58 protein-coding genes, 1 tRNA gene and 1 other RNA gene (2 of these 60 cut by a window edge) are annotated in these 57,671 nt (G+C 30.9%); 22 read left to right on the top strand and 38 right to left on the bottom strand.

The features are described 5' to 3' along the window. The 7 genes from tkt to ACQRC6_RS02075 form a co-directional block, all read right to left on the bottom strand. On the bottom strand, positions 1–1,933 hold the 5' portion of the coding sequence (gene tkt, locus ACQRC6_RS02105) for a transketolase (protein WP_427847519.1). The gene continues 17 nt to the left of window position 1, outside the view; 1,933 of the gene's 1,950 nt are visible here — the first part of the coding sequence; its start codon is at positions 1,931–1,933; its stop codon lies off the left edge, out of view. 11 nt (positions 1,934–1,944) lie between these two features. After that, entirely contained in the window at positions 1,945–2,697 is a 753-nt protein-coding gene (locus tag ACQRC6_RS02100; RefSeq protein WP_427847518.1) for a WecB/TagA/CpsF family glycosyltransferase, read from the bottom strand. A 109-nt stretch (positions 2,698–2,806) separates the two neighbouring features. After that, positions 2,807–3,151, bottom strand: a complete 345-nt coding sequence (locus ACQRC6_RS02095; RefSeq protein WP_075659888.1) for a type II toxin-antitoxin system PemK/MazF family toxin — start codon at positions 3,149–3,151, stop codon at positions 2,807–2,809. Positions 3,152–3,289: 138 nt separating this feature from the next. After that, positions 3,290–3,559 (bottom strand): hypothetical protein, encoded by a 270-nt coding sequence (locus ACQRC6_RS02090; RefSeq protein WP_427847517.1) that lies wholly within the window; start codon positions 3,557–3,559, stop codon positions 3,290–3,292. Between the two features lie 10 nt (positions 3,560–3,569). Continuing rightward, positions 3,570–3,827, bottom strand: a complete 258-nt coding sequence (locus ACQRC6_RS02085) for a hypothetical protein (RefSeq protein WP_427847516.1) — start codon at positions 3,825–3,827, stop codon at positions 3,570–3,572. 11 nt (positions 3,828–3,838) lie between these two features. Then, a complete protein-coding gene (locus ACQRC6_RS02080) occupies positions 3,839–4,516 on the bottom strand; it encodes a hypothetical protein (RefSeq protein ID WP_427847515.1) in 678 nt (225 codons plus the stop codon). Positions 4,517–4,598: 82 nt separating this feature from the next. Then, positions 4,599–5,780, bottom strand: coding sequence for an NAD(P)H-hydrate dehydratase (locus ACQRC6_RS02075; protein WP_427847514.1), 1,182 nt, complete (start codon positions 5,778–5,780; stop codon positions 4,599–4,601). Positions 5,781–5,982: 202 nt separating this feature from the next. Here ACQRC6_RS02075 and tyrS point away from each other — a divergent pair, with 202 nt between their 5' ends. Together tyrS and pepD are read left to right on the top strand one after the other, a co-directional pair. Next, positions 5,983–7,209, top strand: coding sequence for a tyrosine--tRNA ligase (tyrS, locus tag ACQRC6_RS02070; RefSeq protein WP_427847513.1), 1,227 nt, complete (start codon positions 5,983–5,985; stop codon positions 7,207–7,209). A gap of 7 nt (positions 7,210–7,216) precedes the next feature. Then, positions 7,217–8,608, top strand: a complete 1,392-nt coding sequence (gene pepD / locus ACQRC6_RS02065; RefSeq protein WP_427847512.1) for a beta-Ala-His dipeptidase — start codon at positions 7,217–7,219, stop codon at positions 8,606–8,608. A gap of 673 nt (positions 8,609–9,281) precedes the next feature. On the opposite strand, the gene ACQRC6_RS02060 is transcribed toward pepD, so the two are convergent. Beyond that, positions 9,282–9,674 (bottom strand): ATP-binding protein, encoded by a 393-nt coding sequence (locus ACQRC6_RS02060; protein ID WP_427847511.1) that lies wholly within the window; start codon positions 9,672–9,674, stop codon positions 9,282–9,284. Between the two features lie 166 nt (positions 9,675–9,840). Between ACQRC6_RS02060 and rd the strand changes: the two genes are divergently transcribed. Then, positions 9,841–10,002 carry a rubredoxin gene (gene rd, locus ACQRC6_RS02055; protein WP_293558932.1) on the top strand — a complete coding sequence of 54 codons (162 nt, stop codon included), beginning with the start codon at positions 9,841–9,843 and terminating at the stop codon, positions 10,000–10,002. A 123-nt stretch (positions 10,003–10,125) separates the two neighbouring features. Here the strand turns inward: rd and ACQRC6_RS02050 are convergent, their stop codons facing one another. Together ACQRC6_RS02050 and ACQRC6_RS02045 are read right to left on the bottom strand one after the other, a co-directional pair. Then, positions 10,126–10,986, bottom strand: coding sequence for a polyphosphate kinase 2 family protein (locus ACQRC6_RS02050; protein ID WP_293558930.1), 861 nt, complete (start codon positions 10,984–10,986; stop codon positions 10,126–10,128). Next, positions 10,986–11,759 carry a prolyl oligopeptidase family serine peptidase gene (locus ACQRC6_RS02045; RefSeq protein ID WP_427847510.1) on the bottom strand — a complete coding sequence of 258 codons (774 nt, stop codon included), beginning with the start codon at positions 11,757–11,759 and terminating at the stop codon, positions 10,986–10,988. The genes ACQRC6_RS02050 and ACQRC6_RS02045 overlap by 1 nt, the downstream gene beginning before the upstream one ends. A 104-nt stretch (positions 11,760–11,863) precedes the next feature. On the opposite strand from ACQRC6_RS02045, the gene mnmH reads away from it, so the two are divergent. Then, entirely contained in the window at positions 11,864–12,880 is a 1,017-nt protein-coding gene (gene mnmH / locus ACQRC6_RS02040) for a tRNA 2-selenouridine(34) synthase MnmH (RefSeq protein ID WP_427847509.1), read from the top strand. On the opposite strand, the gene ACQRC6_RS02035 is transcribed toward mnmH, so the two are convergent. The 7 genes from ACQRC6_RS02035 to proC all read right to left on the bottom strand — a co-directional run bounded on the left by ACQRC6_RS02035 (position 12,873) and on the right by proC (position 20,476). Continuing rightward, positions 12,873–13,544, bottom strand: coding sequence for a uracil-DNA glycosylase (locus ACQRC6_RS02035; RefSeq protein ID WP_427847508.1), 672 nt, complete (start codon positions 13,542–13,544; stop codon positions 12,873–12,875). The genes mnmH and ACQRC6_RS02035 overlap by 8 nt on opposite strands. A gap of 4 nt (positions 13,545–13,548) precedes the next feature. Then, a complete protein-coding gene (locus tag ACQRC6_RS02030) occupies positions 13,549–14,916 on the bottom strand; it encodes an NAD-binding protein (RefSeq protein WP_427847507.1) in 1,368 nt (455 codons plus the stop codon). Beyond that, positions 14,916–16,370 carry a TrkH family potassium uptake protein gene (locus tag ACQRC6_RS02025; protein WP_427847506.1) on the bottom strand — a complete coding sequence of 485 codons (1,455 nt, stop codon included), beginning with the start codon at positions 16,368–16,370 and terminating at the stop codon, positions 14,916–14,918. The genes ACQRC6_RS02030 and ACQRC6_RS02025 overlap by 1 nt, the downstream gene beginning before the upstream one ends. Further along, a complete protein-coding gene (trkA, locus tag ACQRC6_RS02020; RefSeq protein ID WP_427847505.1) occupies positions 16,360–17,760 on the bottom strand; it encodes a Trk system potassium transporter TrkA in 1,401 nt (466 codons plus the stop codon). Before trkA ends, ACQRC6_RS02025 begins: the two co-directional genes overlap by 11 nt. Before the next feature lie 8 nt (positions 17,761–17,768). After that, the gene (locus ACQRC6_RS02015; RefSeq protein ID WP_427847504.1) at positions 17,769–18,917 is read right to left on the bottom strand and encodes a cation diffusion facilitator family transporter; all 1,149 of its coding nucleotides are present in this window, start codon (positions 18,915–18,917) and stop codon (positions 17,769–17,771) included. 218 nt (positions 18,918–19,135) lie between these two features. After that, positions 19,136–19,702 carry a DJ-1 family glyoxalase III gene (locus ACQRC6_RS02010; protein WP_427847503.1) on the bottom strand — a complete coding sequence of 189 codons (567 nt, stop codon included), beginning with the start codon at positions 19,700–19,702 and terminating at the stop codon, positions 19,136–19,138. A 9-nt stretch (positions 19,703–19,711) separates the two neighbouring features. Beyond that, the gene (gene proC / locus ACQRC6_RS02005) at positions 19,712–20,476 is read right to left on the bottom strand and encodes a pyrroline-5-carboxylate reductase (RefSeq protein WP_427847502.1); all 765 of its coding nucleotides are present in this window, start codon (positions 20,474–20,476) and stop codon (positions 19,712–19,714) included. 78 nt (positions 20,477–20,554) lie between these two features. Between proC and ACQRC6_RS02000 the strand changes: the two genes are divergently transcribed. Further along, positions 20,555–21,115 (top strand): chromate transporter, encoded by a 561-nt coding sequence (locus ACQRC6_RS02000; protein WP_427847501.1) that lies wholly within the window; start codon positions 20,555–20,557, stop codon positions 21,113–21,115. Further along, entirely contained in the window at positions 21,108–21,665 is a 558-nt protein-coding gene (locus tag ACQRC6_RS01995) for a chromate transporter (RefSeq protein WP_427847500.1), read from the top strand. Before ACQRC6_RS02000 ends, ACQRC6_RS01995 begins: the two co-directional genes overlap by 8 nt. A gap of 69 nt (positions 21,666–21,734) precedes the next feature. On the opposite strand, the gene ACQRC6_RS01990 is transcribed toward ACQRC6_RS01995, so the two are convergent. The 10 genes from ACQRC6_RS01990 to ACQRC6_RS01945 form a co-directional block, all read right to left on the bottom strand. Beyond that, the gene (locus tag ACQRC6_RS01990; protein WP_427847499.1) at positions 21,735–22,499 is read right to left on the bottom strand and encodes an ADP-ribosylglycohydrolase family protein; all 765 of its coding nucleotides are present in this window, start codon (positions 22,497–22,499) and stop codon (positions 21,735–21,737) included. Positions 22,500–22,858: 359 nt separating this feature from the next. Next, positions 22,859–23,017 carry a hypothetical protein gene (locus ACQRC6_RS01985; protein WP_427847498.1) on the bottom strand — a complete coding sequence of 53 codons (159 nt, stop codon included), beginning with the start codon at positions 23,015–23,017 and terminating at the stop codon, positions 22,859–22,861. A 274-nt stretch (positions 23,018–23,291) separates the two neighbouring features. Beyond that, entirely contained in the window at positions 23,292–25,271 is a 1,980-nt protein-coding gene (locus ACQRC6_RS01980) for an FtsX-like permease family protein (protein ID WP_427847497.1), read from the bottom strand. Positions 25,272–25,275: 4 nt separating this feature from the next. Beyond that, positions 25,276–26,022 (bottom strand): ABC transporter ATP-binding protein, encoded by a 747-nt coding sequence (locus tag ACQRC6_RS01975; protein ID WP_427847496.1) that lies wholly within the window; start codon positions 26,020–26,022, stop codon positions 25,276–25,278. Between the two features lie 2 nt (positions 26,023–26,024). Beyond that, on the bottom strand, positions 26,025–27,287 hold the full coding sequence (locus ACQRC6_RS01970) for an erythromycin esterase family protein (protein WP_427847495.1): 1,263 nt from the start codon (positions 27,285–27,287) through the stop codon (positions 26,025–26,027). 113 nt (positions 27,288–27,400) lie between these two features. Beyond that, positions 27,401–28,366 carry a sensor histidine kinase gene (locus ACQRC6_RS01965; protein WP_427847494.1) on the bottom strand — a complete coding sequence of 322 codons (966 nt, stop codon included), beginning with the start codon at positions 28,364–28,366 and terminating at the stop codon, positions 27,401–27,403. Next, complete coding sequence (locus tag ACQRC6_RS01960) at positions 28,347–29,036, bottom strand: response regulator transcription factor (RefSeq protein WP_427847493.1); 690 nt, start codon at positions 29,034–29,036, stop codon at positions 28,347–28,349. The genes ACQRC6_RS01965 and ACQRC6_RS01960 overlap by 20 nt, the downstream gene beginning before the upstream one ends. 102 nt (positions 29,037–29,138) lie before the next feature. Then, on the bottom strand, positions 29,139–30,110 hold the full coding sequence (gene pta / locus ACQRC6_RS01955) for a phosphate acetyltransferase (RefSeq protein ID WP_427847492.1): 972 nt from the start codon (positions 30,108–30,110) through the stop codon (positions 29,139–29,141). A gap of 52 nt (positions 30,111–30,162) precedes the next feature. Continuing rightward, positions 30,163–31,137: a dihydropteroate synthase gene (gene folP / locus ACQRC6_RS01950; RefSeq protein ID WP_427847491.1), complete on the bottom strand. Its 975-nt coding sequence runs from the start codon at positions 31,135–31,137 to the stop codon at positions 30,163–30,165. A gap of 65 nt (positions 31,138–31,202) precedes the next feature. Next, the gene (locus ACQRC6_RS01945; RefSeq protein ID WP_427847490.1) at positions 31,203–32,198 is read right to left on the bottom strand and encodes an MBL fold metallo-hydrolase; all 996 of its coding nucleotides are present in this window, start codon (positions 32,196–32,198) and stop codon (positions 31,203–31,205) included. A gap of 47 nt (positions 32,199–32,245) precedes the next feature. Here ACQRC6_RS01945 and ACQRC6_RS01940 point away from each other — a divergent pair, with 47 nt between their 5' ends. From ACQRC6_RS01940 to ACQRC6_RS01925, 4 genes are all read left to right on the top strand, one after another. After that, complete coding sequence (locus ACQRC6_RS01940) at positions 32,246–32,662, top strand: hypothetical protein (protein ID WP_427847489.1); 417 nt, start codon at positions 32,246–32,248, stop codon at positions 32,660–32,662. A gap of 1,198 nt (positions 32,663–33,860) precedes the next feature. Then, entirely contained in the window at positions 33,861–34,517 is a 657-nt protein-coding gene (locus tag ACQRC6_RS01935; protein WP_427847488.1) for a LexA family protein, read from the top strand. Positions 34,518–34,530: 13 nt separating this feature from the next. After that, positions 34,531–35,097: a protein adenylyltransferase Fic gene (fic, locus tag ACQRC6_RS01930; RefSeq protein ID WP_427847487.1), complete on the top strand. Its 567-nt coding sequence runs from the start codon at positions 34,531–34,533 to the stop codon at positions 35,095–35,097. 176 nt (positions 35,098–35,273) lie between these two features. Further along, positions 35,274–35,573, top strand: a complete 300-nt coding sequence (locus ACQRC6_RS01925; protein WP_427847486.1) for a hypothetical protein — start codon at positions 35,274–35,276, stop codon at positions 35,571–35,573. A gap of 212 nt (positions 35,574–35,785) precedes the next feature. Here ACQRC6_RS01925 and ssrA read toward each other — a convergent pair. The 3 genes from ssrA to ACQRC6_RS01910 form a co-directional block, all read right to left on the bottom strand. Beyond that, positions 35,786–36,128, bottom strand: a transfer-messenger RNA (tmRNA) gene (gene ssrA, locus ACQRC6_RS01920). Between the two features lie 46 nt (positions 36,129–36,174). Next, complete coding sequence (locus ACQRC6_RS01915; protein WP_427847485.1) at positions 36,175–36,807, bottom strand: VanZ family protein; 633 nt, start codon at positions 36,805–36,807, stop codon at positions 36,175–36,177. Beyond that, complete coding sequence (locus ACQRC6_RS01910) at positions 36,804–37,442, bottom strand: HAD family hydrolase (RefSeq protein WP_427847484.1); 639 nt, start codon at positions 37,440–37,442, stop codon at positions 36,804–36,806. Before ACQRC6_RS01910 ends, ACQRC6_RS01915 begins: the two co-directional genes overlap by 4 nt. A gap of 183 nt (positions 37,443–37,625) precedes the next feature. Between ACQRC6_RS01910 and ACQRC6_RS01905 the strand changes: the two genes are divergently transcribed. From ACQRC6_RS01905 to ACQRC6_RS01885, 5 genes are all read left to right on the top strand, one after another. Continuing rightward, positions 37,626–37,702, top strand: a tRNA-Pro gene (locus tag ACQRC6_RS01905). Positions 37,703–38,086: 384 nt separating this feature from the next. Then, the gene (locus tag ACQRC6_RS01900) at positions 38,087–39,541 is read left to right on the top strand and encodes a carbon starvation CstA family protein (protein WP_427847483.1); all 1,455 of its coding nucleotides are present in this window, start codon (positions 38,087–38,089) and stop codon (positions 39,539–39,541) included. A 53-nt stretch (positions 39,542–39,594) separates the two neighbouring features. Then, a complete protein-coding gene (locus tag ACQRC6_RS01895; protein ID WP_427847482.1) occupies positions 39,595–39,915 on the top strand; it encodes a hypothetical protein in 321 nt (106 codons plus the stop codon). 1 nt (position 39,916) lies between these two features. Next, on the top strand, positions 39,917–40,792 hold the full coding sequence (locus ACQRC6_RS01890) for an AAA family ATPase (RefSeq protein WP_427847481.1): 876 nt from the start codon (positions 39,917–39,919) through the stop codon (positions 40,790–40,792). 2 nt (positions 40,793–40,794) lie between these two features. After that, the gene (locus ACQRC6_RS01885) at positions 40,795–42,486 is read left to right on the top strand and encodes a vWA domain-containing protein (protein ID WP_427847480.1); all 1,692 of its coding nucleotides are present in this window, start codon (positions 40,795–40,797) and stop codon (positions 42,484–42,486) included. Positions 42,487–42,585: 99 nt separating this feature from the next. On the opposite strand, the gene ACQRC6_RS01880 is transcribed toward ACQRC6_RS01885, so the two are convergent. Both ACQRC6_RS01880 and hpf read right to left on the bottom strand, forming a co-directional pair. Next, positions 42,586–44,202 carry an alkaline phosphatase gene (locus tag ACQRC6_RS01880; RefSeq protein ID WP_427847479.1) on the bottom strand — a complete coding sequence of 539 codons (1,617 nt, stop codon included), beginning with the start codon at positions 44,200–44,202 and terminating at the stop codon, positions 42,586–42,588. 200 nt (positions 44,203–44,402) lie between these two features. Beyond that, positions 44,403–44,927, bottom strand: coding sequence for a ribosome hibernation-promoting factor, HPF/YfiA family (hpf, locus tag ACQRC6_RS01875; protein WP_427847478.1), 525 nt, complete (start codon positions 44,925–44,927; stop codon positions 44,403–44,405). A gap of 149 nt (positions 44,928–45,076) precedes the next feature. Here hpf and ACQRC6_RS01870 point away from each other — a divergent pair, with 149 nt between their 5' ends. The 3 genes from ACQRC6_RS01870 to ACQRC6_RS01860 all read left to right on the top strand — a co-directional run bounded on the left by ACQRC6_RS01870 (position 45,077) and on the right by ACQRC6_RS01860 (position 49,217). Beyond that, the gene (locus ACQRC6_RS01870; RefSeq protein WP_427847477.1) at positions 45,077–45,973 is read left to right on the top strand and encodes an FUSC family protein; all 897 of its coding nucleotides are present in this window, start codon (positions 45,077–45,079) and stop codon (positions 45,971–45,973) included. A gap of 8 nt (positions 45,974–45,981) precedes the next feature. Continuing rightward, the gene (locus tag ACQRC6_RS01865; protein ID WP_427847476.1) at positions 45,982–47,706 is read left to right on the top strand and encodes a hypothetical protein; all 1,725 of its coding nucleotides are present in this window, start codon (positions 45,982–45,984) and stop codon (positions 47,704–47,706) included. A gap of 206 nt (positions 47,707–47,912) precedes the next feature. Beyond that, positions 47,913–49,217 carry a YjiH family protein gene (locus tag ACQRC6_RS01860; protein WP_427847475.1) on the top strand — a complete coding sequence of 435 codons (1,305 nt, stop codon included), beginning with the start codon at positions 47,913–47,915 and terminating at the stop codon, positions 49,215–49,217. Positions 49,218–49,406: 189 nt separating this feature from the next. Here ACQRC6_RS01860 and rpsR read toward each other — a convergent pair whose 3' ends face one another. Genes rpsR through rpsF form a run of 3 tightly spaced genes read right to left on the bottom strand, consistent with a single transcriptional unit; the run spans position 49,407 to position 50,485 of the window. After that, complete coding sequence (gene rpsR, locus ACQRC6_RS01855; protein WP_075659794.1) at positions 49,407–49,631, bottom strand: 30S ribosomal protein S18; 225 nt, start codon at positions 49,629–49,631, stop codon at positions 49,407–49,409. Positions 49,632–49,642: 11 nt separating this feature from the next. After that, the gene (locus ACQRC6_RS01850; RefSeq protein ID WP_427847474.1) at positions 49,643–50,191 is read right to left on the bottom strand and encodes a single-stranded DNA-binding protein; all 549 of its coding nucleotides are present in this window, start codon (positions 50,189–50,191) and stop codon (positions 49,643–49,645) included. A gap of 9 nt (positions 50,192–50,200) precedes the next feature. Beyond that, positions 50,201–50,485, bottom strand: coding sequence for a 30S ribosomal protein S6 (gene rpsF, locus ACQRC6_RS01845; RefSeq protein ID WP_427847473.1), 285 nt, complete (start codon positions 50,483–50,485; stop codon positions 50,201–50,203). A 117-nt stretch (positions 50,486–50,602) separates the two neighbouring features. Between rpsF and ACQRC6_RS01840 the strand changes: the two genes are divergently transcribed. Both ACQRC6_RS01840 and ACQRC6_RS01835 read left to right on the top strand, forming a co-directional pair. Then, entirely contained in the window at positions 50,603–51,076 is a 474-nt protein-coding gene (locus ACQRC6_RS01840; RefSeq protein ID WP_427847472.1) for a methylglyoxal synthase, read from the top strand. A gap of 297 nt (positions 51,077–51,373) precedes the next feature. After that, positions 51,374–51,796, top strand: coding sequence for a PPC domain-containing DNA-binding protein (locus ACQRC6_RS01835; RefSeq protein ID WP_427847471.1), 423 nt, complete (start codon positions 51,374–51,376; stop codon positions 51,794–51,796). 63 nt (positions 51,797–51,859) lie between these two features. Here the strand turns inward: ACQRC6_RS01835 and ACQRC6_RS01830 are convergent, their stop codons facing one another. Then, positions 51,860–53,041 (bottom strand): amidohydrolase, encoded by a 1,182-nt coding sequence (locus ACQRC6_RS01830; RefSeq protein ID WP_427847470.1) that lies wholly within the window; start codon positions 53,039–53,041, stop codon positions 51,860–51,862. A 31-nt stretch (positions 53,042–53,072) separates the two neighbouring features. Further along, a complete protein-coding gene (locus ACQRC6_RS01825) occupies positions 53,073–54,284 on the bottom strand; it encodes a hypothetical protein (RefSeq protein ID WP_427847469.1) in 1,212 nt (403 codons plus the stop codon). A gap of 225 nt (positions 54,285–54,509) precedes the next feature. On the opposite strand from ACQRC6_RS01825, the gene pepT reads away from it, so the two are divergent. After that, the gene (gene pepT / locus ACQRC6_RS01820) at positions 54,510–55,718 is read left to right on the top strand and encodes a peptidase T (RefSeq protein ID WP_427847468.1); all 1,209 of its coding nucleotides are present in this window, start codon (positions 54,510–54,512) and stop codon (positions 55,716–55,718) included. 256 nt (positions 55,719–55,974) lie between these two features. Here the strand turns inward: pepT and ACQRC6_RS01815 are convergent, their stop codons facing one another. Then, the gene (locus ACQRC6_RS01815) at positions 55,975–57,093 is read right to left on the bottom strand and encodes an LCP family protein (protein WP_427847467.1); all 1,119 of its coding nucleotides are present in this window, start codon (positions 57,091–57,093) and stop codon (positions 55,975–55,977) included. Positions 57,094–57,190: 97 nt separating this feature from the next. Between ACQRC6_RS01815 and ACQRC6_RS01810 the strand changes: the two genes are divergently transcribed. Continuing rightward, positions 57,191–57,671: the 5' portion of a DUF188 domain-containing protein gene (locus ACQRC6_RS01810; protein ID WP_427847466.1), read on the top strand. 209 nt of this gene lie beyond the right edge of the window; the window shows 481 of its 690 coding nt (coding positions 1–481); its start codon is at positions 57,191–57,193; the stop codon falls past the right edge of the window.

The following is a 57,671-nucleotide window of genomic DNA, read 5'->3' as shown; positions in this document are numbered from 1 at the left end:
TTCGTCTAATATTTTCTTTTGTAAATCCAAATCTCTCAAAGACTTCAGGACCTTTTCCACTTGCGCCAAAGGTATCAATAGAAATTGCCATGCCCTTCATTCCAATGTACTTGTGCCATCCAAAGGATGAAAGTGCTTCAATTGAAATTCTCTTAGTAATACTTGAAGGAAGAATTTCTTCTTTATATTCAGAACTTTGTCCGTCAAAAATTTCCATAGAAGGCATTGAAACTACACGAACGCCCTTTAGTCCATCTGTTGCATCCAGTGCAAGAGAAACTTCAGAACCTGTTGCAATTACAATTTTTTCAAGTTCGCCTTCTTCTTTCTTTATTATATAAGCACCCTTCTTGATGTCTCTTGAGGAGTTTTCAAGTTGTGGCAAATTTTGTCTTGAAAGTGCAAGTACAAAAGGTGTGTTCTTAGAATTAAAAGCGAGGTTAAGTGCTGCTGCAGTTTCTCTTCCATCAGCTGGTCTTAAAACAACTACTCCTGGAATTGACCTTAACATTGCTAAATGTTCAATTGGTTCATGAGTAGGACCATCTTCTCCTACTCCTATGGAGTCGTGAGTAAAAATGTAGACATTAGGAAGATTCATAAGAGCGGCAAGTCTAATCGTTGGTTTTAAGTAATCGCTGAAAACTAAAAAAGTCGCTGCATAAGTTCTAAGTCCACCGTGCAATAACATTCCATTAGTAATTGCTCCCATGGCATTTTCACGCACACCGAAAGTTAAATTTCTGCCAGCTCTATTTTCTGCTGTGAAATATTCTTCCTCCTTTAAAATTGTCTTGTTTGATGGACCTAAATCTGCAGATCCACCAAAAATATGGATGTTTTCCTTTGCAATTTTATTTAAGACTTCTCCAGAAACGGCACGAGTTGCCATGTCCTTTTCAAAGGAATCATAATAAGAATCCTCTAAAAGTTCCTTCTTTTCAAACTTAAAGGAATTTTTGTAATCTTCATATTCTTTTGGATATTTTTTCGCATATTCTTCTTCGATTTTTTTCTTTTCAGAAGCTTTTCTTGTATTTTCTTCAACAATCTTTTGGAAATGCTCTTTTACATCATCTAAAACGCAAAAGTCTTCATCAGGAAGTCCAAAAAATTTTCTAGTTTCCCTTCTATTTTCTGCTCCTAGTGGTTCGCCATGAGCCTTAGCAGAATCTTCTCTAGGTGAACCATATCCGATTTTTGTCTTTACTTCAATAAGTGCTGGTTTGTTTGATTTTTTAGCTTCTTCAATTTTTTCATTAATTTCATCTAAATTATTTCCATCTTCAACTAGGAAAGTATCCCATCCAAGTGCCTTATATCTTTCACGGACATTTTCAGAGAAAGCCAAATCAGTTGACCCTTCAATAGAAATTTTATTTGAATCATAAAGTACAATTAATTTGCTTAATTTTAATGTTCCCGCAAGAGATGATGCCTCGTTGGAAATTCCTTCCATTAAACATCCATCGCCTACAAGGGCATAAGTATAGTGGTCAACTAGTTTTAAATCATCTTTATTGTAAATAGCTGCGAGTTTTTCTTCTGCAATTGCCATACCAACTGCCATGGCAATACCTTGACCTAGTGGACCAGTAGTTGCTTCCACACCCTTAGTGTGGCCATACTCAGGATGTCCCGGAGTTTTTGAGTCAAGTTGTCTAAAGTTCTTTAAATCATCAAGGCTTAGACCATAATCAAATAAATAGAAAAGTGAATACAAAAGAGCAGAGCCATGTCCCGCAGACAAAATAAATCTATCTCTATTTTCCCAATCTAAATCCTTAGAATCTCTTACTAAATGATTTTTAAAAAGTGCATAAGCCATTGGTGCTGCACCAAGTGGTAGACCAGGGTGTCCTGAATTTGCACTTTCAATTTGATCAACTGACAGCATTCTTATAGTATTAACTGCTTTATTTTCGATGTTCAAAATTCCACTCCTCACTCAACTGAATTTTTATCTCTCATAACTGCGAACAAAAACTTTGGCAAATCAATTTGTCTTTTAATCCTCGAAGGGTTTTTTAAAAGTCTATAAAGCCACTCTAATCCAAGCTTGATAAAAATCTTGGGAGCTCTATTTGCCCTTCCCGATAAAATATCAAGGACACCGCCATTGCCAATAATAACTTTTGCCTTAATATAATCTTTAAATTCCTCAATCCACTTTTCTTGACGAGGAAAGCCAAAACCAACGAATACAATATCAATATCCTTACTGTTAATCTCTTCAATTATTTTCTTTTCTTCACTAGATGTTTCGCCATCTATCCTAGAATTGAAATAGCCATTGTGAAATCCTGCCACATTAGCATTTTTATACTTCTCGTTGACTGACTTTGCAGCATCCTCTGCCACGCCTTCCTTGCCACCTAAAAAATATAAATTTAGTCCCATTTCATCTGCAAGTTCCAATAACTTAATGGAAGTGTCAAAGCCCGTAACTCTTTCCTTTAATGGTTTTTTCCTAATCTTTGATGCATAAATAAGACCAATGCCATCAGCTAAGACTAAATCCCCTGAATTAACTAAATGTCTAAGATTTTCATCTCTTTTAGCCGCCATGACGATTTCAGTATTTGGCGTGTAAATTTTTTTAAGACCATCTGACTTTAAAAAGTCCCTTAAAATATTTTCACACTCTTTATTATCAATATTAAAAATTTCAACTCCAAAAATTTTTATTTTTTCCATAAATATCTCCACCATAAGTTTATCACATAGACACTTCTATTTCTATAAATAAAAACTCAAAAAAAGACTACCTCAAAAGAAGTAGTCTTTAGATATGTATGCTGTTCAATTATTTCATCGCCAAACTAACCTTTACTGCAGCGTCTATCTCGTCCATAACATCCTTGTCGAATTTACCGATTTTCTCCCTCAACCTTTTTTTATCTATGGTCCTTAGCTGTTCCATTAAAATTACAGAATTTTTTGGAAGTGGAACATCTTTAGCCCTTACATTAACATGCGTTGGTAACTTCGCCTTGTTAAGTTGAGATGTAATTGCAGCAACAATTGTAGTAGGCGAGTATTTGTTTCCAATGTCGTTTTGAACAACAACTACGGGCCTTACTCCTCCCTGTTCTGAACCAATAACTGGCGACAGGTCGGCATAAAATATATCCCCTCTTTTTATCATCATATTTTTTCACCTTTTAAGGCAAGAGAGATTTTAAAGATTGATCTATGAACAATCCTAGTATTATTTTAACACAATTTTTATTATTATACTCAAATAATAGGAATTAATTTTATTTTTTACAAATTTTTAATAAATCTATTATAAATACATAGGTATTACAAAATTTATTGCAATCATAATCAATAAAGGAATTGTGTATTTTTTTGTTTCTTTTAAATTATATTTTGTTCCTCCTGGTAGGTAGTGAACAATTGCCGGTGCAAAAACCATTAGATACCAAAGAATTTGAGTATAAATAGGCCCTCTAAGCCTGTGAAAAAATTTTGCCACTCCAGTGAGTGCACAATATGTATAAATAAGGTCAAGGGCAAATAAAACTATAAAAAGTATTTTTCTACTTTTAAACATAATAACTCCTTTACATTGACATTCTAACCATGCTAATTGTAAATAAAATTAAAACTACTACATAAATACCCATGGCTATCTTGTATCCCTTACTCCAATTGTCCCTTTCTTTTTTTATCCAAATCAAATTGAAAAAGATAGCTAATAATCCAACCCCTGCTATTATCATTGGACTCTTATGATTTTTCACAGAATTAGATATTATTGTTGTGGCAAAAATATTTAATATTAACCATAGAGCTTTCACTTTAAATTGATAAGATTTCATATTATATTCCTTTAATATCTCCCAACATCAACAACATCATACATTACTATATATCTATTAGCTCTATGATTAAATATACAATATCCTTCGTAGTAAATTTTTATGCCATGATTCATTAAATACGTTTCGTTTTTATTTTGTGACGCCTCTATCCAATCACTTACAGTCGATAAAATAGGTGCTGCTATTTGCCCAAGAGTTATGCCTACGCATCCCACTATAGCGGCTGTAAAATTCGCAGCACTTACTGCATTACCAACATAACTTACCAACTGATAATAAGTTATCCTGCTTGGTGCTTTATAATAAGAAGCATTTGGATCACAATCTAAAGAACTATATGTTCTTGAATAAAAAGACATTTCATTTGAATCTTCTTTATACTCATTTTCTAACTCAAAAACTTTATTAGTAAAAGAAGAATATAATTGTCCTGAAATTTTATCATATCTAAACTCGCCTATGATATTTCCTTCTTCACTTTTTACATAAACATTTCTGTAATCATCAGATTCATCAACTTCTATATAACTTTTTACTCCGTCCTCTACAACTTCTAAGGTATTACTATTTTTTAATTCAATATTAATTCCTTCATTTTCACTTCTTGCAAAAATATTCATTGGAAAATTAATAATTAGCATTCCAATTATAAGTAATAAACTTATTGATTTTTTTAATTTTTTCATGTGATCATCTACTTAAGATTTAGATAACGTTATCTTAATTTCATATTACTCCTTCACCTTAAAAAAATCAATATTTTTTTCTTCATTCAATTAAATTGAAAACCTTATCTAAATTTTCTATTATATCCCTTGCCCTTAGGCTCGTCTTTGAATTTTTCTTCGCATAAATATCTCCAGAAAGCCCATGAACATACACTGCAAGTTTGGCTGCATCAAATAGAGAATAATTTTTCATAAAGGCAGAAATTATCCCAGTCAAGACATCGCCTGATCCTGCCGTTGCCATGCCAGAATTCCCTGTATTATTTACATAAATTTCATCGCCCTTTGTAACAATTGTATTATGCCCCTTTAAAACTAAAATGACTTTATGTTTTTTTGCAAAATCAAAGGCAACTCTCTCGCGATTATTTTTTATTTCATCTAAAGATAGTCCCGTGAGCCTTGCAAACTCTCCTTCATGTGGAGTTAAAATTGTTGTAAAATCCTCTCTCTCATCTAAAAGCTCTAAATTTTTTGACAAAATATTTAGTCCATCGGCATCTATCAAGAGATTTTTTTTCATTTTTATTACTTTTTTAAAAACAGCTTTTGCATATTCGCCAAGACCCATGCCTGGACCCATGGCTACGCAGTCAAGCCCTAATAAAAATTTTTCCATTTCATCTAAGTTAGAAAAAGTTTTTGCAATGGGCTCTAGGAATTTTATAGACATAAGGTCAAAAATTTCTCCTGGCACAATATTATACACAAGACCTGCTCCTGCTTTTAGTGCTGCATTTGAAGATAGATAAGATGAACCTGTCATGCCAAGAGAACCTCCTATTATGGCTATTTTCCCAAAGTCGCCCTTGTGTGTGTCCTCTTCTCTATTTTTCCAAAGGGATTTTATTTTTTCATCTAAAATTATTTTTTCTTCCATACTTTCAGTAAATTTTTCGCAAGCTAATTTTGCAATTGCAATTGCGTAATTCCTCTCGTGGCTAATAGATAGATAAAATTTTTGGTCAAAAACTTCTGCATAGGGTGTATCTTTTATGTATTTTATCTTTATATCGTGAAAGGAAATTTTGCCTATGCCAGTAGTCATTGCCTTTGAAACTGCTTCCTTTGCCGCATACATCCCTGCAATTCTCTCGTAAGGGTTTTTTCTTTTACTTATTCTTTCTATTTCATCTTCGTTAAAAACTTTTTGGAGAAAATTTGCGTGCTCCTTTATTACTTTTTCTATTCGTTTTACTTCTACAATATCTATCCCAATCAAAGTTTCACCCCATTTGACAATTTATTTTTTTTCGATTATTATATCATAAATAGTATGAATATAAGACGGAGAAGATATACAGTAAGCGAAAGCTGAATTACAATATTGGAGTCTATTAATTTTTGAGGCCTCGGCGAAGAAAGGTGGTACCACGAATGCGTCCTTTCATCATGGGGCTCTTTTTATTTTTTTTGGAGGAATTATGGAAAATGTATTTGATGTTTTAAGCGAGAGAGGTTACCTAGATCAATGTACTTATGAAGATGAATTAAGAGAAATGCTAGGTAAGGAGCCTGTTACTTTTTATGTTGGCTTTGATGCAACTGCAGACTCACTAACTCTCGGCCACTTTATTCAAATTAGGGTAATGCAACATATGCAAAGAGCAGGGCACATTCCAATAGCTCTACTTGGCGGTGGAACTACAACTATTGGCGACCCATCTGGCAAGAGCGACATGAGAACTCTCATGGACAGGGAAACTATTAATTACAATGCTCAAAGATTTAAGGAACAAATTTCTAATTTCTTAGATTTTTCTGAGGGCAAGGGCATTATCGAAAATAACGCAGACTGGCTTTTGAAATTAAATTTCTTAGATTTCGTTAGAGAAATCGGCGTTCATTTCTCTGTAAATAGAATGCTACAATTTGATTGTTACAAAAACAGAATGGAACAGGGACTTACTTTCTTTGAATTTTCTTATATGCTTATGCAATCCTACGACTTCTTATATCTTTACAGAAAACACCACTGCAAGCTAGAAGTCGGCGGTTCAGACCAATGGTCAAATATCCTTGGTGGATATGAGCTCGTTAGAAAATTAGAAAATGACAAAGTTTATGCAATGACTTTTAAACTTTTAACTACTGCTGCTGGAATCAAAATGGGCAAGACTATGGCTGGTGCAATTTGGCTTGATCCAAAAAAGACTACTCCTTATGAAATGTTCCAGTATTTGAGAAACTGCGATGATAGAGATGTCATTAAATTTATGAAACTTCTCACAATGCTTCCTCTCGATAAAATTGCTGAATACGAAAAATTGGAAGGTGCTGAATTAAATAAAGCAAAGGAAGTTTTGGCTTATGAAGTTGTAAAGGATATTCACGGAGAAGAAGCTGCAAAATCTGCCCTCGATGCTTCACATTCACTTTTCGGTGGCAAAAAAGATTCTGATGACATACCTTCAACTGAAATGTCCTCAGATAAATTCAATGAACCTGTTGGGATTTTAAATTTAATGACTGAACTAGGTCTTATTAAAACAAATTCTGAAGGTAGAAGACTTATAACTCAAGGTGGAGTTAGCATTGACGATAAAAAAGTAAGTGATCCTAAGCTTGAACTTACTAAAGATGATTTCAAAAATGGCGAAATTATTATTCGAAAGGGCAAAAAAGTTTATCACAAAGTTATTTTAAAGTGAGGTTAATATGAATATAGAACCAAAAAAAGTTTTTGATTATTTTGAAAAATTATCACAAATTCCTAGAGAATCTGGAAAGGAAAAAGCAGTCTCTGATTTTTTAAAAAAATTTGGAGAAGATGCTGGCTATGAAGTTACACAAGATGAAAGTTTAAACATAATTATGGAAGTTCCAGCCACAAAGGGCATGGAAGATAGACCTAAAGTCATACTACAAGGTCATATGGACATGGTTTGTGAAAAAGACAAGGATTCAAATCACAATTTTGCAACTGATCCCATTGAATTAATAGTAAATGGCGACAAACTTCACGCAAATGAAACTACACTTGGTGCAGACGATGGAATTGGCGTTGCAATGTCAATGGCACTTGCAGAAGAAGAACATGGTCCTCTAAAAATAATTGTAACTGTGTCCGAAGAAACTGATATGCACGGAGCGAAAAATCTTGACGCAAAATATCTCGAAGGCAAGTATTTAATCAACATAGACTCCGAAGAAGAAGGAATTTTAACAGTTTCATCTGCCGGCGGAAAATTGCTACACTCAAAATTTAAACCTGAAATGGAAGATTTTTCTGGCGAAGCTTTTGCACTTAATCTACATGGATTTTTAGGCGGACACTCTGGAATGGAAATTGCAAACAACAAGGGCAATATGATTAAAGTTATTGCAGAAATTTTAAATAAATTAAGTTGTGCAAATTTAATTGACATAGACTGCGGTACAAAACAAAATGCAATCCCAAGAGAGGGAAAATTTTCTGTTGTATGTGATGAAAAAGAACTAAAAGATGCCACTGAATACGTCAAAGAAAAATTTAAAAATGTTGATGGAGAACTTATCATCGAATGTGAAAAAACTTCTCACAATGGAAAAGTTTTGACAGCAGAATCTAGTGAAAAACTTGCAAAATATTTACTAGAACTCCCAACTGGACCTCATTCCTTTATAAATGAAGCAAAAAAGGTTCTTGAATCTTCATCAAATCTCGCAATAGTAAAATTAGTCGATGGAATTGTAGAAGTTTTCGTATCATTAAGATTTGCAAGCTCATCACTTTCTGAAGAATTTGGGAAAATTTATCTAGACATCGTTAAAAAATATGGAGCTGAAGCAGAATTTATAAATCCATATCCTGAATGGGAATATAGAAAAGAATCTAAATTCAGAGAAATTGTAAAGAAAATCTACAAAGAAATGAAGGGCACTGAAATGGAAGAAGAATTTACTCACGGTGGTCTTGAATGTGGAGTGTTCTTTGAAAAAAATAGAGATTTAGACATTATTTCCATTGGCCCAGACATTAGTGGAGCTCACTCACAAAAGGAAACTCTTTCAATTTCTTCAACTAAAAGAGTATACGAACATCTTAAAAAAGTTTTGAAAGAAATTTAATAAAAAAATTATGGCTGTCACTTGACAGCCATTTTCTATTTAACAATATAAGAATATAAAATTTTTATATTCTTATATCTTTCTTTTAGTTTCATCGATATTTGCAAAAGTGCTGGAAATATAATAATCGTTAATTGTAATTAAACACTATAAAACTTAAAAATTTCTTTCTCATATAATCACTCTTTAATAAAACTAAAAAAATTTTTTATTACTAAACAAATTAAATTTAATACCATTGCTGCTATTAAACATATAATATACAACAAGCATAAATTCATAATCAATTTAAAATCAATTATACCCACTTGGCTATAATCTTCAGCTGTATATGCTGCCAAAAATATTATAAACAATAAAAAAGAAAAAATTAATATGAACTTTTTATTCATAAATAATCACCTCAAGTCCTGTATTTTAATTTTACAGAAATAGATTTTCTGCCAAACAAAATTTCAATTTTTACCTTTTAAAAACATCATAAATTATTACTCTTTATATTTTATCAAAAAAATCTACCTTATAAAATAACTCTTATACTATATGATAATTATTGTTTGTAAAATGTATCTACATAATGAAGACTTATAATCTAAAATCTACGTCTTCAACTAAATAATTTTTTTAAAAAAAGAAACCCCTAGAGGTTTCATATGTAAATTCAAATAATAGCTTATAGATTTTTTATTGCGATAACTTCGTTTTCGTTTAATATAAGTTGGTCAGTAAGTGCTTCAACAATTAATAGCCCTCTGCCATTGCAATTCTTTTTTGTACAGTCATATAGAGATGTGTCAAAATTCACACCTCTGCCCTCGTCTTTTACAATTATCTTTAAAGAATTTTCGTCTAAAAGTAATTTTAGACAAACTTTTTTGTTTAGGTCTTCTTCATTGCCATGCATGGCTCCATTTACAACAAGTTCATTTAATATAACTTTTATATCAAATAATTTTTCTTGGTCATCTATAAATGGGTTTAAATCCATTATCGCCGAATCCAAGAAATTTTTTATTAAAGATAAGTCGCTATTGACAAATCCCTTAAATCTATATAAAGTATCCATAATTCTCACTCCATTTATTAGAAAATACCCATTATCTTTTTATTTTAAACTTTAATTAATATGTGTGAATCTATTAATTTTAAAATTTTACTGTATTATATTTAGCAATTTGTTATAATGGAACTAAGCTTGTATTGCAAGTAATTTTATTAGGAGGAAGATCAAAATGAAAAAATATGAATGCACACTTTGTGGATATATATATGACCCTGAAGTAGGCGACGAAGAAAATGGAATCAAAGCAGGAACTGCATTTGCTGATCTACCAGAAGATTGGGTATGTCCACTTTGCGGAGCTGAAAAATCAGATTTCGAACCAGCTGAATAATTATATTAATGAAGGCAATATGCCTTCTTTTTTATGCAAAAGACGAGGTTTTTTTAATTATCCTCGCCTTTTTTTATTTTGGGACTTTTGCAACAGCCCCCTTTTTAATAAGTTTTAATTTAATTAATCTTCTTCTAAAATTTTTTTCCACTTGTCCAAACTGTCGAGTTCTTCTTTGGAAAGTTTTGGAAACTGTGGATTCATTTCTTTTAACTTTTCTAAAATTACTTCTGAAACTAAATACCTTGAAAACCACTTTTTATCTGCTGGCACAATATACCATGGCGCTATCTTTGTGGAAGTTTTTACAAGCATATCGTCATAAGCCTTCATATAATCGTCAAAATACTTCCTTTCAGTTATATCTGATGATGTGAACTTCCAATTTTTTTCTGGTCTTTCTATTCTCTCCATAAGTCTTTTCTTTTGTTCATCTTTGGAAATGTGGAGAAAGAATTTTACAATGGTTATTCCGTTGTTGGAAAGATATTCTTCAAAATTATTTATCTCTTCAAATCTTTTTTCCCAAATATCCTTAGTTACTAAATTTTTTGGAAAGGGTTGATCTAAAACTAAGTTGTGAACTCTTGACACAAGAACATCTTCGTAATGACTTCTGTTAAATATTCCAATTTCACCACGAGGTGGTAACTCCTTTGTAACTCTCCAAAGATAATCGTGATCTAACTCATTTTCACTTGGTTTTTTAAAGGAAGCTACCTTTGTGCCTTGTGGATTTACGCCAGTCATGATGTTTTTAATAAGAGAATCCTTCCCTGCAGCATCCATTGCTTGAAGTACAATTAATAATGACTGATTGTTTTCTGCGTAAAGTTTTTCGTGATATTCACGCATTTTTTCAATATTTTTAGGGATTAAAACTTCTTTTACTTCCTTTTTTTCTAACTTGCCTTTATAAGAAGTTGGAACTTCGTATAAATTTAATTTTTCCTTTTCTTTCACTAAATATTTTTCTGTATTCATTAGAACCTCGCAATTTCTTTAGAAAAGATAATTGACGCTTCAAGCATTTGAGTGGTAACTTGATGAGATGTGGCTTCAAATGTTTGGAAATCCAAAAGTTTTTTGTCGCTATAAAATTTTTCAATTTTCTTTGCAAAGGACTCTTGACCAGCTGGGTCAATTGTGTCATCATCTTCGCCATTGTATAGTACAATTGGTCTATCTTTAAAATTTTCTGGGCTATCCATTGGATTCATATCTAGGAAAAATTCATTAATCCTAAATTCATTTTCTTCAATTTTTTCTTCATTCTTAATTTTATTTAGATAATCAACAAGTGCACGCCAATTATTTATGCCATTATAAATAAATGCCATTTTTAAATCTTTTTTAAAATTGTAAAGACCCCCTGCAGTTATGGCACCCATGGAATGACCTCCCACTGCAATTTCATTTTCAGGATAATTTTCTTCTATAACTTTAAAAATTGAAGGTGCCTCTTCAATGTTGTGCATGATGACTTTTAAAATGTACTTCATCCCAATGTCCTTGTCTGTGTGGTCAATACCTATGTCATTTCTCTCGCCGTGGTATCTTGCATCGGGTAAAATTACTCTATATCCATAACTCGCAAAAATATTTCCGCGAAAAATTTGGTTTTCCTTGCAAGAACCCCAACCGTGATAAAAAACAATTGTCTTATTTGTTTTCAAATTGGGCTCAATAATTATAGCAGGAACATCTCCTATCTTTGCCCTATTTATATCTGAATAATTCATTTTTAAATACTCCATAATTCACCTCAATCTACATTATATTAAAATAAATACCCAATAAATTTTTTTGCAAATTTATTTTAAGCTTTTAAATTACGTGATATATTATTATTGGTGATACTTTGAAATACGAATTAAGTTATGAAGAAATTCATAAAATGATAAAAAACAAGGAAAAAATAAAATTTATAGACATGAGAAGTCCAAGGGAATTTAATGAAAATAAAATTCCTGGTGCAATTAATCTCCCCATACTAGACGATGAAGAACGAAAAATCGTGGGTACTACTTATGTAAAGGAAAGTGTGAAAAAAGCAAAATACCTTGGAATAAATTTTGCTAAGGATAAACTTCCCGCTTTCTACGAAAAAGTTATTGAGCTTACAGAAAAAAACGATCATGTTATAATTTATTGCTCTCGCGGCGGTTATAGATCCAATGTATTTTTTACATTTCTGCGTGCCCTTAACGTAAATGTAAAAAAATTAATTGGAGGATACAAGGCATACAGAAAATACATTAATGAGAACCTAGATAACTTAATTGCACAAAAAAATTTTGTGGTTTTGTGTGGCAAAACTGGTGTTGGAAAAACTGAAATTCTAAAAATTTTAAGCTCCAACTTTCCCGTACTTAATTTGGAAAAACTCGCAAGCCACAGAGGGTCAATTTTTGGTGGCATTGGATTAAATAATCAGCCTTCGCAAAAATATTTTGAATCTCTTTTATTTGAAGCCTTAGACAATGAGAAAAAAATTTTTTTCACTGAAGGAGAAAGTGCAAAAATTGGAAATATTCAGTTGCCAAAAATTTTAATCGAAAAAATTTCTTCTGGCAAAAAAATAATTATTGAAGATAAAATAGAAAACCGCATTGCAAGAATTAAGAGAGATTACAATTTATCCAATAAGGATGAAATTTACAAGGCCTTAATAGAAATTAAAAAATTTATTTCTGCTAAAAAAGAAAATATTTATTTAGAAAAATTTTACGAAGGTGATTACGACTTTTTGATTCGCGATCTTTTGTTAAACTATTACGACCCTAATTACAAAAAAAATTACAGCAAAGAGGATTTGCATTTAACAAATGATTCTGCTGTAATAAAAAATATTTTAAATTTTAAAAATTCTATTTAACTTCCCAAGTAGGTGGCGTAACTCCTCTTTCTCTTAAAAATTCATTTGCCCTAGAGAAGGGCTTTGAACCAAAGAAACCTCTATTGGCAGAAAGCGGAGATGGATGCACACCTTCTATTACAAGATGATTTTCATTGTTTATAAATTTTTTGCGAGCCTTTGCGTGATTGCCCCAAAGTATGTAGACAACAGGCTCTTTTTTTTCGTTGATTTTTTCTATAACTGCATTTGTAAAAATTTCCCATCCAATTTTTGCATGGCTCATTGGCTGATGTGCTCTAACAGTTAGTGTTGTGTTTAAAAGCATTATCCCTTCGTCTGCCCATGATTTTAAATAACCCGTCCTTGGTATTGGAAGTCCTAAATCTGAGTTAAGTTCTTTATAAATATTTTGAAGTGATGGTGGAATCATAACTCCATCTTTTACAGAAAAAGCAAGTCCATGAGCTTGACCCACATTGTGATAGGGATCTTGCCCCAAAATCAAAACCTTTAAATCTTTGTAAGATGTATAGTGAAAGGCATTAAAAATATCTTCAGCCTTTGGAAAAATTTCGTAATGTCTGTATTCTTCAATTAAAAGTTTTCTAAGGTCTTTGTAATAATCTTTTTCAAACTCCTCTTCCAGAATTTCTTGCCAATCGTTTTTAAAAATTCTTTTCACCAAATCATCTCCTGAAAAAATCAAAAATGCTCTTCTTTAGCGTTGGGTCTATTAACTCTTCAAGTTCCTTCCTACTTTCATTTGTGGAAAAAATTACAAGCCTATCGCCCTTTTCGATTCTCGTGTTGCCCCTTGGAATTACTGCCGAATTGTCATATCTAATTATTCCTCCAATAATAATTTCTCTGTGAAGATTAATTTCAGATAATTTTTTGCCAATGTAAATAAAATCGTCAGGGATTTTTATTTCGTAAACTTGTGCCTTGCCTCCAAACATATAATTTATTGAAACCTTCATATCCGTATTAATGGCTTTAATAATTTCATTTGCCACAATGACTTTTGGATCAATAACTCTATAAATGCCAAGGCTTTCCAAAATATTGTCGTAATTATTGTCATTTTGTATAATTATATTTTTTGAAATCCCATGATTTCTCGCCATAAGTCCAAGAACGATATTTAGCTCGTCGGAATCCGTCATAGAAATAAAAGCTGCGTCCTTTGAAATATTTTCTTCTATAAAAATTTTGTCGTTTTTTAAATTTTTATTTACAACAAAGGCTCTATTGAGTTTTTTTCTAAAGTCTTCAAATTTTTCTCTATTGGGTTCAATTATTTTTAAATTTACATTTTCAAGATTAGAAATAATCCTGTTAAAAGTCATATCGCCAGATGCAATTACTACATCTCTTACTTCTTCTTTTTCCTTTATCTCAAAGTGAGAGTACTTAAAATTTCTAATATCTCCTGAAAGTCCCATTAGATACATATAGTCGCCACTTTTTAAAATAGTTTCTCCGTCAGGAACTATTAAATCTCCCTCTCTAAGTATACCAACAACTAAAATTGTCGAAAGAGAGCCAATGTCCCTTATTTTTAAATTTTCAAACTCTTCGTCCATGTCGATGTAATGACCTGTAACTTCTATTTTTCCCTTGCCAAAATAATCTGCTTCATAATAGTTAGAACTTCCAATTAATTTTGTAGCAAGTTTTGCACACTCAAGACTTCTGTTAAAAATATTTACAACATTTGGAAGAGAATTTTTTATAATTCCAATTTCAGAAATATTTTCCATTTCATCAAGACGCAAAATTATTTTTACATTGAGATTTTTAAAAATTGATGCCATTATTAAATTTGTCTTATCGCTGTCCGTAGCTATAATTGCATAATCATAGCTTTCTAAGTCCATTGTCAAGACAAAATTTTCATCTAGTACGTCGCCCCTAATTTTCGTCACAGTGTTTGTGATTTTTTCAAAATTTAACTCATCTCTATCAACTACATCTATTTCAAATTTTTCTAAGCTAAGTGTATTTGCAATTGTGGAGCCAACTTTTCCCGAACCTATAATTAAAATTTTCATTATAATTTAATAATATCCTTTCTATGTCTACCCTTTGAGAATAATGCCAAGATCGTAAAAAATTCAAGTCTTCCAAGAAGCATAAGTGCGCTAAAATATATTTTTAAAAAGTCACTGTAAAAATAAAAGTTTTTTGTTGGACCAATCTCTCCAAATCCTGGTCCTACATTTGAAAGTGTAGTTGCAACTGAAGAAAATCCCGTTATAATATCTGTTCCGGAAAGTGTAACTATGCCCGTTGAAATTATTGCAATTACAAAATAAGTTCCAAGATAGGCATTTATTCCAAGGACAACTTCATCAGATAAAGTTTTTCCATCGCATATAACGGGAAGAACTGCCTTTGGATGAGTTGCCCTTCTCATTTCTCTTCTTATCAATTTTAATAGAATTGAAATCCTAATAATTTTAATCCCTCCGCCAGTTGAACCAGCACATCCTCCAAAAATCATTAGAATTAACAAAATAAATTTTGAAAAACTTGGCCACAAGTCATAATCTGCGTTGGCAAAACCTGATGTAGATGATATTGATGTAACTTGGAAGGCTGAATCTCTAAATGCTAATAAAAGTGAACTATAGCCCTTTGAAAATAAATCCAGAGTAATTAAAGTAATTGATACCACTGTAATTAAAATCCATAATTTTAACTCATCATTTTGAAAAACTTCTTTGAATTTTTTTCTTGAAATTAGTGCATATATAGTAAAATTTGTTGAACTTAAAAACATGAAAAATGCAAGAATAAAGTGAACTGCATTGCCCTTATAAGACATAAAGGAATCGTTGTAAGATGAAAATCCACCAGTGCCAAGCACTCCAAAAGTGTGAACAAAGCTATCAAATACAGGCATACCTGCAATTTTTAAACAAGTAAAAAGTGCAACCGATAAACTAATGTAAATAATGTAAAGTCTTTTTGATGATTGAGAAATCGTAGACTCGATTTTTCCTGCAACTGGTCCCGGCGATTCTGCCTTAAAAATTTGAAATCCGCCTACTCCAAGCTTTGGAAGAAGTCCAACAGTGAATACAAGTATTCCCATGCCTCCAATCCAGTGAGTAATAGATCTCCAAAAGATAATTGATCTTGGATAAGATTCTATGCCCGATATAACTGTGGCACCTGTTGTAGTAAATCCCGACACAATTTCAAAAAAAGAATCCACATAAGTCATTTTCGCAGAAATAAAAAGGGGAATTGCTCCTACAAGGGACACTAAAATCCAAGATGCTGTTACTATTAAAATTCCATCTCGTGGTGCAAGAGAAATTTTCTTAACTTTTAAATTAATTAAAATTAATCCCAAAAAAAGAGCAATTGCCATTGGGATTATAAAACCCTTGGCGCTTCCATCTCTTTCTACTAAGCTAAGTATAAGAGATGGTGCCATAAAAGCTGTTTCTATTAATAAAATATAACCGAGTATTTTTGAAATAAGTTTATAATTCATTCACTCTTCCTCGATTCTTAAAAGAATTTAATACATCATTTAATTTACCTTCAGATGAAAAGAACTTTTGCATCTTCGGTGCAACATCATGCTTTGAGAATAAAACAATCCTATCGCCAGCTTGCAAAACTGTCTTTCCATTTGGAACTATCATTTCATTATTTCTCACAACAGCAATGATAAGAATTCCAGGAGGAAGATTTAATTCTTCAAGCGATTTGCCGCAAACTAAATATCTTTCCTTAATAATTAATTCCGCACATTCTACTTGTCCATTTAGCAAAAGATGAAGTGAAAGAGAGCTCTTTCCTCTGATTTCCTTTAAAATCTCTGCGGCAGTTATATAGGAGGTATTGAAAACTGCATCTATATCTAATTTGTCTAAAATCTTGTCGTAATTAGTCCTAGAAATTTTTGCAACAGACTTATAAATTCCAGTTTGTTTTGCAACAAGACTCATAAGTAAATTTGCCTCGTCAATTCCAGTCGCAGCTACAAAGGCATCGTAAGTGTGTAACATCTCTTCTTCAAGAACGGCAATATCAGTTCCATCTCCATTTATTATCTCTGCATCTGGCACAATTTCCTTTAATTCAAGACATCTCTCTCTATTGATTTCTACAATTGTAACGTCAATATTTTCCTTCAACAAAAGAATAGCAAGATATAATCCAGTTTTACCTCCGCCTAAAATCATAGTGCTTCTAAGAGCTCTAGTTTTTTTAACGCCAGCATGTTCCTTGTCAAATAATTCTATGTTTTCAGATTTTCCCGCTAAAATTATTACATCATTTTCTTTAAGTATTGTATTTCCATTTGGTATAATTGCATCTCCGCTTCTTGAAATTGCAGAAATCAAGAGATTGTTAATCTTTTCGATGTCCATAATTCTTTTGCCAATAAAGTTTGGATCATTTCCAATATTAAATTCAACAAGGGAAACTTTTCCGCCTGCAAATTCATCGTAATAAAGTTGATATCTCTTCATGAGGTACTTTACAATGGACCTTGCAGTAGCATTATCCGGATTAATAATTTTATCTATTTCAAGTTCCTCTGATATAAAATCCAAGTGTTTTCTATACTCTGGGTCTCTGACTCTCGCTATGGCATATTTTGCTCCAAGCTTTTTTGAAATTGTACAAACTATTACATTAGCCTCGTCATTAGTAGTTGTTGCAATTACATAATCAAATAGAGATATGTCAAGTTCTTCCAAAACTCCAAAATCAAGTGCATTTGCACAAATACTAAAAACGTCAAGCGAACTTGAAATATTTTCAATTACATCTTCGTCATTATCTACTACTGTTACTTCATAATCCTCATCTATTAGTGAAGCTGCAAGCCTATAACCTAATTTACCAGCACCTACAACTAAAGCCTTCATATTTCCTCCTAAAAAATCGCATCAAGAATTATTTCAAAATCATAATCCTCATAAATTGATTTTAATTTATCACTAAGCTCTTTTTTCAGAGCATCTTTTTCCTTCGAACTAGAAATGGCATCGGCATTATAATCAATATCAATGTATATTTTTTTATCCTCAAGCACTATATCGTGAAAAGAATAAATATTTAAACTTTCTCTAATAATCTTTTTAAGTTCTTCTGAAACTGATTTAATTATAGCGCTACTGCTGCCAAGTGGATCAGCGTGAATAATTAGCTTGATTCCTAAAAGTTCAGATACTTCTCTCTCCACTTTATCTACTATGTTATGCGCCTCTTCAAGTGTCAAGTTATAATCAAGGGCAGCATCAATTAACACAATTATGTTGTCGGGGCCAAAATCTGTTACCATCATATTGTGAACATTTGATATACCATCATAAGTTGAAACCTTTGACTTTATCTCGTGCTTAGTCTCCTCTGTAAGACCTCTTCCCAAAATAATCGAGATAGTTTCATGAATTAGAGATAGCGCAGTGTATAAAATAAATAGTGCCACCAAAACTCCAACATAGCCATCTAAAATTTTTCCAGTGAATTTTTCTATAATTATAGAAATAATTACCACAAGAGTAATAAGAGTGTCGCTAAGGGAATCCTTCTCCTGCGCCTTTAATGTTACTGAATCAATTTCCTTTGCCACATGAGAGTAAAAGGACGCCTGCCAAAATTTTATAAACACAGTTATTATTAATATAATGATTGTAGAACTTGGGTAGCTTATATCTATGGGATGCAAAATTTTTCCAACAGAAGTCTTCAAAAATTGAAAACCAACTGAGAGCACAATACCACTTACTACAAGTGAGATTAAATACTCCAGCCTCCCATGACCATAGGGGTGATCCCTATCCTTTGGCTTTGATGCAAGTTTTATGCCAAAAATTGAAATAATTGAACTAGCACAATCTGTAATATTATTAACAGCATCAGACAATATGGAAATTGAACCTGTAAAAGTATATAAAATAACTTTCAAAAGTGCCGCCAATATATTTGATAATAGTCCAAGAATAGATGTCTCCTTGGCAATTTTTGCTCTATCGTAGCCATAGGCGTTAGTGCCCCTTTTTAAAATGAGTTTTGCTAACATTTATCCTCCGTAAATAAAAACAGGCACAATGCCCATTTTTAAAATTTTATTATAGTTATATTCATTATAACACTGAAATATTAGTAATAAAAGAAAAAGTGCCTAGTTTAGCCTTGGTGTAATATTTTCTTATGGTGTTTTTTTAATCTTATGAAAAAATGTATCAGATAAACTCTGATACACTTTTAATAAATTTTCTTTTATAATTTAATTTCAAATTAAATAAATTTTTTGAGTTTGTGAAGTAATAATCCTTCTGCAACTTCTTCTGCCTTTTCCTTTGAGTCTAGTATCTCAACTAATTTTATTCCAAGTAAAATTGCTAGAGCAGGTCCCATTGCTGTAATTATATTTTTTTCAACAACTACCGCTTCATCTTGAGGATCTTTTGCTTTGAGTCTATTTTCTACTCCAGGGTAACAAGTAAATTTACCATCTTTTAAAATTCCTGCCGCATCTAAAACTTGTGGTCCTGCACAAATTGCGACAACATTTTTCTCGTCATCATTAAATAAATTTGCACATTCAACAACTTTTTTGTCCTTCATTAAATTTGTGGCGCCAGGTTGTCCTCCTGGGATGTACATCGCCTTGTAATCGTCAATATTTATTTCATCAAAGATTTTGTCTGCGATTACTTTTACATCGTGAGTTCCTCTAACTTCATTTCTATCAGTTATAGAAACTGTTTCTACTTTAAGATTTGCCCTTCTAAGCACATCTACAATAGTTAATGCTTCAATTTCTTCGAAACCATCCGCTAAAAATACCAATAAATCTTTCATAATGACCTCCTATTTATTCATAATAGAATCCACTGCATTTATAATTGCAGATCTAAAACCATCCTTCTCCAAAGATTTTAATCCCTTAATAGTTGTACCACCTGGTGTTGTTACTTGATCCTTTAATTCACCTGGATGAAGACCAGAAACTCTAACCATATTTGCAGAACCAGCCACTGCTTGTGAAATCACTTTATAGGCTACATCTCTCTTCATACCATAAGACACTGCCGCATCTGCTGCTGCCTCAATATACATATAGACATAGGCAGGCATACAACCACATACCGCTTCATAAATTTTTATATTTTTTTCTTCAACAATTTCAGTTTCGCCAAAGGAAAAAAAGATTTTTCTTAATTCGCTTAATTCTTCATCTGAAATATTTTCGCCTGGACAAATCCCCGTCATTGAATTTAAAATTTTTGCAGGCGTATTTGGCATTGCCATCAAAAGTTTTTTACCTGGTAACTTTTCTTCTAGTTTTTTTAAATCATAGCTTGATGTGACTGATATTATTATTTGATTTTTTACGCTTTCCTTAATTTTATCCAACAATTCATCGTAAGCATAGGGCTTAACTGTAAGAATTACTGCGTCAGCATTTTTCACTACATCAACTTCGGACTCAACAATATTTGCCTTATCAAAACCTAGAAATTCATCTCTTTTGTCTTTATTTTTATCGTAGAGGAAAGTTTCTATATTATTATTTAAAAGGCCATGTGCCATGGCAGAACCCATGTTGCCAAGACCTATTATTCCCATCTTCATCACAACCACTCCTTAAATAGATTATACACGATATTATTTAATTTTTCATTTATGTGCTATAATTAATTAGGTGATTTTATGAAAAATATTTCTTTGTTAAAATTATTTTTAACATTTTTTAAAATAAATGCCATAACCTTTGGTGGCGGATATACTATTGTACCTGTTATAAAGGATATTTTTGTTTCTGACTTAGAGCTAATAGATGAAGATGAAATGATGGATATAGTTGCCATTTCTCAAGGTGGTCCTGGTGCCATGGCAATTTCATGTTCAGTCTTAACTGGTTATTACTTAAGGGGACCTATTGGCGCAATAACTTGTCTTATTGCATCGTCTCTTCCTTGTTTAATAATTTTATCTATAATTTCAAATTTTTATCAAGAGTTTAAAACTAACTTTTATATAAAGGCAGCCCTTGAGGGCATTAGTGGAATAATTTCTGCAGTTTTATTTATTACAGTTTTTCGCATGGGAATTTCTTCCTACAAAAAAAATTCAAAATTTAGCGTTGTAATGATTGTACTCGTATTTTTAGTTGCTTTCTTTACAAAGATTAACACAGGACTAATTATTCTATTCTGTGCAATTGCAGGAATTTCTTATTTTAGTGTAATGGAGAGATATAAAAATGCTTGATTTGTTTTTAATTTTCTTAAAAATCGGATGCTTTGCCTTTGGCGGAGGCTACGCAGTAATACCTTTGATTTCAAAATATGTTGTAGAAGAAAACGCCTGGATAAACACCAAAGAATTTATCGATTTAATTTCAATTTCACAAATGACTCCAGGACCTATCGCTATAAATTCTGCAACTTTTGTTGGACAAAAAGTACATGGAATAATTGGTTCAATTATTGCAACTACTGGTTTTGTCCTTCCACAATTTATTTTGATGATGATTCTAGGTTACTTTCTATTTAGCAAGGACAAAAAATTTAAAATTATGAATTACTCACTTCTTGGAATAAAGGCAGGGGTTGTGTCCCTAATTTTTATAACAACTCTAAAATTATTCAAGTCCTCAGTTTTTCCAGAGGGAATTAATATTGAAGGCATGAGCATAGCCGCTCTAATTTCCTTTGTGCTAGGTTTCATCCTATATCTAAAAAAAGTAGACCTATTTAAATTAATAGGTCTAGGCGCTGTAATCGGCATCTTAGTAAAACTTTCCTTAAACTATATTTAAAAAAGGTGATGTTGCATAATAGATAATTCTATTTTGCGCATCACTTTTTTATTAAACGAGAATTTTTAACTAAAATAAACAACCCTCTATTAACTTTTTATTTTTTAACTTTTCAATCCACTCTCTTGGAATAGCATTATAGCCATAAATTATCCCAGCAAGTCCACCTGTCACAGCAGCAGTTGTATCTGTATCATCGCCAAGATTTACTGCTTTTAGGACGGCATCTTTATAATTATCCGTGTTTAATATGCACCATAAAGAAGCGTCCAAAGTATGAAGTACAAAGCCAGTTGATTTAACTTCGTCCATACTTTTATTTTCTAAATTTAATTTTTCGCCACTAATTAATTTCCTCGCAATATGCACATAATCTACGCAAGCCTTTCGTGAGATTTCATGAGCATGAGTGATGCTAGAAACTTCTTCTATTTTTTCATCGCTTGCATCGATAAAGGCAATGGGCAAAATTCTCATGAGCGATCCATTTCCATTGGAATAAAAATCAGACAAACCTCTATTTAATTGGAGAGCTTCTCTAGTTGTCGTACCAACATCAAAAACTTCTCCATCAGCAGTAAACTCGCCATTAAATAACCATTTCTTAAAATTTTTCCTAATATCATCAATATCTATATATCCCTTGTCCTTTATAGATTTACAAGTTGCAATAGTCATGCTAGTATCATCGGACCAAGTGCCCGCTTCCTTGTTCCATGTTCCAAAGCCGACCATATCCTTGCAGCAAAAACTTCCTCTCTCTTTAAATTCAAAGGGAACGCCTAGGGCATCGGCAACAGCAAAGCCATATATGGCATCTCTTAATTTACTCATAAAATCACTCCTTTGCCTATATATTAAATTATATAAATTAAGGGGCAAAAAATAAAGGCTTCAATTTACGACTTATTTCTTAATATTTTTTTCGTTAAAAATCGATATCAAAGATAGTTAATTTATTCTCTTCTCTTTACAAGGAGTCGTTATATATAATTTTATATCTTCAAGCTCCCTTAAATTTATCTTACATATGTTTTTTTATTGTCTAACTTTCTTTTCAAGAGAATCAATATCCTTCTCATGTTAATATCCCTTTAAAGTCGCTTTCCATTAATAAAGAATAAAAGAGTCCCATAAAAAAACGATAGTTTTTCTACCTGTTCTAGTTCTTATTGATTAATATTTCATTTTCTCTATATCTTATTTATTCGGCTTATCTCGTATATATTTCTTTCTTCCTCCTTTGGGCATAAAAAAACACCAAAAGCTTTTTCTTCTTTTGATGTAAAGTGCTCTATTAATTTTTTTACTTGATTCTCTATACTAATCGGTTCTTGATGAATTTTTTTCATTTTTTCTCCTAAAATCAAATGACCCGACTTGGTCCGCATTGTTAAGAGGCGTGTCGGGTGCTGTTAATATTATTATATATTATAAAATATTTTTTTCAAGTATTTTTTATTAATCTTTCTAACATGCATTTTTTCCATTAATAAAAGAAAAAGAATTGCTCTCATAAAATGAGCACAGCAGAAAAATCTTCTCTTACGCAAACTAATATACAGTTTTTCTAACTTACTTCTTATCTGGAAGTATTATTACACATTTCAAATATCATTATTCCCTTTATATTTCCAAAACTATTTTTGTATAGACTTTTTCTGTAAACTTGTAAATCGCCAAATAGAAAATTATATAAATAATAAATACAAAAATCATTGATTTTATAAATAATTTTGTATTCATAAGTCCTATCAACATTAAAAATTTTTGCAATACTGGCAAAGCAAAGCTTGTGTGAACTATACAGAAAATTATTGGGAGAAATAGAAGTATTAACATTTGTTTTTTTATTGATTCCCTTGCTTCAATTTCTCTTAATCCAAGTTTTTCTAAAATTTTAAATCTTTCAATATCTTCATATCCTTCTGTTAGGAACTTGTAATATATAGCAAGACCCATTGTTATTAAAAATGCAATAGAAAGAAGTATTCCGACAAAAAATATTACTCCATAAAGGCTTAAAAATTCCATTTTTGTTGCACTCCTATCTACTATAGTGAATTTTTGATTTGGATCAACTTTTAAATCATCTATGTGTTCCCTTAAATAATTTTTAAAATTCTTTGGCAAATCTCCTCTTATCAAGGTATTTACTTTAGGATTTAGTTCTTCATTGCTCCCTTTTGGATTTAATTTCTTTAAAAGTTTATATGCACTTTCATAATCTCTTGCTATTATTTTATTATTTTCAAAAACTGTTCCTACATTTTCCAAGGGAATATCATTTTCTTCATTAGATATTGCCCTAGCACTGTATCCCAAGCTTTTTATAAATTCTTCGTTATTGTCTTCTTTAAAATAAATAAAATCCTTACCTCTAAAATCTAATTTCGTATCAGGAGTATAAATTATGTCCAAGGAAATGAAATCTTTTTTGAGATTTACTCCAGCCCATTCTTCATTATTTAAAACTCTTATTTTATTTTTATCCCTTATCAAAGGAATAGACCACTCAAATGTTGTTGAACTTTCTCCTTTAATATTATTCGCAATTAATAGATTGTTAATATTATTTCTATACTGATCTATTTTTTCTACCTTTAATGATTCTGCATCTGTTTTTATAGTATAAGGTGCTGGAAATAATCTATTGGTAATATCACCAATGCCTACATATAAACTTATGCCTGATGTCAAAACTATTGTAAAGGCTGTGGATAAAATTGCAATATTTGCAAGGGATTTTGAATTATTTTTTACTCTGTACAAAAGCCCTGATATTGATAAAAAATTTTCTTTCTTATAATAAAATTTTTTATTATTCTTTAATATTTCAAGCACTAGGCTTACTATTGCAGAGAATGCAAAATAAGTTCCAATTATAACTAAAATGGCTGCAAGAAAGAACTTAAAAAAAGCTTGCAGTGGATTCTTTGTAGTTAAACTAATTGTATAGCCTGCTACAATAAAAATTATTCCCAATAGTGCAATTAGTTTTATAAATTTGTTTTTCTTTTCTCCAGCTTTTGATTCCCTTACTAAGTCAATGGGAGAATAGTTCTTCACTTTTATAATTTGAATTAAATATACAAAGATTAAAATTAAAATAAATATAAGAGCGACAAAAAATACTGGGTAAAAATTGTTAAAAATTCCTTCCTCAAAAATATTTATTGGAAGACTTGTCATTTTTGCAAAAATCCCAAGGGACAATTTATACAAAATGATACTTAAAATACTCGCTGGCACTACAGAAAAAACAATGATATAAATAATTTCCCAAAACAAAATTATTCTAAGATGCTTTTTCTCAAGACCTAGTATTAAATAAAGTCCTTGCTCCTTTAATTTTCTTTTTTGAATAAAAGAATAAACTGAGGAAAGCATTATAAATGAAAAAATCGACAAAATTATGACTCCCAACGAAAGAATAGACTTCATTGTGTCCATTCCTCCTGCTTTTGCAATGGACTTATCTAAGGGAAGGCTTAAACAAATTGAACATAATACCATTAAAAAAATTACCGTTCCAATAAAGGGCATAAAAATTTTTTTATTTCTTTTAATTCCCGAAAGGGCAAGTCGATAGTAAAGTGATTTCATTCTATCAGCTCCTTTGTAGCATTTGCATTGTATCTGCAATTTTCTTTTGCATATCCATTGAAGATCTGTCACCACTGTAAATTTGATGATAAATTTTTCCATCTTTAATAAATAAAACTCTTTTTGCCTCTGAAGCTGCCACAATAGAATGAGTTACCATAAGTATAGTTTGTCCATCTTGATTTAACTTTTTAAAAACCTTTAAAAGTTCTCTTGCACTATTGCTATCAAGTGCACCTGTAGGTTCGTCTGCTAAAATTATTTTTGGATTTGTGATAAGTGCCCTTGCTATTGCAGTCCTCTGCCTTTGACCTCCGCTTACTTCATAGGGGTATTTGTTTAATAATTCTTCAATATTTAATTTTTTTACAATTTCTAACAATTTTTCTTCCATCACAGAAATTTTTTCATCTGCTAAAATCAAGGGTAATAAAATATTTTCTTTAATCGTAAAAGTATCAAGAAGATTAAAATCTTGGAATACAAACCCAAAATTTTCTCTTCTAAATTTTGCCATTTCACTGTCTTTTATTTCTGATAAATTCTTGCCCTTTAATAAAACATTTCCAGAAGTTGGTCTGTCAAGTAATGCCAATATATTTAATAAAGTTGTCTTCCCGCTTCCTGATTCGCCCATTATGGCAATGTATTCACCTGATTCAACAGCAAAATTAATTAACTTTAAAGCTTCAACCTCATTTCCACCAAATCGACTTTTATATATCTTTTTTATATTTTGAACTTCTAGCATAATTACTCCTCATTAACAAAAATTGGTTTAGCATAATACACGAAAATCATTGCATCATATAGACTTTTTGGAACTTCTTTTATCCTATAACTTGTTGGAATAAATTTCATAACTGGAGAATATCCTTCGCCTAAGCTTCCCATATTAATCTCTTTATTTATCACTTTAAAAGTTTCTCCATCTTTAACTTTTGAAAAGTCTAAATAATATTTCCCATTGAATTTTTTTGCACTATATGCAAGAGGGTCTGCTGATACAAATGTGTGATTTGATCTCCTTTTATCAGGACCAACTTCATTAATATTTACAATTGTCTTGTAGAAATCCGTTCCAATAATAAAGTACTTCTCCCCAAAAAATTCCTTTAAATTAGCACCCATTGGTTTATAAAAATTTTCACTCTTTGCGACATGACCATTGTGTCCAGCAATTAAAATTAAATTATTTCCCTTGGAACTTTCAAAATCACTTATCCATTTAACATTGTCAGCCATAAATTTATCTCTTTCAGTATTTGCCTTTGCATAATCATTAAAGTCTAAAGCATAATATTTTATGCTATCAAGTACATTTACAATAGCCCTTGAAACAATCCTAGCATAATCTGAAGAAAGTAAATCAACATGACTTTTTATTTCTCTCAACAAATTTTCCTTTTCTTTTATTTTTGAAATTTTATAATTTGTGTCTTTCCTAAAGGAAAATTCTTTTTCTAGATTTTTATCTTGTAAAATATTATTATCTTTGCAAAAATCTAAAATTGCTTCAATTGATTTTTCCGGGTTTTGCATATCAAAGCCATAGAAAGATAGCTTGTCCTTATCTTTTGCCCTTTGATTGTAATCAAACATAAAATTTATAAGTTCATTCATTTCCTTTGTGTGATAAATATTAAAGGAAAAAATTCTTGAAATATTTTCATCTCTCTTGTTGCCATGAATGTAATTATTTATTAATATTCCTTCGCCAAAATCTGATTCAAGGCAAAAACTTTTCAAATTGTTTTTTTCGACTAAATCTTTTAATACTTCTAATTTTAAATATTGAAAATCAGAATTTCCATGTGTGGCTTCGCCAAGTCCTACAACTCTTATATTTTCATCTAATTTTATTTCATTTACCTTTTTACCATAATTTTCAATATCAGCGATATCTTTTCTTGCTTCTAGCTTTGGTAGATTAATCCACAAAAAATCCCCTACACCTACAATAAAAATAATTGCCACTAAGAAAATTAAAATTCCTTTAAAAAATTTTTTTAACATTTCTTGCCTCCTTGTACTAATTATAATTTATGTAAAAAAATAAATCCTTTATTCAAAATAACAAATTCGACTTTAATGTGACATTTTTGTAAGAAAAAAGAGTGCCATGCACTCTAACTCAAAATATTTTTTAAATTTATATAAATCTTAGTTCCTATATTAGCCTCTGATTCACATCTTAAAGTAATTCTTAAAGATTTCCCAATATTTTTGGTAAGATTAAGTCCTAGCCCTGTTGACTTTTTTTCTAGTCTTCCATTATAACCTGTATATCCTGCATCAAAAATTCTAGGCAAATCTTCAGGCATTATTCCTATTCCATTATCTTCTATTACAAGCTCATTGTCCTTTAAGTAAATCAAAATTTTTCCATTTTCAGTATATTTAATTGAATTGGAAATTATTTGCTCAAGTAAAAAGGAAAACCACTTTGCATCAGTTAAAATAACTTTTTTTGTTTCACTAAAATCAACGCTGTTGTTTTTCCCAATAAACTGAATTGAATATTTTCTTATTACGCTCCTAATAATATCGTCTAAATCATATTTACCAAAAACATAATCTGTGCTATCTATATTCATCCTTGCATAACCTAAAATATTTCCAACATATTCGTCAATTTCAAAAATTTCATTCTCACAATCAATCCTATTTATTTCATCTTTTTTAAGAAGTAATTTTAATGCAAAAATTGGAGATTTTATTTGATGAGTCCAAATTGTCAAATAATTTTTTATATCTTCTCTTTTTTTCTCTTCCTTATCCCTATAAACTTTATTTTCTTTTATTTCTTCATACAAAGCCTTTGATAAGGGAGATGCCTTTATTTCATATATTTTTTTATAGTCCCTTTTATTTATTAGGTAAGTTTCTTCAATGTACTCTTTATTACTTTCAAGATAAAGAAAACAAATATACATAAAAAATAAAAATAAATACAAGAAAGAAATATAGATGCTCTTCTTTTTTTCAATATCAAAAATTAAATGAACTCCCAAAATATAAAAAAATATAATCAATCCAAATATAATTGTAAATTTCTCTCTTTTTAAAAATTTTCTAATTGGCAGGTGGGACATAGTATCCTACTCCCTTCTTAGTCTTTATAAGTTCAAAAATCTGTATATCCTCTAGTTTTTTTCTCAAACGCATAATATTTACAGTTAAGGTATTGTCATCTATGTAAGAATCGGTTTGCCAAATCCTATCAATAATCTCATCTCTACTAATAATTTTCCCTGGCTTCTCCAATAAAACTTCTAAAATTTTAAATTCATTTTTTGTAAGTTCTATTTCCCTATCTTTTATTGATACAATCATGCTGTCACATTTAAGAATAATGTCCTTATAATAAATATTTTTAGTTTCAAAATATTCGTAAGTTCTTCTCAAAAGAGCCCTTATCTTTATTTGAAGTACTTCCAGATCAAAAGGTTTTGTCAAATAATCATCTGCCCCAAGATCCATTGCCATTATTAAGTTTAAATTTTCATCAGCAGCAGAAATAAATAAAATTGGAACTTTAGAATTATCTCTAATTACTTTACACCAGTGATATCCGTTAAAAAAAGGTAGGGTTACATCCATTAAAACTAAGTCTGGATGAAAATCTTTAAAATCATTAAAAATATTTTGAAAGTCCTGAACTCTTTTTATTTCATAATTCCAAATTTTCAAATACCTTTCGATTTCTTCTGCAATTACTTTATCATCTTCAACTAAAAATATTTTCCACTTTCTATTTTCCATTCTTCACAACCTACTATTTACAATCACAACTTTCTTGAATTGATTATATATATTTACAACAAAAAAATAAAGACTCCCAAAGGAAGTCCTCATCAATTTATTTTATAACACTGCTTGTGCTGCTGTTATTATTGCTAGTGAATATACTTCGTCTTCTACACAGCCACGAGATAGGTCGTTTACTGGGGCATTAAGTCCTTGAAGAATTGGTCCAACTGCTTCGAATCCGCCAAATCTTTGTGCTATTTTATATCCAATATTTCCAGCTTCAATGTTAGGGAATATAAATACATTTGCATGTCCTGCAACCTCTGAACCTGGAGCTTTTTTCTTTGCAACTGATTCTATTAAAGCTGCATCAAATTGAAGTTCTCCATCTATTGCCATTTCAGGATTTTTTTCTTTTGCCATTTTTGTTGCTTCAGCTACCATTGTTACTCTTTCGTGAGATGCTGAACCCTTAGTTGAGAAAGAAAGCATTGCAATCTTTGGATCCATTCCAAATTGTCTTGCTGTTTCATTAGATATTACCGCTACTTCTGCAAGTCCTTCTGCATCAAGGTCAATGTTAATTGCACAATCTGCCATTAAATACATTTCTTCGCCTCTTAGCATAATAAACGCTCCAGAACATCTCTTGTAACCCGGTTTTGTTTTTATAATTTGAAGTGCTGGTCTAACAGTATCTGCTGTTGTGTGAGCTGCTCCTGATACTAATCCCTTAGCTTTTCCCATGAAGATTAGCATTGTTCCAAAATAATTGTGGTCCTTTAAAATTTCTTCTGCTTGTTCTTCAGTAACTTTTCCCTTTCGTCTTTCTACAAAAGCTTTAACCATTTCGTCTTTTTCATTATAGTTAGCTAGATTTAAAATTTCAAGACTTCCTAATTTTACGCCTTCTTTTTCTGCTAGAGCTTCAAGTTCCTTTTTATCTCCTAAAACTATTGGTTTAATATCGCCATCTTCATTAAGTCTAATTGCTGCTCTTAAAATTCTTGAATCATCACCTTCAGGAAATACAATTTCTGGTTTAGATGATCTTACTCTACTTTTTAAATTTTCAATTAATGACATAATGTCCCCCTTTATTGTTAATAATTATATTATATATCTTCTAAAAAATAATTTAAAGTGAATAAGGTTTGAAATTTACATCTTCAATTACTTCATTGAGCCTTACTGAATCTGCAACGAGTTTCGCAAGGAGATGATGCTTCATTGTATGAACCCTTAAAACTTCAACACCCTTATATGCAGCAATTGTTGTAAGTGCTGCTGATGCTTCATCTCTATTTTCAAATCCTTCTTCTTTATTTGCATCTACATCAATGTTGTTTTCAGTTAAAATATTTGTGATAAATCTTTTTCTTGATACCCCCAAAAATGTAAAACATCCCATTTCCCTTAATACGTCAATTTTATCAATTAATTTTAAATTTTCCCTTTTTGTCAATGCAAATCCAATGCCAGGATCAAGCATTATTCTTTCTCTTTCAATTCCATTTTCTTCTGCACGAGAAATTGATTTTGAAAGATATCTTTTCATTACTTCGACAATGTCCATGTCTTCAAAAGATTTTAATTCTTCATCAGTGAAAGCTCCAGCACCACCAAAAGATGGAAAGTTAGTACTGCTCTTGTGATTTGGTCTTGCAATCTTTGGGTTAAACATTAAAATTGCTCCTACATCACTTTTCCCTACGACCTCTGCCATTTTTGGATCACCTATAAATCCTGTTATGTCATTTACAAAATCGACCCCTGCTTCTATTGCAGCTTTTGCAACTTCAGATTTCCATGTGTCAATTGAAATAGGGACATCTGTCATTTCCTTTAATCTTTTTATAACTGGCACAACTCTATTTTTTTCTTCTTCAATCTCAACATAAGTCGAACCAGGTCTAGTGGATTCACCGCCAATGTCAATCATTTTTGCACCAGCTTTAATAAGTTCCATTGCCCTATTTACAGCTTCATCTGTGCCATACCACTTTCCACCATCAGAAAAGGAATCTGGCGTAGCATTCACAATTCCACACAAAATTGTTTCTTTTCCACTTTCTAAAACTTTGTCTTTATACCTACAAATTAAATTCTTCATTGTTCACTCCACTTATATTTTATCAAGTTTATTTTAAGTCTAATGTTTTATTAAATCAAATAAATTTAAAGAGCATAGTACCATAAAACTCCATCTTCATCTTTTTCAAAATTTACCTTACCAATTGTCCTCAAGTGTTCAAGATGTGCATGAGCCTCTCCTGCTGCGAAAAACTTTTGTGTATTTGGAAATTCAGAAAAATCTTTTGCCCGCATATCCCAGGTCATGTTCATGGCAATATCTCTTACTGTGCACTTCCCCTTGCTTTTTAAAGTTTTTAGTGCCTCATCAATTCTGTGATTATGGTGTTTTTTTAACTCGTCAATTCTCTTTGGCACATCTTCTATTAAAGCTCTATGTGATGAGTAAAGATGATCAATTGGAAGATCTCTTAGTTTCTCAATGTTTTTAAGATACCTGCCCAAACTGTCGCCCACAGTAAAATTCCAAAAAGTAATATTTGGAGTAATATCTCCCAAAAGATGATCACCACAAAATAAAATCTTTTTATTTTCTTCATAAAGACCAATCATACCAGGAGTGTGCCCAGATAAATCCTTTCCCCTAAAAGTAAAGTCCCCAACCCTTAAAATGTAATCAGGATTAAAGGAAACATAGGGAAACTTTGCCTTAGGTCTGTAACGAAAACCAGCGTGTTCTTCAATTTTTAAATTGTCTTTATCTAAACCTTGAAGATGAACAGTCGCCATGACATCCTTCCATCTTTTTGAATTAGCATCTACCATAGAAGACATCATTTGGTAGTCAATATCACCCATATAAATTGTAACGCCAAGTTCTTCGTGAAACCATGTAGCAAGACCTGTATGATCCGAATGAAGATGAGTTAAAAATAAAATTGTCTTACTTAAATCCACTTCCATATCTTTAATAAAAGAAAGCATTTCCTCTCTTATCTCTTCAGTGTTAAAACCAGTGTCCACTATCATTGTCTTATCCTTAGATTTAACCATATAAATATTTATGTTCTTTAAAGGGTTGCCCTTTAGCGGAATAGTTTTTAAATAAATCCCATCTAAAAGTTTTTTAATGCTAGACATATTACCTCCCTAAGCTCATTTCATGTATAATAAATACGAGGTGAATTATGAGCGATTTTTTATTAAAATTATTTAAAGTTGAAACAATTAACAAATTGCCTATTGATAAATTATACCCTATTATCGAAAGTTTAGACCAAGAACAAAGAGGACTCATTGCAAATTCCTATAATTTAAACCTTGAAGGACTAAGCTTAACAGAAGAGGTTGATGCAATACATAATAAAATAACATCAGAATTTAAAAATACTCTCATGAGCTTTGACGAAAAAGAACACAAAAGTTTTTATGATTTTTACAATGGTGCCGTAGATTATTCCGACGAAAATGTCTATGTAAATATGAAAAAATTTACATCTCTAGGACTTATGTATCTCTTCTTATCAAAATCAGGTACATACTTTAACTTCGTAATACCAGTAGAATTAATAGAATTGTATGAAAAATTACTGCAATCAAGTTAAAAAGAGACTTGAACCTCTTTTCTTATATTTAAGAATATTTAATTTTTATAAGTCTTCTTTTTGAACCTTAATTCTAAATATCCTTTGAAAATTTTTGCCGAAATTTATAAAAACACACGGCAGTTTCTGGCAAATAAAAAACCATCCTATAAAAGAATGGTTTAAATTACAGTGTACATCATTACACGACAATATTAATTTGGTGGAGGCGGTATCCGATATTATTATAAGAATTATTCCTTTAAAATAGCTATTTATAATAACAATATATTTAACCAAGCAGGAATTATAAGTGAGAACGCTACATTACATAAAAAGGTTAAAAACAAGAAATCCATGAATTAGATCCACAGGCTCAAATTAAAAAAATAATTATTAGATGTATATTTTATACATATTTAATAAAACTATTTTGAAATTTCCATCTTCCATCTATTATTGCAACAACGAAAGAATACAAATAAAAGTAAAATGGATACCACATATAAATATAGGTTATCATCCATTAGGGAATAATTAATTTAATATCGTGTCCAGTTTTATGGGTACACATCAATGTTGTATAAGGATAAAACTTTTGAATTTAAAATAAATGAAAAATTGTCTACTCTTTATCAGCAACAAAATCAAAGAAAAAAGTAAATTTATTTTCAACTATGGTATATCTAACAGTCTGTATATGCCCTATCAAATTATCAGTCATGTTAGATATTTCTTTTTTCAATTCTTTAATAGCTTCTTTTTTTAATCGTCATCTAAACGTTTATATGCTAATTTAATCAAATTTTCCATATTTAACCCTCCACCTGCCTATTTAAATTTTCATTTGTTGCATATTTGGGGTAACACTATTGAAAAAAATCCATCTGGATTCTTTATTCCTAAAAATCTATTATTTTTATCACTTTTGTAATTATAAATGCAGTTTTCCCATTTATTTTAGCATTAGCGCTTTGTAAGCTAATTCCTAAGCTTTTCACTCAATCTTGTTGAGTTACATTTTTTCCCTCATAATTCCTTTTAATTTATTCATAGGTTTAACAACCTTTCTTTTTATTGCATATTTAGGATTAGTTAAATGATATAACAACATTTAACAAAACTCAACCCAATTTAGCAACTTTATTTTAAAAAATTTTAAAATATCGTTGCATTTTTGCAAATAATCTTTATACTAATAATTAACGGAGGTAGTAAAATGAACAATTCTTTAAATGATATTAGAAATAGAATTTCGCAAAAAAAAGCTGAATTAAATTTATCCTATCAGGACATGGCTGAAAAAACTGGTCTTAGTAAATCGACTTTACAAAGATATATAACTGGTGATATTAGAAATTTAGGACTTGATAAATTAGAAATATTAGCAAAAGCTCTAGAAGTTTCGCCTTCATATCTTATGGGATGGGAAGACGAAAACAATGAACCAATCCTTGAAAATATACCTGGTATTATAACTCCAGTCAAAATGAAAAAAATCCCTATACTTGGAACTATCTCCTGTGGTAAACCAATTTTTGCTGAAGAAAATTACGACGGATACTTTATGATAGATAAAAATCTCCCTAAAGCTGACTTTGTACTAAAAGCAAAGGGTGATTCTATGATAGAAGCTAATATTTATGAAGGTGACTTTGTGTTTTTTAGAAAACAAAATGATGTCGATAATGGTACAATCGCTGCAGTTCTTATCGATGATGAAGCAACTTTAAAAAGAGTTAGTAAATCTAATGATATGCTGATTTTGCAGCCTTGCAATAAAAACTATGAACCTATAATAGTTTCCAAACAAGACCACAAAAATATTCTAATACTTGGAGAGATGGTCGGAGTTTATTCAAAGAGATGTAGATAGAGGAGTTAAAAGAATGAAAAATGAAGAATTATTATCAAAGAAACGTTCAATAGAACTCTGGGACAGCAACTTAATAAATAAAATTGAAGTAGGTACTACAAAGGGATTACAAGAAATTCACAAATATCTATTTCAAGATATATTTGATTTTGCTGGTCAAATAAGAAATGTAAACCTTTTAAAGGGCAATTTCAGATTTGCACCAGTTTTATTTTTAAATGAAAACTTAAAAATAATCGAACAAATGCCCGAAAACACCTTTGATGAAATAATAGAAAAATATGTAGAAATGAATGTTGCACATCCTTTTAGAGAAGGTAACGGAAGATCAACAAGAATATGGCTTGATTTGATTCTAAAGAAAAATTTAAAAGTTTGTATTGACTGGGCAAAAGTTGATAAATATGAATATCTCAATGCAATGGAAAGATCTCCAGTAAATACCCTTGAGATAAAACATTTATTAAAGTCAGCTCTAACGAAAGATATAAATAGCAGACAAGTTTATATGCGTGGAATACAAAACTCTTATTATTACGAAGGCTTATACAATTACAATATAGAAAATTTAGATAAATAAAAGCTGAAAGCAAATATGTTAAAAGTTAAAAAATCCTTGACCCGCGACCAAACGAAATCAAGGAAAATGTCATATAGAGACTATCTGTCTCTTTTTATATAATACCATAAATTTATGGTAACTGCATCCCCCAGATGCAAATGTAGCTTTCCTGCTAAAAATTTTTAGGAGGAAATATGTCATATAAAATTTTAAAAAATAGCAAAATAAAAATTATGGGAGACTATAACTTTAATGGTAAAAGATATAGACCCAGTAAAACAATTGAAACAGATTTAGATGGAATTCAATTAAAAGCATTAGTAGCAACTATGCTTGCTTATAACAACATACCCTTGGCAAATATCGCACAGCGAATGGGGCATCTTGATACAACAACAACTCTTGTATATATTCATGCTGTAGAGGAAGGTAAGAAAGAAATCAACAATGTTTTAAATAAAAATATTAATGTCGATTTCTTAAAAGTACAATAATAATAAAAAATAAAGAAATGTGGGAACTTAAGAATTTTCAAAAAATTAAGTCCCTATTTTTAGCCGTTATCTTGTAAAAACGTGTGGGGACTTTGTGTGGGATTTTATTAAAATCTACGGCTATTTACGGCTATTAACGGCAAATAAAAAAACCATTCTAAAAATAGAATGGCTTAAAATGGACTCCGCAGCTGTCTACGGCTATCCGCAAATGGTGGAGGCGGTGGGAGTCGAACCCACGTCCGAAGACTTCTTACAGAAAGATTCTCCGAGTGCAGACTCCTCTTTAAATTTTCCATGTATTACTAGAGTGTCAAACTCATACACGGTAGCGCCATTAAACCCCTCTGCTATGACGCGTCACAGAGTTCGTTTTCCCGCTAATTTGAAACCCGGTTACAGCTCGCGGTGTCTGGCCGGATTGCTACCTAATTAGGCAGCTAGTGCGAAATTATTTTCGTCGTTTATTTTTTATGGACCATTTTTACGTTGTGTGATCCATCAACGACTCGCTACTTAAAGCTCAAAATCCCCGTCGAAACCATTTTCGCCCCCATATATTAGACTAAGATTATACTAAAACTTGTGATTTTTGTCAATTTTAGTGTATCTCAGTCCCTCTTACTTTCTTCCTCCTCTTTTTCTTTGCAAATTTAAATCGCAAAATCTTCTTCCATACAAAATATCCTATCATTGAACCAAGTACATTTAAAATTAAATCGTCAATGTCCACAGACCTTCCTATAAAAAATTGTATGAACTCAACAAAAAAAGAAGTGATAGATGTAATTGCAAGTATCCTTAATAGATTTCTTGTCTTTGGAAAAATTTCTGGAACTAAAATTCCAAAGGGTACAAAAATTATTATATTGCCAATTATATTTGTCATTGTGTGCAAAAATCCTGAATATTTTACATAGTTTCTTATTGTCCTAAAGGGAACTAAATTTACGCCCCACGCTCCTGATGTAAATCTATCCTTAAAATTTCCAACGAAATCGAAGTGCTCATTGGTTAAATTTATTCCTGAATCAGAAATATAGGAGTTTGGCGTAAAGAGCATTATCACCAAGAAAGCAATGTAACCTGCAAATACACTCAATAAAAATTCTCTAAATCCACTGGAATTTATTTTTCTGCGTGAAAAAAATTTCACTCTCACTAGCGAAAAAACTACAAAGGTAATTAGGAAGGCAGGTATTGTTCTAATTGCAAAAAATAAAAATAGTTTCATATATTTTTTAATTCTATTAAATTTGTAATGGCGTATTTATTTTCCTCTACTACTATTTTCCACTTGTCCTTAGAATTTTCATCGTAGATTCCAACTGTTTCTAATCCTGCACTTCTTGCTGTTTTAAGGGCTAAGTAGGAATCATCAACTAAATATACATCCTCTGGCTTTTCGCCTAAAGAATCTGTTATTGATGTGAAAAATTTTTCTTCGCCCTTGATATGTCCCACTGAATCTACGGTGTAAAGCCCATCAACTAATTTATCCATGCCATATTTTTTTATGACAATGTCTGCGAAATGCTTTGCCGTAGATGTTCCTATTACAACTTTTATTCCCTTGCTTTTAAAATATTTTAAAATTTCTATGGCATTATCCTTTAATTTTACTTTATTGGAATAAAAATCTATAACAGTTTCGCTAAATCCCTGATATAATTCTTCGAAGCTTTCATCTAAATTGTAGTAATCCTTTAAAAATTTAAGAGAAGTTCTAAGGCTCATTGTAGTCATTTTATGTTGTAAGTCATCTTCTATGTCTATTCCCTTTGTCTTCATAAAATCCCTGGATACACTTCGCCAATAGCCCATAGAGTCCACTAATGTTCCGTCTAAATCAAATATAATAGCTTTCATGTTCCCTCCTTCTTTAATATTAATTATATTTTAGTAGTAATTTTTTTATAAATCAACTTTAATGATTTTCTAAAAGCCTTTATGAATTTTTTTTAAAAAAGCTTTGACAAAACTATTTTTCATGTTATAATAATATCTGTTCGAAATTAAATATAAGTATTTAGATTTTTTCGTAATTTTTGTCGGGGTGTAGCGCAGTTTGGTAGCGCACGTGGTTTGGGACCATGGGGCCGGGGGTTCGAATCCTCTCACCCCGACCATTTTATTTAGTATTAAAATTATTAAAAATATCTAGAATTAAGCACACGTTGATTAAATCATTGTGTGCTTTTTATATGTTTTTACACTTTTTTACTATTGCGTTACTAACTCGTTGCCAACTTTTATAATTCTTCTATCTCTCTTCATATCTTTCACAAAAATATTATTAATTTTTACATTTTTATAGATTTTTGCATAGTTTATTCCTAATAATTTATTTTATTGTCAAAATATGTTTTTTTATGAGATTTTTTGAAAAAATTCTGTAATTTAAGGCATATGAAAAGGATTCATGTTTTGAATTTCTAAAATGTTTTACCTTGTATTTATAAAGTATTTGTTCTATAATTTATATGTAAGCAATAAAAGTAAAGGAGGATATTATGTTACTATTTATTATTGGACTTATAATTTTATTTGGTGGCGGATTTTTCTACTCTAAATATGTAGAAAGTCAATTGGCACCAGATGATAGAGAAACTCCTGCTGTCAAAAAGGCAGATGGAGTTGACTATGTAGTAATGAGCGAAAAGAAAAACTGGCTCATCAATCTACTTAATATTGCAGGTACGGGACCAATACTTGGACCTATTCAAGGAATTCTTTTTGGACCTATTGCTTTTCTAGCAATTCCTATTGGTTGTGTTTTCGCAGGTGCAGTTCATGATTACATGACTGGATTTATTTCAATGAGAAACGGTGGATCTCAAGTGCCAAAATTAGTTGGTAAATATGTTGGCGATGGAGTTCGTAAATTCTACAATATTGTTATTGCAATCTTACTTCTTCTAACTGGTGTGGTTTTCGTCTACACTCCTGGGGACTTAATCGCAAACGATGTACTTAAAGTTGGCGTTGATTCAAATGCTATTTGGATCATTTATGCTGTAATCTTTATTTACTACATCCTATCAACTGTACTACCTATTGATAAATTAATTGGTAGAATTTATCCAATTTTTGGTGCTTTCCTACTTATTTCTGCTATTGGAGTATTTATTGGAATCTTTGCTAAGGGCTCTGGAAATTTATCTTTCGCTAATGCTGGACTTCTTGCAGAGCACCCACTTGGACAAAAATTTATACCATCATTCTTTATTACAGTTGCTTGTGGTATACTATCTGGATTCCACGGTTCTCAAGTAACACTTATTTCTAGAACTGTTAAATCTGAATCTGAAGCTAGAGTAACTTTCTACTCAACTATGATCGCCGAAGGTTTCATCGCAATGGTTTGGGCAGCTGGCGCAATGGTTATTTTCTCTTCTGGACAAGCTCCACTTGATACGGCTGGAACTCTTATGGTTGGTAAAATTTCTAAACACTTCATGGGTAATATTGGAGGACTTCTTGCAGTTCTTGGTGTTATCGCACTTCCTATCACTTCTGGTGATACTGCATTTAGATCTCTTAGACTTATAATCTCTGAAGAATTGAATATTGATCAAAAATCTCCATCAAAGAGAGCTGGACTTTCTGCAGCTTTATTTATCCCAGCAATTGCAATTTTATTCTTCGCAAAATCAAATCCTAATGGATTTAATTTACTTTGGAGATACTTTGGTTTCACAAACCAATTTGTAGCAATATTCGCACTTGCAGTAGCTACTATTTATTTAATTAACAATGACAAAAACTATATTATTACTTTAATTCCAGGTGTTTTCTATACATTTGTAGTATTCTCATTTATTATTAATATTAAAGGCCTTGGACTTGGAATGCCATTCTCAATCGCATACCCTGCAGCAGCTGTTATCGCAGCTCTATATGCATACTTTGTAGTAAAAATTGGTAGAAAAAATAAAACTAGAATTGAATCTATAATTTTAGATTAATTGCTTATTTAAAGGGTGGTTGAATGCCACCCTTTTTTATTTAGGAGGTTTTCATGAATTTTATATTAAAGAATAGAGCCTTAGCATATCTTAAAAAGAAAAATATAAATAAAATTTTTATAAATCCAGATGTTAATGTAAAAGCATCTTGTTGCTCTGTCGCTACTTATGACTTTGATATAAGTACAAAAGATGATGACACAAGTAGATATAAAATGGAAGAAGTTTCTGGCATCTCTATCTATTATAATCCTACTATTAAACTTTATTTTAAGGGAAAAGAAGATCAAGAGATAATTATATCTGCTATGGGAATAGGAAATTTTAAAAAATTATATGTTACAAACGAAATTAATTCCATAGAGCAGTGGTAAAATGAAAAATAAAATTGAAAATTTTATAAATAATTATGAATTAGATGAAAAATATGCAAATAGAATACCCGAGCCTCATTTCTTTTATTCTGGAGATGAAATTTTAAAAGAGGCAATCTCTGCAATTTTAGCTGGCAAAAACCTTTTATTAGTTGGCGACAAATCAACAGGTAAAAATGTCTTAGCTGAAAATCTCGCTTATATTTTCAAAAGACCTCTTTGGAATTTGTCCTTTCACATAAATATTGATAGCTCCGTCTTAATTGGCGATGATACGCTAAAAAATGGCAATGTGCTCTTTCGTGAAGGACCAATTACTAAGGCAGCAAACTGTGGAGGTTTTGTAGTTTTAGACGAAATTAATATGGCAAAAAATGAAGCTATGGCTGTGCTACACTCTATCCTAGATTATAGAAGAATAATTGACATACCTGGCTATGACATTATTAAGCTCCATCCAGCTACTAGATTTATTGCGACTATGAACTATGGCTACGAAGGCACAAGAGAATTAAACGAAGCCCTTCTATCTCGTTTTGTAATTATAAAAATGCCCCTAATCTCCCGTGAAAAACTTGTAGATCTTATAAAAAAAGAATATCCAAATATGAAAAGTGAATACGTGAATAATATTGCCCTTTTCTTTTACGATTTAAAATTAAAGGCAGATGCTGGAGAAATTTCTAACAACTCACCAGACCTTAGGGGGATCTTTGATGCAATTGACCTTGTAAAAGAAGACCTTAGCTTGAGTTATGCATTAGAGCTAACTATTGCAAACAAGCTTTTTGATACTTATGAAGAGGAAATTTTAAAAGACTTAATAAAAACTAGGTTTGATGAAAGTTTATTTTTTAAAGATATTTTTGTAGAATAATTATGTTTAAGAAAAATTCAAGAATTCAAGAAAATAGAATAAAAAATGTCATTTGGGATGGGTCTATGGACTATGAAAGTGATCCCTTTATAACAGGTGAAGACATCTCTGGAAATCCCGATTTTTATATAAATTTAATCATTGGTCTTGCTTCAAAATATTTTGGAAGGAACAATCTCGAAAGATTATTTTCAAATTGGGAGTACAATCTCTACCGAGATAAATTTGATATGTTTGCAATTTTTCTTTTAGAAGATTTTGTATACAAAAAGGAAGTTAGTTCTCGAAAGGTTTTGAAAACTTTGCGTAAAAATTATGCAAAAAAATTTTTAGAAGATAAATATGACTTGCAAAGAAAAAATTTGGCACTTAGAGAAAATTTATTTTTTGATATGCAGCTTAAAAAGGTAAATTCTATATTAGGAAGAAGTTACAAATTAAGCTACAAGAGAGAAAAAATTTTTGAAAATTTAAAATTAGATAGTGATACAGATGAAGATAATTTTGAAGAGAGAATCTTGAACATTTTTATCGAAAATCTAAACTACAAAAAAAATGAAATTTTAAAATTCTCTCCACTAAATAATATTGCACTTTTTGCTAATATTGGCTTTGTAAAGCTCGAAAGATCTAACAAACCCACAATATTTGGCGATTTCAAAAATAAAAAAACTAAAAATATAACAAGTTTTTTGTACTCCTTTGCTCTAAGACGCAGAAAGCAAAAATATAAATACATTGAGGATACCTTTGGAAAGTCAATTTATTCCGAAGATGAAATGAAAATAATTGAAGAAAAATATTTATATGGCGCACACAAAAAATCAAAACTTCACTATACAAGAGGTCTAAGCCACAAAAATATTGGCGAAGAAAATTTTGATGTTGATGTAATAAATAGACATCTGTTAAAATTTAAGGAAAATAAAAATTTTTATAATACCCAAATAAAAAGTCTTTCAAAAAAAATTAGAATGGCACTTTCAAATCATCTCGGTATAGAAGAAGTGGTTACAAGTAGTGGCAAATTGATTTCAAAATTATCCTACAAGTCAGTGATTTCTGACAATGTAAATATCTTTTCAAAAAAAATTTTAAATCTACACTCTAATATAAAGGTGGATCTAGTCCTTGATGCCTCTGCATCTTTAATAGACCTAGAAAGCGACATTGCCATAGAAGCGTATATTGTGTCAAAATCTCTTGAAAATAACGAAATACTTAATCGTGTGATTTCCTACGAAACTGTTGACGACTATACCATTATCACAATCTTAAAAAGCTATGAAGAAAAGTCTGACTATAAAAAAATTTTTAAATACAGGGCACAAGGCTGGAATCGTGATGGACTATTCTACCGTGGATACCTTAATTTAATAGAAGAAGAAAATGAAAATCACATGATGATTATCCTTACAGATGCCTTCCCACGAGATATAAAACCTCTAATTGGCAAAAACTTTTTTAGTTCCAAAAAATATTCTGACAAAGCATCTCTTGATGATGCGAAAAAAGAATTGGAAAAGCTGAAAAAAATAGGCATTCACACCTCAGCAATATTAAATAGTGACAAAGTAGACAACGCAAAATATTTATTTGATAGAAATTTTATAAAAATAAAAAGCGTAAAAGAAATAGCAAATGTCGCCGGTAGCTTTATCCAAAGAGAAATCGCAAATATAGAAAAAAAGTAAAACTGCAGCTAAAAAGTAGCCGCAGTTTTTTGTAAATTTGAAAGTTTAATTCTAATTTTCAAACATTTGGATTTTATAAAATTTATTTGCAGAATTTTTTTACTTTAATAATTCAAAGGCTTCTTGTGGTACATATACCGATCTCGTGCTGTAAATTGTAAGTCCTCCAAGTTCTACTTTTTCGCCATTTTTAATTGCATAATTCTTTGACACAGGAAAAATAATTTTGTCATCGCCCTTTGTTACAATTGCTTCATAATCATTTGTGCCTTTTGCTTTAAATTCAACTTTTGCGCCTTTATCTTCAAATCCCTTTCTAATTGGTTGGTAAAGTTCTTCTGTTAATTTATCTAGGTCAACGTCTAGTAAATCTTCAATATATCTTCCTATCTCATAATTGTGAACTGTTCCAATTAATCTTTCTGCGCCTTCCGCTGTTGAGTATGAATATAATCCCACATCTCCGCCAACGTGTCCACCAGTTGTCCATGCAATATGGCTTCTTGCTGAAATAATTCTTCCCATTGCTGATACTATGTCTTTTTCATTTTTTACTAAATTTAATTCTTCTTCCTTTAAATCTTTAATTCCAAAGTTTTTCGCCATAACTTCTTTAACATTTGATTTATCTTCTTTTACTTCTTCAGCTGCCTTTGTTACAGAAATTTTTGCCGATAAAATTAAGTTTGTAAATTCATTTAAAGGTGCTTTGTCATATCCTTTAGTTATATTTCTGTGTCCAAAAGTTATTCCGCCAGTTCCGTGGTCTGCTGCTATAACAATTACTGTGTCCTTATGTGTGTCTGCAAAGTCCTTTGCAACTTTTACTGCGTCGTCAAAGGCTTTGATTTCGTGAACAAGTGCAACTGGATCATTTGAATGAGCTGCCCAATCAATTTCAGAACCTTCTACCATCAAGAAAAATCCCTTGTCATTTTTTGAAAGGACTTCTAAAGCCTTGTCTGTCATTTCTGCAAGTGATGGTTTATTAGCCTTATCTCTGTCTATTTCATATGGAAAGGATTTATCTTCGAATAGCCCCCAAATTTTGTCGCCTTTTGAAGCTTTCATTCCTTCTAATGTGTCAAAATAATCGTAGCCTTTATTTTTGATTTCAGAAATAAGATCTTCCTTATCTTTTCTACTTTCTTTAGATAAATACGTGCTACCTGCACCTAGAACAACTTCCATTCCTTGATATACTTGTTGTTCGCCAAGGTCTTCGTAATTATTTCTGTCAGGATTGTGTGCAGAAAAATCAGCTGGTGTTGCGTGTTGAATATTTGAAGTTGAAACAATTCCAGTAGATCTTCCACTTCTTTCAGCACCTTCAAGTACATTTGCAATTGGTTGTTTTTCTCTATCTTTTTCAATTTCAATAGCACCTGGCATACCTCCCTTAGTTGGGTAACATCCAACGAAAGGTGATTCTGTTTTTATACCCGTTGCCATTGCTGTACCTGCTGGTGCAGAGTCTGCAATTGGAGTATTTGAGTTGTTGGTTTTTACAAGGCCAGTTGCCAAGTCATCCATTACAAACTTTTTATCTTTAGTCATCCATCTTGCAGTGGTAAGTGCTTCAACGCTCATTCCATCTGGTATCATCATGATTACATTTTTTGCACTTCCATAATCTTTCTTATCTGCAAAGACAAAGCTTGGTGCAAGAGTTGCTGCTACAAGTGTTACCGCTAAGACTTTCTTTAAACTTTTCATTTATTCCTCCTATAAAATTATTTAACTATAATTTAACAGAGGATTGTAAATTTATTATTTATCTAATGTAAATTATATAAATTATTTTTTACCATGACTTTGTTATTTGCAAACTATTATCCTGAAATATCTTAATTCAAAAATTTCCCACCATAAAAATTTTTATAAAAAAAGGACGCCTAAGCGCCCTAAAATTTATTTTAAACTTCAATTTTTCCGTAATTTCCATCTTTTCTTTTGTAAACTACAGAAATCGCATCAGTATTTGCATCTAAAAATACAAAGAAATTATGATTTAAAAGTTCCATTTGAAGAATTGCTTCTTCTTCATTCATTGGATTAAGTTCGAAGTTTTTCCTTTTAACTATTTTCTTTTCTGGTTCTTCAATTTTTTCTTTTTCTGCAATTTCGTCGAACCTAATAGTTTCATTGTTTTGGTATCTTCTTTTTAATTTAGTCTTATGTTTTCTAATTTGCCTAGCAAGTGCATCCACAGCGTTGTCCATTGAAGAGTACATATCGTCTGTAGTTTCTTCTGCTCTAATAATTGTCTTTGGTAAAAATATTGTAACTTCCACAGTTTGTTCTTCTCTTATTGTTGAGAATACAACTCTCGCTTCAACTTCCTTTGAAAAATATTTATCTAATTTGGAGAATTTTTTCTCTGCCACATTCTTCAAAGATTCTGTAAGTTCAATGTTTTTTCCAACAAAGTTCAATAACATAAACGTCACTCTCCTTTTCTATATTAAAGTTTTACCCAATTTTTACAATTTATATCAACGCTTTCATAATTTATCAAAATGTACTTTTAGATTTATTACTGGTATAATTATTATGTATATTAAATATAAAATTTAGAAGAGTTGATTAAATGGCAATAAAAAATAAAATAGATTACAAATATAGAATTGGGATGCGTGCAATTAAAACTGCTCTAGCAGTTGTTATTGGTCTTTACATCTCCCACCTTTTGAAATTGAACTCGCCAATATTTGTATCCATCGCTGCAATTTCTTCAATTAAGCCTTCTATGTCAGAATCTCTGGCAGATATGAAAAAAAGACTTTTCACTTGCATTGTAGGAGTAATAATTGGTTATCTCAGTTCAATTATATCTGTGCCATACCTAGTAGAACCACTTATAGGCGGCGCTGGAATTTTGATAATAATTTATATACTTGCCCTTGTGAAGATGCGTGACATGACACAATTATCATGTATAGTATTTGTGGCAAGTTTCTGCTCTAATTCAGACAAGGCTTCTTATGCACTAAATAGAATTATAGGTACAATTATAGGTGTAGTTGTAGGTGTGCTAGTAAATTACTATATATCTTCTCCAAATATCTGGGAAAATTTTATCGAGGCTTCAAAAAAATGCTACCAATCTGCAAATAAAGCTTTAAGAGAAATTATTTATGACAAAAAAACTGACTTATCTTCTTTCAATTCAAACTTTACTAATGTAAACACTCTATATAAGCTCTTAGAACAAGAAGTTAAAACTCCTTTTCACCACGCCCATTCAATATGGAGAGAATCACAAATAGTTTTTCTACTGGATAATATTTCCCTTCGGCTTCAAGTTATAAATAGTATGAATGTCAATTATTTTAAGGAAGATGTTTCAAAAGAAATAGAGAAGCGATATGATTTAAATGAACCTACTTCAAAAGACTTGACAGAAGTAGACAGTGTCTATAATTATCACATTGAATACATTCTAAGATACATGGACCAACTAAAAGAGTTGGTTGAAAAAGAATAGGTGAAATAATGAAATTAAAAACAAGAGAAATTTATGAAATAGCAGAAAAACTCTTGACAGAAAAGACTTTAGCTTTTAAAGAATTTTATAACAAAAGGGATTTTGCTCCTATATTAGAAAATCCCTATATAAATATAAGAAAAATCGACGAAATAATGGCATTCCTTCTCTTTGACTTTAAAGAATATGAAGAAAGTGCCAATTCTACAATAAAAAAAATGCTAAAAGAACTTAACTATGAAGTAAAAGACTTAGAATCCTTCATAAAAGTTTTAAGAGAGTCCTATGTTTCTATTTTTAGAATAGAAGAAGAAAATGATCACTATTTATTTTTCGATATTCTCCTTGATGAATATATTGAAGTGGAAAATTACACAAATATCAACATTACAAAATCGGATTTCGGTCTATATAGAATTTTTGGAGATGGTGAAAGAAATGCAATTCTTAACGTAACTCAAATGATGGACGAAGAAGTATTCATTGATTTTTACAACAATATTTCCAATTTGTTTTATCACATTGAAGAAAACTATGGTCCAATAACAATGAATAGGGATTTCTTAAAAAGAGAATTTTTAAATATAATTTCTGTCTTTGGAGTTACTTTAGAATCAATAAATAATAAACTTTTAGGTAAAATTAACGATGAAAATAGCAATGAAATAAATAATTTTGAATATTTAATAGATAAATTTTACGAAGAAGATCTTTTAGTTTTGCAAAATAAAGATATCTTTAAGAAAATTTTTTCAAATGCTGATGCTGAATTTATTCTTGATTTTTTTATAAACCTATTTTCTAAAATCTACGCTAACTTTTTATTTGAAGAAAATAAAACCTTTAAGGATTATGACATCGACTATAAAAAAATATTTAAGTACCTCTCTGAATCTGGCGAATTTTTAAATCGCATGGAACTATCAAACTCCCTAGAATTTTTAATTATCTTTTACGGAAAACTTCTTACCATGGGTCGCGATGTGAAAAATATCTTGAGGGACTTAAATGAAATTAAAGAAAATATTTTTTATTATTTAGATCTTTTAAAAAATAGCGAAGGTGGGTTTTATTTTGATGACGATATTTTACTCATACTTTCAAAAAATAAAAAATTTGTGTTTGGAAATACATTTATAGAAAATTTTGATAACTTTCTTACTTTTTTAGACATGAATTATGTAAATAAATTAAAATCTTGGGACTTGTCTCCTGCCATGCTCGAAAAATTTGCAAAGTCAATTAACTTAATTCCAATAAGGAATGTTAAAACCTTTAAAAATATGCATTTTCCACTTATCGAGCTATACTTTACCTTTATGGTGAAAAAATATTTGACTCTTATTACACAAGAAGATGAACCAGAAGAACTTTATCTAACAGATTATGCCGACAATTACCAAGCCTTTGACGACTTCACAAAGCTTTCCATTTGGATAGAATCTCTTTCTAATAGAGAGTTTTTAAAATCTGCCTTTGGCAAAAATTATGAAAAATACACAAGTTTTGTGATTGATTTTTTGAAAAAATTAAATGAAAAATCTTCTATAAAGGGCGAAAAATTTGACGTAGAAAAATCTTCTCTATTAAGTATTTTAAAAGACTTGGAAATTATAGAATCTAAAAAAGATTTCAGCGAAATAAAATTTACAAAACTTGGAAAAGATATTTTCAATTACTATAATACAGAAAAAGTAAATTCCGATAACATAATAAAAGTTAACTTCCATTGAAAATAAAATAACTTGTCTCAAATAGATCCTAGAGAATATATAATTAAAAATTCTGTTCTTTAGGATCATTATTTATAATAAGTATAGTGCAAAAACAATGATAATTATCTTTTACAAAAGAAAACTCGACTTTTTGCAAAATACGTTTTCATTTTCTAGTAATGTGGTATAATTAAAAAAACATATTATTATAAAGGGGGATTCTTATGGAAAAGAAAAAATTTAACTCTATGGATATCACATTATTCATTATTTACGCACTTTTTGGTATTTTTATGTTTTTTGTTCCTGTGAAAATAGGAGATGCGAACACAATACCTATTGACCACATTACAAGTTTTGTGAAAAAGATTCCAAACTATAATTTTGTATTTGGCGTATTTATGGTGCTTGCAGGAATTGCATATGCAATAAAAACAAAATCATGGCAAAAAAGTAAACTTCACTCAGTTTTCTTTGTTCTAAAACTTGTGAGTTTAATATTTCTATTTATGTATGTAACAAAAAAAGGTCCTGCAAAAATTTTTGATAAAAATATGCTTCCACTAATTTGGAATGGAATCATGGTTTCAGTAACTACAATCGTTCCAATAGGTTCAGTTTTTTTGGCATTTTTAACAGGCTTTGGACTTATGGAATTTATTGGTGTATTTATGGAACCTGTTATGAGACCTGTCTTTAAAACTCCTGGTAGATCAGCAGTCGATGCCGTTGCATCTTTCGTAGGATCTTATTCTCTTGCACTTTTAATAACTAATAGAGTTTATTTGGAAGACACTTACACAAAAAAAGAAGCTGCAATTATAGCAACTGGATTCTCAACAGTATCTGCGACATTTATGATTATCGTGGCAAAAACTTTGAACATAATGGATTATTGGCTAGCTTATTTCTGGATTACATTATTCGTAACATTTTTAGTAACGGCAATAACTGCTAGAATTTTCCCATTAAATAGAAAACCACAAGAATATTATTCAGGTAAAAAATATGTTCCTGAAGCAAAGAAAAAAATTGCTTTTTCTGACGCAGTAGATGCTGGAATGACAGCTTTTAAAAATTCTGGATCATTGCTTTCTGTAATAAAAGAAAACTTTATCGATGGATTTAAAATGGCACTTAACATTGCGCCTTCACTACTAGGCGTAGGTATGATTGGACTTTTACTTGCAGAATACACTCCAATTTTCCACATAATTGGATATATATTCTATCCTTTCACACTAATAACTAAAGTGGAAGAACCACTTATGGTGGCTCAAGCACTTGGTATGAGTATTGCAGAAATGCTTTTACCAGCACCAATAGTGGCAAATGCAGGACTTGGACTAATAACAAGAATGCTTGTAGCAATAGTATCTGTATCAGAAATACTTTTCTTCTCAGCATCAATCCCTGTAATGATGGGAACAGAAATACCTTTAAAATTCTCAGATTACATTATAATTTGGGTTGAAAGAATAATTTTAAGTATAGTTATCTCAATGCCAATACTTTATCTATTCTTCTGATAATTAAATATAATATTAATAGCCAGGTTTTAATGCCTGGCTTTTCTTTTGCTACTAAATTTTAAATTTAAATCTAGTGCAGAGTCTAATAATTTTAAATTTAACTATTATTGTACTTTTATTAGTGTTCCAAAAAATAGATAATTTTATAATAAAAAAACTGCTGGTGTTACCCAACAGTTTTTCATATTAATCAGCGCTATATGGAATAAGTGCAATTTGTCTTGCTCTTTTAATAGCAACTGTCATTTCTCTTTGATGCTTTGCTGTTAAACCAGTGATTCTTCTTGGAAGAATTTTGCCACGGTCAGAAATATAATTTCTTAGCATTTCAACATCCTTATAATCGATTTTTTTAGTTTTATCTTTTTCAAAAGGATCTACTTTTTTCCTTCTGCCAAATCTTCTTTGCATTTTTACCCTCCTTAAAATGGTATTTGGTCATTGTCAACAGGGAAAAATCCATCTTCATCATCACCATCATTGTTAGAAAAATCATTTCCATAAGCAGAATTTATTGGTTGTTGATTGCTAAATCCACCTTGATTTTGATCAAATCCACTTTGGCTTTGATTAAATCCGCCTTGGCTTTGATTAAATCCGCCTTGGCTTTGATTGAATCCACCTTGGTTTTGACCTTGGCTTGAACCAATGAAAGTTAAATTATTTACAATTACATCTGTTGTGTAAATAGTTCTTCCTTCTTTTTCATAGCTTCCTGTTTGGATTCTGCCTTCAATTCCAATTTGACTGCCCTTTTTATGGTAATTTGCAATAAGTTCAGCTGTTGCTCCAAAAGCTGTGCAAGAAATAAAATCAGCTGTTTGTTGATTATTTGCTTGAGCTTCTTGTCTCTTTTGCTTAGACATTCTTCTGTCTACAGCAATTGTGAAACGGCACATTGCAGTTCCTGTTTGCGCATAACGAAGTTCTGGATCTCTTACTAGTCTTCCTATTAAGTTAACACAATTCATAAAAACTCCTTAGTCCTCAACTTTAATAATCATTTGTCTCATAACTGGGTCCATAATCTTTGCGACTCTGTTGATTTCAGCAATGTCTTCTGGTATTGTTTCGAATTCAACAAAAATATAATAAGCTTCTTTTTTATAGTTGATTTCGTAAGCTAATTTTCTCATGCCCCACTCATCAACATTATTAATTTTACCATCTTTTTCGATTACCTTTTTAAGTCTGTCGAAAGAAGCATTTTTCTTTTCTTCTTCCACTTCAGGATAAAACATAATCACCGCTTCGTATTTATTCATACTTTTCACCTCCTCATGGTCTTCGGCATAGTTAAAAAAACTATGCAAGGATTTCAATCTTTGATATTATATATTAAAGAAGAAATTTAGTCAAGATTTTTTAAAATTGAGGTAATTATGCAAGTAAAAAAAATCAAAGTTAACAAAAAGAAAAATATTGCACTAGTTGCACACGATCACAAGAAAAAAGAGCTTTTAAATTGGGTTAAAAAACACGAAAAAAAACTTTCGCATCACAATTTTATTGGAACAGGAACTACTGCTGCATTAATTTCTCGTGAGACTTCTCTCGATGTAAAGAGGCTTGTCTCTGGTCCCCTTGGTGGCGATCAACAGCTTGGTGCAAAAATTTCAGATTCAAAAATTGATATCTTGATTTTTTTCTGGGATCCCCTTGAGGCACAACCTCACGACCCAGATGTAAAGGCTCTGCTTAGAATTTCCACTCTATACAATATTGCCCTTGCCACATCACCAACTACAGCTGATTATATTTTATCTTCGCCAATGTTTAACGATGAGTACGATGTTGAAATTTTAGATAACGAATATTCTGTGGAAGAAAGAATTTCAAAAAGTGATTTTGATTAACTTTTAAAAAATAAGTGGTAAAATTAATATATAGAAACTTTTTAAACCTTTGATTACATCTTTTTTAAATTAATGTCTTTATGACAAAAATAATAATGCTGTGAAAAAAATAATTACAGGTTCACAAAAAATTTTAGTTTACAAAATAATGGAGAAAAGAATGATAGTGGAAGAGTAAACTTAAAGGACAGGAGGCATTGCATTATCCTGTTTTTTATATTTTTTATTTACATTGCATTTAATAATCTTTGGTATGTATTGTAATGATATTTTATGGACATAAAAATAGGAGGACTTATGGATTACAGAAGATTTGACGACAAAATAATTGCAAGAATTGACAGAACTGAAGAAGTTCAAGAAAAATTAAAAGAAATTGCTTTAAAGGAAAATATTAAACTTGCAAGCATCTACGGCATTGGAGCAACAGACGACTTTACTATTGGACTTTACAGTGTTTCAAAAAGAGATTATAAAGAGAAAAATTTCAAGGGCGAATTTGAAATCTTATCGATAATAGGAAGTATCTCAACATTAAATGGAGAATACTACCCTCATCTTCACATCTCAACATCTAATGAAGAAGGAAATGTCTTTGGTGGTCATTTAAAAAGTGCTAAGATAAGTGTAACTTGCGAACTAACAATAAATATAATTGACGGCATAGTTGAAAGACAAAAAGACGAATACACTGGTTTAAATGTTTATAAATTTAATTGATTTTAAAAAAAGGCGCATCATATCATAATGATCTCGCCTTTTTTCTTTTTTAATCTTTAATTTTTAATTTTCACCATTTAAAAAGTCAATTGCATATTGTGCATAAGTTGCTGCACCATTTGCAAGTACAGATTCATCTACATTAAATCTTTCATTGTGATGTGGGAAGTCTGCACCAACTAATGGATTTCTACATCCTACAAAGCCAAAACATCCCGGTTTCTTTTCAAGATAAAAGGAAAAATCTTCGCCACCAGTTGTCTTTTGCATTAAGGCAACTGCATCTTTTCCTGCGAATTTTTCAATAGCTTTTTCTGCAATTTGAGAAGATTTTTCTTCATTAATAGTTGGTCCTAGAATATACGTGTATTCAAGTTCATAAGTTGCACCATAGGCATCACATACTCCCTTTATTACTCGTCTCATATCATTTTCTATTCTTTCGCCAACTTCTCTTGAGAAATATCTATTTGTCCCTTCCATCTCAGCCTCTCCTGCAATGATGTTGAATCTATTTCCACTGTGGAAAGATCCAATTGTAACAGTTACAGAATCAAGTGGAGAGTAATTTCTTGAAACCAATTGTTGTAATGCTTGTACTACTGCTGAACCAGTTACTACTGCATCAATTGTTTCATTAGGTAATGAGCCATGACCAGATTTGCCTTTGATTTTTATCTTGAACATATCTGCTGCTGCCATTCTATCTCCAGCTTCTACAGAAATTTTCCCTGCTTCAACACCAGACCAAATATGCGAACCATAGATATTATCTGTTTCTTCAAACCAATTGCCTTGTCTTATCATGTACTTTGCGCCAAGTCCAACTTCTTCTGCTGGTTGGAAAATTAAATAAACTTTTCCGCATAGATCATTTTGGACTTCTTTTAACATCTTTGCTGCACCTAGTAACATTGCCATATGAGTGTCATGTCCACAAGCGTGCATTTTGCCAACATTTTGTGATTTGTATTCTACATCATTTTTTTCCGTAACATTTAGTGCGTCAATATCAGCTCTAAGTGCAACAGTCTTCCCTGGTTTTCCACCCTTAATTACACCTATTACTCCTGTCTTTGGTTCTTCAGTTGGTATTTCATATGGTATTCCCATCTTTTCTAGCTCTTCTGCAATTTTCTTTGTTGTTTCAAATTCTTCAAAAGAAAGTTCAGGATGCATATGAAAATATCTTCTCATTTCAATTATATAGTCTTTGTTTTTTTCAATTAAATTTTTTACGTTCATGTCTTCTCCTTTTAAACTAAAAAATAGCAAATTACATTGCAGGTGCTAGCATTGGTGCTAAAATTCCTGCTAATACTACGGAACCTATTGAAACTGTTACAAAACCTGCGACTAACATCTTAGGCAAGATTTGTGATAATAGTAGTTCTTTTTCTTCTTCAGATTTTGCCATACCTCTTGCAACTTCTTGTGAAACTACATAAGTTCCTGGAAATCCAAAAAGTGCTGATGATCCTATTGCAAATGCCATCCACGGTCCAGTTTTTAAAACTTTTCCAACTATTATAGACATAATGCCTATACCTATTGTTCCTAATACAAGACAAATAACAATTGGAACTAAAATTCCAAGTATATCTGTTGGACTTGCACCTGCAAGACCTCCATATATTACAGCCATAAGTGCTGCCATTAAAAATCCAAAAGAATTACCCTTATTAAGTGGCTCTCTTTCCAAAAATCCAATTTCAGCAAAAATTATGCCAAGAATAAGTGCTAAAACATTTTTATCAATTCTAACTAAAGCATTTAAAATAAATATCCCCGTATCAACTCGCTTTAATAAACTTGAAACAAAGGTAGCAATAAATGCTATTAAAATTGCCTTTGCCAAAAAATAATTGGGAGAAGTATATTTTTGTGGAAGTTGGAAAATTGTCTTTAATTCTCTTTGCTCCACTACTTCGTCTTCTTGAAAAGTGTGTCCTTCTGCATTCAATTTTAAAATTCTATTTGCCTCTCGTCTAAGACAAAATGATGCTAAAGGATAGCCAATAAAACCTTGCAATACAACTAGTAATGTTGCCATTAGTTTTAAATCATTTCTTCCAATAGCTGCTGCAGATTCTGCCATTTGTAACCCAGCAATGATTCCACCAGAAATAGGCGGTGCTGCTACTATTGCCGTTTCTTTTCCTACAATTGGGCTACCTACAAGTAGTAACAAAATAACTATACCTATAATTCCACCTGATGCAATAAGAACAGTTTTCCATTGTGCAATTAGTTGACCCAAATTTAACATTGAACCCATGTGAACTAAAAGTGTTGTAATAGTTACTGCTCCAATATTATACAAAAGGGAATCTTTAAAAAGTGTTTCAGGTATACCTATCCAAAAACCACCTAAAAATATTACAGAACAGACAAATAGCGACGGAACAATACTTTTTGTTGCAGTTGCAACGACATCGCCAATTGTATAAACTATAAAAATAAATAATAATGCCTGAAGTGCGTCCATATTTCTTCCTCCTTTTTATCGCTTTTAATGAGTGAAGCGAATTGTTTTAGCAATTATTATATGCCTCAATACTTTTTTTGTCAATAATTAACTTTTTTATCTCAATATTTTTAAAAATTAAATTAATCATTTGATTTATAATTACAACTATTTATTTGAAAAAAAGCTTAAATTTTTACAAAACTATTATCTGTGATAAAATAATTTTAGAATTGGAGGTTCTTTATGGAAAAGATTTTAGATAGATTTTTAAATTATGTTTCTTTCGAAACTACTAGCGACGAAAATTCGAACACTTGCCCTTCAACAAAGGGACAAGTGAAACTTGGAAATTTTTTAGTTGAAGAATTAAAAAGCCTTGGCATTGACACAAAAATTGACGAAAATGGTTATGTCTACGGCAGTATTCCAGGCAACGCAAAAGCTAAAAATACCGTTGGATTTATCGCACACATGGACACTTCTCCAGATATGTCGGGCAAAAATATTAAGGCAAATATAATAAAAAACTACAATGGTTGCGACATAAAATTAAATGACGATTTCACTACAGCTGTCTCTGATTTTCCCTTTTTAAAAGATTTAAAGGGTGAAACTATTATTACAACTGACGGAAACACTCTTCTTGGCGCAGACGATAAATCTGGCATTGCAATAATTATTTCTGCTATTGAAGAACTTTTAAAGGACAAAGATGCAAAATATGGCGACATAAAAATAGCCTTCACACCTGATGAAGAAGTAGGCAGAGGTGCAGATAATTTCGATGTGAAAAAATTTGGTGCAGATTTTGCTTTTACTGTGGACGGCGGACCAATTGGCGAACTTGAATACGAAACTTTTAACGCAGCTTCTTGCAAAGTTGAAATCCAAGGGAAAAATGTTCATCCAGGATCTGCAAAGGACGTAATGGTAAATTCTCAACTAATTGCCATGGAATTTAATTCAATGCTTCCTGTAAAAGAAAGACCTGAATACACAGAAGGCTATGAGGGCTTTTCACTTTTAATTGGCATAGAGGGAAGCGTCGAGTTCACAAAAATGAATTACATCATAAGAAATCACTCAAAAGAAAAATTTGAAGAAATGAAAAATTTGTTTGAAAATATAGCAAAGTTTTTAAATAAAAAATATGATGACCGAATTAAAATTGAAATTAAAGACCAATATTACAATATGAAAGAAAAAATTGAAGATCACATGGAGATAATTGACCTTGCAAAGACTGCTTTTGATAGGGCAGGTGTTCTTCCAAAAATTGGACCAGTTAGAGGAGGAACTGACGGTTCAAAATTATCCTTCATGGGCCTTCCAACTCCAAATATTTTCACTGGCGGATATAATTATCACGGAAGATACGAACTTGTGAGCCTTGACCAAATGAAAAAATCTAAGGAAGTTGTCAAAAATATTGCAAAATTATTAGTCGAATAAATTTTTAATCATCACTGCATTAAAAATAAACCTAATTTATAAACCTCATGCTGAAATGCCTATGTGAATTGTGCCTTTTAAGACAAAGATCTTCCTTAAAAAATTACAATGTTTGAGTAAATCAAATTTGCTATTTTAGAACTTTAATTTAGAAAGCACAAATTTTTGAGTAAGATATTTCTGCACGAGGTTTCTTTATTAACTTTGCGTTTTTTCATTGCAAAAACTCGTAAAAAAAGAACCCTAAGGTCCTTTCTTATAAATTATTTTCTTTATCTTCTTTAGAATTATTTGAAGAATTTTCTTTTCTTACAGCTTCTTTCTTTAACTTTTCCCTAAGTTCTCTATCTCTAATTTTTTGTTCAGCTGCTGCTCTTTCTTCTTCTGTCATTTTTTGTAAATCTTCTTCTGTCAAATTATTCTCTATGTTTTCACCTTCAGCTGCATTCTTTCTCAATCTTTCAAGTTCTGATGCTTCATACCTTGCACTTTCTTTGTCAACAAAATATAGAGGAGAACCCTTCTTCGTCCTTCCGTTAGCAGTTTTCATTCCTATATTTTCCTTATCGAGAGTTACACCATAGTATGCTAGATAGGATAATTGTCCATAATTCATGTCTGTTTCAATGTGTTTATTTGCAATTGATACAAGTTTTGGAAGCTTTAGAAGCATTTTTGGAGACTTCATTTTTTCAAAAATCTTCATTATAAAATCTTGTTGTGCCTTAATCCTGTCGAGGTCTTGGTCTTTGTATATTTTCCTTATTCTAAGATATTTTACTGCATTATCGCCATTTAATAAATGAAGTCCCTCTTTAAAATCAATTTCAAGTGGCGGTATTGTTGAGGGATCAGTGTACTTGTACTCTGGAGTGTAAACTTCAACTCCACCTATTGCGTCAACAAGTTCCTTTACTGCTTCATAATTAACCGTTACATAATGGTCGATTTTCACATTAAGAAAATCCTCAATACTTGATACTTGTAGGTCAATTCCTCCACGAGAATAAGCCGCATTCATCCTATAATTGTCGTAACCCTTTAACTTATAATATGTATCTCTTGGTATTGATAATAATCTTACTCTATCGTATTTGGGATCAATTGATAATAGCATAATAGTGTCAGCTCTCTTAGAATCTTTATCCTTTTCATAAGTAACTTCACTAGAATCTATTCCAATTAATAAAATATTTACAATGTCTTCATTTTCATTAAAGACAGTAATTTTTTCTGGTTCAGTAATTTCTTCTTTATTTATAATTTTATTATTATTTAATTTTTTTCCCCTTGGCATAAACATAAATGTAAGTCCCAATGCTCCAAGGAGGAGTATAACTATAAGGAATACAAATATTCTGTAAATATATTTCATATTGACCTCCTTAACTAAGTCTATATAAAATCATATAATTTTTCAATACTTTTTAATTATATGATATGATAAATTTATTTTAGGGTAAAAAATAAATATGAAAATATTATTAGATGCAGACGGATCACCTGTTCGTGAAATAACAGAAAAACTAGCAAAAAAATATGGTGCAAAGCTCCTACTTGTAAAAAATTATACACAAGATTTTAGTTCAAACTACGGCGAAGTCATTAGCGTTGACATATCAAAAGAAGCAGCTGACCTATATATCGCAAATCACGCAAATAAGGGAGACCTCGTGATTACAAATGATAGAGGCTTGTCTTCTCTTGGCCTTGCAAAAGGCTCAAAAGTCATGGACTTCCAGGGTAATTTCATCGACGATAATAATATTATGGAATTGTTAGAAAGCCGTCACTTTAACCGAAAAATGCGCAATAAAGAAATTTACTTTAATATTGCTAAGAGAAAAAAATGTGACGACCAAAATTTTTACCGATCATTAAATAAATTTTTGGAGGATATAAATATGCTTACACTATTCATTTCAAGTTTATGCCCCGATTGCCCACCTGCAA

The organism is Peptoniphilus sp. SGI.035, assembly GCF_050315115.1.
Classification (GTDB): Bacteria; Bacillota; Clostridia; order Tissierellales; family Peptoniphilaceae; genus Peptoniphilus_A.
Note: the sequence above shows the minus strand (reverse complement) of the source record. Positions and strands in the feature narration are given on the sequence as shown.

Excerpts from the sequence above, each read along its gene's own strand:
- ACQRC6_RS02010 (WP_427847503.1), bottom strand. The coding sequence starts at position 19,702 with ATGAAAGATTTATTGGTATTTTTAGCGGATGGTTTCGAAGAAATTGAA.
- ACQRC6_RS01925 (WP_427847486.1), top strand. The coding sequence starts at position 35,274 with ATGTCATATAAAATTTTAAAAAATAGCAAAATAAAAATTATGGGAGAC.
- ACQRC6_RS02000 (WP_427847501.1), top strand. The coding sequence starts at position 20,555 with ATGAAAAATATTTCTTTGTTAAAATTATTTTTAACATTTTTTAAAATA.
- ACQRC6_RS01840 (WP_427847472.1), top strand. The coding sequence starts at position 50,603 with ATGCAAGTAAAAAAAATCAAAGTTAACAAAAAGAAAAATATTGCACTA.
- tyrS (WP_427847513.1), top strand. The coding sequence starts at position 5,983 with ATGGAAAATGTATTTGATGTTTTAAGCGAGAGAGGTTACCTAGATCAA.
- ACQRC6_RS02085 (WP_427847516.1), bottom strand. The coding sequence starts at position 3,827 with ATGAAATCTTATCAATTTAAAGTGAAAGCTCTATGGTTAATATTAAAT.
- pepD (WP_427847512.1), top strand. The coding sequence starts at position 7,217 with ATGAATATAGAACCAAAAAAAGTTTTTGATTATTTTGAAAAATTATCA.
- ACQRC6_RS02045 (WP_427847510.1), bottom strand. The coding sequence starts at position 11,759 with ATGGAGTATTTAAAAATGAATTATTCAGATATAAATAGGGCAAAGATA.
- ACQRC6_RS02095 (WP_075659888.1), bottom strand. The coding sequence starts at position 3,151 with ATGATGATAAAAAGAGGGGATATATTTTATGCCGACCTGTCGCCAGTT.
- ACQRC6_RS02025 (WP_427847506.1), bottom strand. The coding sequence starts at position 16,370 with ATGAATTATAAACTTATTTCAAAAATACTCGGTTATATTTTATTAATA.
- ACQRC6_RS01825 (WP_427847469.1), bottom strand. The coding sequence starts at position 54,284 with ATGGACGCACTTCAGGCATTATTATTTATTTTTATAGTTTATACAATT.
- ACQRC6_RS01975 (WP_427847496.1), bottom strand. The coding sequence starts at position 26,022 with ATGCTAGAAGTTCAAAATATAAAAAAGATATATAAAAGTCGATTTGGT.
- trkA (WP_427847505.1), bottom strand. The coding sequence starts at position 17,760 with ATGAAGGCTTTAGTTGTAGGTGCTGGTAAATTAGGTTATAGGCTTGCA.
- ACQRC6_RS02090 (WP_427847517.1), bottom strand. The coding sequence starts at position 3,559 with ATGTTTAAAAGTAGAAAAATACTTTTTATAGTTTTATTTGCCCTTGAC.
- ACQRC6_RS01915 (WP_427847485.1), bottom strand. The coding sequence starts at position 36,807 with ATGAAACTATTTTTATTTTTTGCAATTAGAACAATACCTGCCTTCCTA.
- ACQRC6_RS01995 (WP_427847500.1), top strand. The coding sequence starts at position 21,108 with ATGCTTGATTTGTTTTTAATTTTCTTAAAAATCGGATGCTTTGCCTTT.
- ACQRC6_RS01935 (WP_427847488.1), top strand. The coding sequence starts at position 33,861 with ATGAACAATTCTTTAAATGATATTAGAAATAGAATTTCGCAAAAAAAA.
- ACQRC6_RS01945 (WP_427847490.1), bottom strand. The coding sequence starts at position 32,198 with ATGTCTAGCATTAAAAAACTTTTAGATGGGATTTATTTAAAAACTATT.
- ACQRC6_RS01970 (WP_427847495.1), bottom strand. The coding sequence starts at position 27,287 with ATGTTAAAAAAATTTTTTAAAGGAATTTTAATTTTCTTAGTGGCAATT.
- ACQRC6_RS02030 (WP_427847507.1), bottom strand. The coding sequence starts at position 14,916 with ATGAAAATTTTAATTATAGGTTCGGGAAAAGTTGGCTCCACAATTGCA.
- pta (WP_427847492.1), bottom strand. The coding sequence starts at position 30,110 with ATGTCATTAATTGAAAATTTAAAAAGTAGAGTAAGATCATCTAAACCA.
- ACQRC6_RS01895 (WP_427847482.1), top strand. The coding sequence starts at position 39,595 with ATGAATTTTATATTAAAGAATAGAGCCTTAGCATATCTTAAAAAGAAA.
- ACQRC6_RS02050 (WP_293558930.1), bottom strand. The coding sequence starts at position 10,986 with ATGAATACAGAAAAATATTTAGTGAAAGAAAAGGAAAAATTAAATTTA.
- ACQRC6_RS02080 (WP_427847515.1), bottom strand. The coding sequence starts at position 4,516 with ATGAAAAAATTAAAAAAATCAATAAGTTTATTACTTATAATTGGAATG.
- ACQRC6_RS01870 (WP_427847477.1), top strand. The coding sequence starts at position 45,077 with ATGGCAATAAAAAATAAAATAGATTACAAATATAGAATTGGGATGCGT.
- ACQRC6_RS02015 (WP_427847504.1), bottom strand. The coding sequence starts at position 18,917 with ATGTTAGCAAAACTCATTTTAAAAAGGGGCACTAACGCCTATGGCTAC.
- hpf (WP_427847478.1), bottom strand. The coding sequence starts at position 44,927 with ATGTTATTGAACTTTGTTGGAAAAAACATTGAACTTACAGAATCTTTG.
- ACQRC6_RS02060 (WP_427847511.1), bottom strand. The coding sequence starts at position 9,674 with ATGGATACTTTATATAGATTTAAGGGATTTGTCAATAGCGACTTATCT.
- ACQRC6_RS01815 (WP_427847467.1), bottom strand. The coding sequence starts at position 57,093 with ATGAAATATATTTACAGAATATTTGTATTCCTTATAGTTATACTCCTC.
- ACQRC6_RS01965 (WP_427847494.1), bottom strand. The coding sequence starts at position 28,366 with ATGTCCCACCTGCCAATTAGAAAATTTTTAAAAAGAGAGAAATTTACA.
- fic (WP_427847487.1), top strand. The coding sequence starts at position 34,531 with ATGAAAAATGAAGAATTATTATCAAAGAAACGTTCAATAGAACTCTGG.
- ACQRC6_RS01985 (WP_427847498.1), bottom strand. The coding sequence starts at position 23,017 with ATGAAAAAAATTCATCAAGAACCGATTAGTATAGAGAATCAAGTAAAA.
- ACQRC6_RS01835 (WP_427847471.1), top strand. The coding sequence starts at position 51,374 with ATGGATTACAGAAGATTTGACGACAAAATAATTGCAAGAATTGACAGA.
- ACQRC6_RS01900 (WP_427847483.1), top strand. The coding sequence starts at position 38,087 with ATGTTACTATTTATTATTGGACTTATAATTTTATTTGGTGGCGGATTT.
- pepT (WP_427847468.1), top strand. The coding sequence starts at position 54,510 with ATGGAAAAGATTTTAGATAGATTTTTAAATTATGTTTCTTTCGAAACT.
- proC (WP_427847502.1), bottom strand. The coding sequence starts at position 20,476 with ATGAAGATGGGAATAATAGGTCTTGGCAACATGGGTTCTGCCATGGCA.
- ACQRC6_RS02100 (WP_427847518.1), bottom strand. The coding sequence starts at position 2,697 with ATGGAAAAAATAAAAATTTTTGGAGTTGAAATTTTTAATATTGATAAT.
- ACQRC6_RS01990 (WP_427847499.1), bottom strand. The coding sequence starts at position 22,499 with ATGAGTAAATTAAGAGATGCCATATATGGCTTTGCTGTTGCCGATGCC.
- ACQRC6_RS01885 (WP_427847480.1), top strand. The coding sequence starts at position 40,795 with ATGTTTAAGAAAAATTCAAGAATTCAAGAAAATAGAATAAAAAATGTC.
- ACQRC6_RS01890 (WP_427847481.1), top strand. The coding sequence starts at position 39,917 with ATGAAAAATAAAATTGAAAATTTTATAAATAATTATGAATTAGATGAA.
- ACQRC6_RS01865 (WP_427847476.1), top strand. The coding sequence starts at position 45,982 with ATGAAATTAAAAACAAGAGAAATTTATGAAATAGCAGAAAAACTCTTG.
- ACQRC6_RS01880 (WP_427847479.1), bottom strand. The coding sequence starts at position 44,202 with ATGAAAAGTTTAAAGAAAGTCTTAGCGGTAACACTTGTAGCAGCAACT.
- ACQRC6_RS01850 (WP_427847474.1), bottom strand. The coding sequence starts at position 50,191 with ATGAATTGTGTTAACTTAATAGGAAGACTAGTAAGAGATCCAGAACTT.
- ACQRC6_RS01860 (WP_427847475.1), top strand. The coding sequence starts at position 47,913 with ATGGAAAAGAAAAAATTTAACTCTATGGATATCACATTATTCATTATT.
- ACQRC6_RS01830 (WP_427847470.1), bottom strand. The coding sequence starts at position 53,041 with ATGAACGTAAAAAATTTAATTGAAAAAAACAAAGACTATATAATTGAA.
- rd (WP_293558932.1), top strand. The coding sequence starts at position 9,841 with ATGAAAAAATATGAATGCACACTTTGTGGATATATATATGACCCTGAA.
- ACQRC6_RS01940 (WP_427847489.1), top strand. The coding sequence starts at position 32,246 with ATGAGCGATTTTTTATTAAAATTATTTAAAGTTGAAACAATTAACAAA.
- ACQRC6_RS01980 (WP_427847497.1), bottom strand. The coding sequence starts at position 25,271 with ATGAAATCACTTTACTATCGACTTGCCCTTTCGGGAATTAAAAGAAAT.
- ACQRC6_RS01960 (WP_427847493.1), bottom strand. The coding sequence starts at position 29,036 with ATGGAAAATAGAAAGTGGAAAATATTTTTAGTTGAAGATGATAAAGTA.
- folP (WP_427847491.1), bottom strand. The coding sequence starts at position 31,137 with ATGAAGAATTTAATTTGTAGGTATAAAGACAAAGTTTTAGAAAGTGGA.
- rpsF (WP_427847473.1), bottom strand. The coding sequence starts at position 50,485 with ATGAATAAATACGAAGCGGTGATTATGTTTTATCCTGAAGTGGAAGAA.
- ACQRC6_RS01910 (WP_427847484.1), bottom strand. The coding sequence starts at position 37,442 with ATGAAAGCTATTATATTTGATTTAGACGGAACATTAGTGGACTCTATG.
- rpsR (WP_075659794.1), bottom strand. The coding sequence starts at position 49,631 with ATGCAAAGAAGATTTGGCAGAAGGAAAAAAGTAGATCCTTTTGAAAAA.